This is a genomic window from Streptomyces sp. WAC05374, from assembly GCF_004353505.1.
In the GTDB taxonomy this organism is placed as follows: domain Bacteria; phylum Actinomycetota; class Actinomycetes; order Streptomycetales; family Streptomycetaceae; genus Streptomyces.
Map to the genome: position 1 here is coordinate 111,852 of NZ_SMNQ01000010.1, position 55,458 is coordinate 167,309.

Below are 55,458 nucleotides of genomic sequence, written 5' to 3' on the forward strand. Positions count from 1 at the left end.
CGAGTTCGTCGGCTGGGTCGCCGTGCTGCTGACCGCCGCGCTCGCGGCCGTCCAGCTCGGGTTCGTGGCGTACGCCGTGCAGCAGGCGGGCACGGCGTCGCGGGCGGCGGCCCGGGTGGCGTCGCAGGACCCGACGGCGGACGCCGGGGCCGCGGGGGAGGCCGCCGTCAGCGGCTGGCTCGGCGCCGAGGTCGGGGTCGGAGGCGGCGGCGAGGCGGTCACCGCCACCGCGACCGTACCCATCCCCTCCGTCCTGCCGCTGTTCACCCTCCCCAGCGCCCAGAGGTCCACCACCATGCCCGTCACCACGCCCGCCACCGACTGAGGGAGCCGAGAGCGACATGAGCCTGCGGGCGCGCATCAGCAGCCCCGAGCCGGCCAACGGCAAGGGAGAGGACAACCACCTCGTCGGCGTCTACCGCGTCAAGCTCCTGGAGGAGATCGACCTCGCGGAGATGTCCGCCCTGGCGACCGCCGAGCGCCGCGCCCGCCTGGAGCGGGTGCTCGGCCACATCATCAGCCGCGAGGGCCCCGTCCTGTCCTCCTCCGAACGCTCCCAGCTCATCCGCCGCGTCGTGGACGAGGCCCTGGGGCTCGGCATCCTCGAACCGCTCCTCGAGGACGCCTCCATCAGCGAGATCATGGTCAACGGCCCCGAGCAGGTCTTCGTCGAGCGGCGCGGCCGCCTCGAACAGCTCCCGATGCGGTTCTCGTCCACCGAGCAGCTCATGCAGACCATCGAGCGGATCGTCTCCACCGTCAACCGCCGCGTCGACGAGTCCAACCCGATGGTCGACGCCCGCCTCCCCTCCGGGGAACGCGTCAACGTCATCATCCCGCCGCTGTCCCTCTCCGGCCCCATCCTCACCATCCGCCGCTTCCCGCGCGCCTTCACGCTCCAGGAGATGGTCGCCCTCGGCTCGCTCGACGAGCACATGGTGATGCTGCTCGCCGGGCTCGTCCGCGCCAAGTTCAACGTGATCGTCTCCGGCGCCACCGGCACCGGGAAGACCACCCTCCTCAACGCGCTGTCCGGCCTCGTCCCCGACGGCGAGCGGATCGTCACCATCGAGGACTCCGCCGAGCTCCAGCTCCAGCAGTCCCACGTCATCACCCTCGAGGCCCGCCCGCCCAACGTCGAGGGCAAGGGCCGCGTCACCATCCGCGACCTCGTCCGCAACTCGCTGCGCATGCGCCCCGACCGCATCATCGTCGGCGAGGTCCGGGGCGGCGAGACCCTCGACATGCTCCAGGCCATGTCCACCGGCCACGACGGCTCCCTCGCCACCGTCCACGCCAACAGCGCCGAGGACGCCCTGATGCGCCTCCAGACCCTCGGCTCCATGTCCGAGGTGGAGGTCCCGTTCGCCGCCATCAAGGACCAGATCAACAGCGCCGTCGACGTCATCGTCCAGCTCACCCGGCACGCCGACGGCGCCCGCAAGATCACCGAGATCGCGATCGTCGACTCCCACGGGCGCGAGGAGTACCGGATCGTGACCGTCTGCCGCTTCGTCGCCCAGCCCATGACCCCCGACGGACGCGTCCACGGCCACTTCGCGTACCACCCGCTCCCGCGCCGCGTCGCCGAACGCCTCCGCCTCAAGAGCGAGCCCGTCCCGCCCGCCTTCGGCGTCGCCCACACCGACGAACAGCTCGCCCTCCGCCGCGCCACCACCGCCTGACCGCCGCCCCCCGACTGCCCGACTGGACCCATGACCCCATGAACCCCATGGACAACGTCCCGCTCCTGACACTCGGCGTCACCCTCCTCGCCTGCGTGCTGGGCGTCGCGGGCGTCCACGCCTACGCGTCCGGCAACGCGCAGCGCCAGGCCCTCGTGGCCCGGATGACCCAGACGGGACAACTCCCGCCCGTCGGCCGGCGCCGCCGCTTCGTCCGCCTCGACCGGCGCCTGCGCGCCACCGCGCCCGGCCGCCGCCTCGAACGCAGGATCGCCGCCACCGGACTGGACCTCACCCCCGGCGAGTACGCCGTCTACACGGTGGCCGCCCTGCTCGGCATCCACCTCACCGTCGCCGCGGTCTTCGCCCCGTTCTTCGGCGCCCTCGCCGCCCTCACCGGCCTGTGGGGCGCCAACTCCTTCCTCAACTGGCAGCGCCTGCGGCGCACCGAGGCGTTCATCAACCAGCTCCCCGAGCTGACGCGCGTCCTCGCCAACGCCACCCAGGCCGGCCTCGCCCTCCGCACCGCCATCGCCATGGCCGCCGAGGAGCTCGACGACCCGGCGGGCGAGGAGCTGCGCAAGGTGGCCGACCAGCTCGCCGTCGGCCACAGCCTCGACGACGCCCTCGGCGACCTCGCCGACCGCCTGCCCTCCCGCGAACTGGTCGTCCTGGTCTCCACCCTCGTGCTGTCCAACCGCGCCGGCGGCCAGGTCGTCACCTCGCTGCGCAACCTCACCAGCACCCTGGAGGAGCGCAAGGAGACCCGGCGCGAGGTCATCACCCTCCTCTCCCAGGTCAAGGTGACCGCCTTCGCGCTGCCCCTGCTGGGCCTGGGCTTCCTGCTGATGATCAACGGCATGGCGCCCGGCGCGCTCGACAGGATGACCGGCTCGGCCGTCGGCCAGATCGGCTCCGTCCTCGCCTTCGGCCTGTACGCCGCCGGGTTCGTCCTCATCCGCCGCCTCTCCCGCATCCGAGTCTGAGGAGGTGACACGTCATGGGCCTGTTGTACGCGGCCGTCATCGGCCTGTCCGTGTACGGCGTCTTCCACGGCGTCCGCATGTACCGGGCCGACGCGCGGCTCCCCCAGGACCTGGTGCTCGCGCTGGAAGTGGGCGCCACCCGCACCACCGCCGTCGGCTCCGGCGTCGACCGGCTCGGCATGCGCTGGGCGCCCGCCGTCCTGCGGATGATGGGCCCCAAACGGGTCGACGCGCTGCGCCTCCGCCTCGACATGGCGGGCAACCCCGGCGGCATGACCGTCGACCGGTACGCCGCCCGGCGCGCCGTGTACGGCTTCCTCGGTGTCCTCGCCGCCCTCGCCATGCTGGCGCGCGGCCAGGCGGTGGTCGCCGTCGTCATCCTCGCGTACGGGCTGACCTGGACCGACGTCCTGCTGCGGCTCGCCGTCCGGCGCCGCAAGGACGACATCGAACGCACCCTGCCCGACTTCCTCGACGTCCTCGCCGTCGTCGTCTCCGCCGGCCTCGGCTTCCGCCAGGCGCTGGAACGCGTCGCCGAGAAGTACTCCGGGCCCTGGGCCGACGAACTGCGCATCACCCTGCGCCAGATGGACATGGGCGTCAGCCGCCGCGACGCCTTCGACCAGCTCCGCAGGCGCAACGCCTCCGAGCAGGTCTCCATGTTCGTCACCGCCCTCCAGCAGGGCGAGGAGCTGGGCGCCCCGATCGTCGACACCCTGATCCAGATCGCCAACGACATGCGGCGCACGGACGCGCAGCACGCCCGCCGCACCGCCGCCAAGGCCGTACCGAAGACCACCCTCGTCGTGACGATGGTGATGCTGCCCGCCACCATGATCCTGATCGCCCTGAGCTTCTACTACGGCTCCGGCGTCGACTTCGCGGACATCATCGGCGGGTGACCCCATGACCCTGAGGACACCGGACCCGCCCTCCCTGCCGCTCCAGATCAACGCCCTCCAGGCGCTGTGCCGCCAGGTGTTCGGCTTCCGGCTGGCGATGATCGTCCTGGCGTCCCCGTTCGCCCTCGACGGCGCGGCACCGGGCCTCGGCACCTGGCTGGTCGGCGCGGCCGTGCTGATCACCTTCATGGTGTCGTACGTCCTGCTGCGCGACTGGGAGCGGTTCGGCCGCATCCTGCTGCGCCACCCGGCGGTGCTCGCGGCCGACATGCTGTTCGGCGCGCTGCTGCTGGCCACCGCGTCACCCGAGTCCACGCTCGCCTACGTCACCATCTGCACGCCGCTGCTCGCCGGCCTGCTGTACGGCTGGCGCGGGGCGGCGTTCTTCGCCGTCCTCCAGTCGCTGCTGCTCCTGCTGTCGTACGGGGTGAGCAGGGAGGTGTCGGTCGAGCCGTCCTCGCTCCTCTTCCCCGGCCTGTGCGTGATCGCCGGCGCGGTCGGCTCCACCCTGCGGGGCCTCATCCTCGACTTCGGCGCCGCCAGTCAGGCCCTCACGGAGGCACGTGCCCGGCTCGCCGTGAACGGCGCGGTGGAGGCCGAACGGGCACGGCTCGCCCGGGAGATGCACGACTCGGTCGCCAAGACCCTGCACGGGCTGGCCCTGGCCGCCGACGGCCTGGCGTCCACCGCCGACCGCGCGGACCCGGCCTCGGTCCGGCGCCAGGCGGAACTGGTGGCCCGCTCCGCCCGCCGCGCCGCCGCCGAGTCCCGTGAACTGCTGGCCGACCTCCGGCGCGAGTCGGGCCTGGACGGCGGGGTGGACCTCACGGCCGAGCTGGCCGCCCGGACGGCCGACTTCGCCCGGCGCCACGGCGTACGCGCCGCCTACCGGCCGCTGGGCGCCGCCCCGCCCGGGGTGCCGCAGGCGGTGGCCCGCCAGCTCCTGGCCGTCGCCGCGGAGGCCATGGACAACGCCCACCGGCACGGCCGGCCGTCCCGCATCACCGTCTCGGCGGGCGTCACCGACGACATCCTGTGCCTGAGCGTCTACGACGACGGCCGCGGACTGCCCACCGGCACGACGCTCGACGACCTGAAACGGGCGGGCCACTTCGGCCTCGTCGGCATGGTGGAGCGCGCCGCGTCGATAGGCGCCCGCATCCGCATCGGCCGCGGGCGGGCCACGAAGGGCACGGAGGTCCGGCTGGAACTGCCGGTACGGGCGCTGGAGAGGGAGGGCGCACCACCATGCATGAGCACCTGCGAGTGATCGTCGCCGACGACAACCCCGTCGTCCGGGCGGGTCTGACCGCCCTGCTGTCCGGCCGGGAGGACATCGAGGTGGCCGCCGAGGCGACCGACGGCCGCGAGGCGTACGAGGCCGCCGTACGCCACCACCCCGACGTCGTCCTCCTCGACGTCCGCATGCCGGGCGTCGACGGCATCGCGGCCCTGCCCCACCTGGTCCGGCTGGCCCCGGTCCTGATGACCACGTACAGCCGCGAGACCGAGATCGTCCACGAGGCCCTCCGCCTGGGCGCCTGCGGCTACCTGGTCCACGGCGAGTTCACCGCCGCCCAACTGGTCGACGCGGTACGCGACGCCCGGCTCGGCCGGGCGCACTTCACCCACACGGCCTCGAACGCCCTGCTGGCGACGGTCCGCGCCCAGTATGCGGCTGCAACGCCGGTGCGTCCGGCAACGCCCGCCGAATGGCGGCACTTTCCGCAAACCACTTCGCAGCAGCAAGCGAATGTGGCACATTCATTACTGAGCCAACGGGAGGCGGAGGTGATGGACTTGATCGCGTCGGGCATGACCAACCAGCAGATCGCCGCGGCGTGCTTCATCAGCCAGAAGACGGTCAAGAACCACATCAACCGCATCTTCGCCAAGCTCAACGCCGCGAGCCGAGGCCAGGCCATCGCCATCTGGCACGGAGGGGGACCCACCCGTGGCTGACCACGCCCACCTCCCCGATTGGGCCCCCGCTTGGGCCCCCAGGCCCATGCCCGGACCCCTCACCCCGCCGTACGTTCCTCCCAACGAGCCCGGAGGAGACCACCTTGTCGAACATCACGCAGTACGTGGGTACGTGGGCGAAGACGACCACCGCGGCACTCAGGCGCCGCGGCGACCGCGGCCAGGGCGCCGTCGAGTACGTCGGCATCATCATCCTGGTGGGCGTGATCATCGCGGCGGTGGTGGGGTCGGGAGCCGGCGCGGCCATCGCGAACGGCCTGGTCACGCAAATCACGAAGATTGTGGGCGGCGGCTGATCGCGCGTCCGCGTCCATCGCGCGAGCAAGGGCAGGCTTCGCCCCTCTACATCTTCGTAGTGGCGAGCCTGCTCTTTCTCGCGCTCGCGTTCTTCGCGGTGGGCCAGGCGGGAGCGACACGCAACGGCGCCCAGTCGGCGGCGGACGCCGCGGCGCTGGCGGCGGCCCGTGAGCAACGGGACAGTTTCGACCTCACCATCGACGACCTCGGCGACCTCCTGGACGGTGTCCTCGTTCCCAGGCTGAGCGGGTGTGCCGCGAGCCACCAGTACGCCGGGCGGAACGGGGCGAACGTCGTGGGGTGCGACCCGCTGTCCGACGGACGCTGGGGGTCGACGGTGAGGGTGGAATCGCAGAAGCCGGTGGGGGACACCATCCTGCCCGGCACCGAGGGGAAGACCGCTACGGCGACGGCGACGGCGATCGTCGTTCCCCGGTGCGGCTTCGACGCCGCGGACGAGGCGCTGGAGTGCGAGGGCGACGACATCGACCTGGACCCGGCCGATCTCCCGGACATGTCCGACCTCTTCGACATTCGCCTCGCCGAGGACTGACCGCGATGAACGCAAAGGAATGGCACTCATGAGTTATCGGTACGGGACGGCGGCGCGCAGAGCGGCGGCCGGGGTATCCGCTGTAGCACTGGCCGTGCTCCTGTCGGCCTGCGGTGGTGGGGACGCCGGAGGGGGCTCCGGGCAGGAGGGCAAGGAACCGGAGAAGGCGGGCAGCGCTTCCTCCGCTCCTGCCGACCAGCCGACGTCCGGCGCGGACAGCGGTCCCACGGTGCCGGACACGAGCAAGACGCTGGCCACCATCAACGGCAGTGATGGCTTCCAGTTCATCGTGCACAGCGCCGTCCGCGACGAGGGCGGCTTCCTCACCGTGTCCGGCACGCTCAAGAACACCACGTCGGAGCTGCTGGTGGCGAAGTCCCAGTGGAGCGGCACCGAGGTCAATGTGACGCGGACGGGCCCCTCCTTCGGAGGTGTCACCCTGGTCGAGAAGACGGAGAAGAAGCGCTACTACGTGTTGCGCGACACCGAGGGCTACCCGCTCACCACGACGGGCGTGACGAGCGTCAAGGCCGGTGAATCAGTCGCCGTCTTCGCCCAGTTCCCGGCGCCTCCGGCGAACGTCACCCAGGTCGACCTGCAGATCCCGCTCATGCCGAGCGCGACGATCGAGATCTCGTGATGCGCACCGCACTCCGCCCCGCGGCGTCCGTGCTCGCCGCCGCAGTGCTGTTCGCGGGCGTCCAGGTCGGCGGTGCCACCGGGGCGTACGCCGATGACATCCCGGGCACGCCGCCGGGCACCGAGTCGACCGTGCCGCCGCCGGAGGTGGACGGGAACTCGCCCGGGCTCAAGATGCGCGACGGTGCCACGCTCGCGCCCGCGAAGGTGTTGCCGCTCATCTCGATCGTCGAGTCCGAGGGCGGCGAGGAGCGGCGCGAGGAGACCAGCTCGAACCTGAAGTTCGCGCTCCAGGCCGAGGTCCTGTTCGGCAAGGACAGCGCGAAGCTGACGTCCGACGCCCACTCCCGCATCGCCACCATCGCCGAGGAGATCAAGAAGCAGGGCGCCACCAAGGTCCGCATCTTCGGGTTCACCGACAACCTCGGTTCCTCCGCCCACGGCGACGTGCTCTCCAAGCAGCGGGCCGACGCCGTGCACAAGGTGCTGGCGCCGCTGCTCGCCTCCGGTGGGATCACGTACGAGATCCGCGGCTACGGCGAGCAGTACCCGATCGCCGACAACAGCACGGAGGAGGGCCGCAAGAAGAACCGTCGCGTGGAGGTCTCCTTCCCGCGCGACTGACGTGCGCCGTACGGCGGGGAGGGCGGACCGGACCTGACGCGGCAGGCGGTGCGCCCTCCCGGGGGCGGTCAGTTCTTGACCGGCCACTCCAGCGGCTCCGCGTGGAAGCCCTGGGTGAGTTCCACCGCCGCGGCCTTCTGGCCCGCTGGGATGAGGAAGGCGGTGCAGATCTTCTCCGACTGGCCCGCGTTCACCATCTTGCTGCTGTCGGTCGCCGGGCAGTCCGGCCACTTCGCCTCACCCATGAGGACGAGCAGCGCACGGGTGCGCTGGCCCTTGTCCGTACGCACGACGAGGTCGTCGTCCATGTCGCCGAGCTCCATGGGCTTGCCGCTCTTGTGGGTGAGCGTCGACCAGACGTAGACGGGGATCTGCGGGCCGTCCTCCTTGTCCTCCTCCAGCCCGGAGTTGTCCATGTCGGCCTTGGTGCCGGTCTGGACCTTGGTCGGCGTGACGGTGTACTTGGCCCCCGACGACGCCTTCATGTCGCTTTCCTGCTCGGGGCTGGCCTCACCCAGGACGAAGGTCTGCTTGCCGTCCTCCGCCGCGCCCGTCGCACCCGCCGCGTCCGAGCCGTGGGAGCCGGAGCCGTCGCCGCGGCTCTTCTTCCCGCCCGAGTCGGTGCAGCCGGTCACCGCCAGTGCCAGTGCCAGAGCGCCCACCACCGCCGGAACGGCACGAGTCCACGTACGCATCTTCGTTGCTCTCTTTCCCCGTTGAATGCTTGCGGCATGATCCTGTCAGAGCGGAGTCGCCGCCTCCGCAAGGGGGGCCCTTCCCGACCGACGGGGCCCGGGCCCGGAGAGGAGCACGCTGTGAAGAAGACGGGGAACCCGTTCGACGTCACGGACACGGTGGCCGCCGTCGACGCCCTGCTCGGCGCACCGCTTCCGGCGAACGGCCCCACCCAGGGGGAGCCGTCCGGGGCGGAGGGCTGGAGCGGCAGCCATGGCGCCGGTTTCCGGTTGCGCCTCCTGTGGGAGAGCCGTTCCTACGTCGGTGTCCCCGGCCCGGAGTGGGACGCGGCGCAGGCAGAGGCCGAGGAGTACCTCGCCGCCCTCACGGCCGCCCTCGCCGAGCGGTGGGGGCCGCACCGGGAGGTGAGCATGCGGGCGTTCCTCCTGCGGGAGATCGACGACGAGTCGGTGCTGCCGCTCTTCGCGGAACTGCGCGCCTTCGACCTGTACGGCGAGCTGGCGGTGTGGGGCCCGGTCGCCTCCCCCTCCGGGCCGCGCTGGGTGGCGGTCAGCCTCTCCCAGTGCGATGGGGACGCCCCGCACCTGATGGTCGCGGCGGTCACCGACGTACCGATCGAGGAGCTCGAGGAGGCCCGGTAGGCCCGGGAGAAGGGGAGGGGGAGGAGCCCGGCCGACGACTGTCGGTGCCGGCCGCGATAATCGGGCGCATGTCCCCGCACGCAGACCGACCGTCCTCCGCCGCGCCCGCCCTGTGGGGCTATGCCGCGGTGCGTGCGGTGGGGCTGGCGGTGCTCGCCGTCGCCGCCGCCGTGGCGGGCGAGGACGCCCTGCACCGGCTGAAGGGCCGCTGGGACTCCGTCTGGTACGCGCGCATCGCCGACCACGGGTACGGCCACGAGGTCACGCTCCCCGGCGGCGGCGTCCACTCCGACCTGGCGTTCTTCCCCCTGCTGCCCGCCCTGGAGCGGGGCCTGGCCCAGGTGTTGCGGATCGAGGCGGCGAGCGCCGGGCTCGTGGTGGCGTGGGCGGCCTCGCTCGCCGCCGCGTGGGGGGTGTACGCGGTCGGGGCCCATGTCGCGGGGCGGCGCGCCGGGGTGGTGCTGGCCGTGCTGTGGGGCGTGTACCCCACGGCGTTCGTGCAGTCGATGGCGTACACCGAGTCGCTGTTCACCGCCCTCGCCGCCTGGTCGCTGTACGCGGTGCTGCGCGAGCGGTGGGTGTGGGCGGGCGTCCTGTGCGTGGGCGCGGGACTGACCAGGCCGTCGGCGGCCGCGCTGATCGCGGCGCTCGGCGTCACGGCGGTAATGACCGTCGTCCGCGAACGCCGGCTGACGGCCCGGATGGCGGTGGGCGTGCTGCTCGCGCCGCTGGGCTGGCTCGGGTACGTCGTCTTCGTCGCCGTACGGCGGGGCAGCGCGACCGCGTACTTCGAGGTGCAGGCCGCGTGGGGCAACAGCATCGACGGGGGCGTCGCGCTGGCCCGGTTCGTGTGGACCCACCTGACCGGCCCCGTGCCGCTCGCCGGGGTGGGGCTGTGCGCGGCGCTCGCCCTGGTCGGCTGGGTGGCGTGGCTGTGCGTCCGGCAGCGGCAGCCGCTGCCCGTGCTCGTGTACGCCCTCGCCGTCGTGGTCGTCTCGCTGGTCGGCGCCGCGTACTTCGGCTCCCGGCCGCGCCTGATGATGCCGGCGTTCCCGCTGCTGCTCCCGGCGGCGGTGGCCCTGGCCCGGCTGCGGAACGGGACCCTGGTGGCGGTGCTGGCGGGGCTGGCGCTGGCCTCCGGGGCCTATGGGGCGTTCACCCTGCTGGGCCCGGGTCCGCCCTGATGTCCAGGACGGTGCCCGGCCGGATGCCCCACCGTGCCATGGCCCCGGCCTCGGCCTCCAGGACGTGACGGGCGCGCGGGCGGGGCAGCCCGAGGCGGCCGGGCACCATGGTGACCACGTCGACGACCGTCAGGGCCCGGTCCAGGTAGGCCACGTCGATGGGGAACCGCATCCGGAAGGTGTGGACGCTGTTGCAGGGGCTGAGCAGCAGCGCGCCCGCGACGCCGTCCCGGCCCAGCAGGCCGCGCCTGCGGGTGCCGTAGGACGCGGCGATCTCGACGGGGACGGACGCGCCGGGCAGGAGCAGCAGGCCGGTTCCGTTGCGCCATGTGCGCGGGTTTCCCATGGGCGGTGACCGTAGCGTGGGCCCGGCCCCGGCGGCAGTGGGCCCGTGGGCCCATGACCGGCCGGCCGCCCCGCCCTAGGGTCGGGTGCGTGTACGCCACGCTGATCGCTGTCGCCGCCCTGTGGGGCGCCGCCACCGGCCTGCTCGTGCCGCGCGCCGCGTACCGCCTGTCCGTGCAGCCCGACGAGCCGTGGCGGGACGCCTGCCCCGCCGGCCACCCGTTCACGGGCCCCGCCCGCGGCTGGCTCGGAGCACCGCGCTGCGCCCCGTGCGCGGTGGCCGTCCCGGTGGGCGGCGCCGGACGCGCGGCCACCTCCGCGCCCGCCACCGGCGCCGTGGGCGTTCCGGTCGTCACCGCCCTGGTCTGCGGGGCGCTCGCGGCCGCGACGGGGCCCCGGCCGGAGCTGGTGGTATGGCTGCTCGCCGCGCCGGTCGCGGTGCTGCTGGCCCTGGTCGACCGCGCCGTGCACCGGCTGCCGGACCGGCTGACGCTCCCGCTCGCCACCGGGACGGCCGCCCTGCTCGGGGTGGCCGCGCTGCTGCCGTGGCACGCGGGCGCGTGGTCGACGGCGTTGCTGGGCGGCCTCGCGCTGGGCGCCGGGTACGCCGTGCTGTTCCTGGTGAACCCGAGCGGCATGGGCTTCGGTGACGTGAAGCTCGCCCTCGCCCTCGGCGTGGTGCTCGGCTGGTACGGCTGGGGGGTCCTGTTCACGGGCGCGTTCGCCGGGTTCCTGTTCGGCGCGGTGTACGGGTTCGGGCTGGTCGCGCTGCGCCGGGCGAGCCGCAAGAGCGCCATTCCGTTCGGCCCGTTCATGATGGGCGGGGCGCTGGTGGGCGTGCTGCTGGGCGGGTTCGCGGCGGTCCCGGCCGCCTGAAGCGCACCTCCGTACAAGACGGTGGCGCGCCCGCCCCGTCAGCATGGGTCCATGGACATGAAGCCGGTCAACCTCACCGAAGCCCTCGCCACCTTCGACGACGTCTACAGCCCCCGCATCGTCGCGGGCGTCAACGACTACGAGGTGCGGATCGCGCACGCCGCCGGGGACCACGTCTGGCACGTCCACGAGGACACGGACGAGTTCTTCCTGGTCCTGGACGGGCGGTTCGACATCGCGCTGCGCGGTGCCGACGGCACCGAGCGGACGGTCGAACTGCGGCGCGGCGACGTCTTCGTCGTACCGAAGGGCACGGAGCACAAGCCGTCGGCGCCGAACGGGGCGTCGATTCTGATGTTCGAACCGTCCGGCACGCTGTCGACCGGTGACCGCCATGAGGGGGAGATTCCGCACCACGTCGACAGCACCACGGGCCACGCCCTGAGCTGAGCCGCCCGCCCGCGGCCTAGCATGCGGGCGCATGCGGACATCTCCTGACAATAGGCCCCGTTCCGGGCGCGAGGCCCAGCAGACCGCCACCACCCCGGGCACCTCCGGACCGCTCGACCCGACCGAAACCCCCACCGCACCCCCCGCCCCGGGGACCACCGGCAGCCCCACCGCGACCCACCCGGAGCCGCCCCCCGCCCCGGGGACCACCGGCAGCCCCACCGCGACCCACCCGGAGCCGCCCCCCGCCCCGGGGACCACCGGCAGCCCCACCGCGGGCCACCCGGAGCAACCCCCCGCCGCCCGCCTGCCGCATCCCCGCCGGCCCGCCGCCCGCCTTCCCGCGGCCCTGCTCCCCTGGGGCTGGGCCGCGGCCCTCTTCGCGCTGTACGCGACCGTGGCCGTGCGCCGCCACCTCCTCCTCCGCACCACCGGCTACGACCTCGGCATCTTCGAGCAGGCCGTGCGCGCCTACGCGGAACTCCGCGCCCCCGTCGTCCCCCTGCGGGGCGAAGGCTTCAACCTCCTCGGCGACCACTTCCACCCGCTCCTCGCCGCCCTCGCGCCGCTCTACCGGATCTGGCCCTCCCCGCTGTGCCTGCTCGCCGCCCAGTCCGCGCTGCTCGCCCTCGCCGTCGTACCGCTCGCCCGCTGGGCCGCCCGCGCGCTCGGCCGCCGGGCCGCCCACGCCGTCGCCGTCGCGTACGGGCTGAGCTGGGGCATCGCGTCCGCCGCCGCGTTCGACTTCCACGAGGTCGCCCTCGCCGTACCGCTGCTCGCCTGCTGCCTGGAGGCCCTCGCCCGGCGGCGCTGGCGGACGGCCGTCGCCTGGGCCGCGCCCCTGCTCCTGGTCAAGGAGGACCTGGGCCTCACCCTCGCCGCCGTCGGCGCGTACATCGCCTTCCGCGGACCCCGGGGGCTGGGCCTCGTCACCGCCGCCGCCGGGCTCGCCGGCTCGCTCGTCGAGGTCAAGCTGCTGATGCCCGCCTTCCACCCGGCGGGCGGGTACGCGCACGGCGGCAACCTCGCCGAGGGCCACGGCTCGCTGCTCAGCACCCTCGCCCACGCCCCGCTCGACGTGCTGCGCCCCGACATCAAGGCCATGACCCTGGTCCTGGTCTTCGCCCCGTCCGCGCTGCTCGCGCTGCGCTCGCCGCTCGCGCTGATCGCCGTGCCCACACTCGCCTGGCGGATGATGTCGGACAACGGCTTCCACTGGGGCACGGCGTTCCACTACAGCGCCGTGCTGATGCCGGTCGTCTTCGCCGGGCTGATCGACGCGCTGACCGTCTGGCGCCGCACCGACCACCCGCTCGCCGCCCGCCACGTCCGCGCCTCGCTCGCCACCGTCCTCGCCGTGACGCTGGTGATGCTGCCGTCCTTCCCGTTCGCCCAGCTCCTCCAGCGCGCCACCTGGCGCACGACCGGGCACGTCGAGGCGGCCCGCGCGCTGCTCGCGAGAATCCCGGACGGCGCCACCGTCGCCGCCTCCAACCGGCTGGTCCCGCAGCTCACCTCGCGCTGCACGGTGGTCCTCTTCCCGTCCTTCCCGGTGGAGGGGAAGCTGTACGAGTACGACAGGAAGCGCCTCCCCGCGCCCACCGCCGAGTGGATCGTCCACGACCGGCGCGCCCCGGAGGCGTGGCCGTACCGGACGGGCCACTGGCCCTACCCCGCCGAGCGGCAGGAGGCCGAGCTGGCCGCCGCGCAGAAGCGGTACGGCTACCGGAAGGTCGCCTCGCGCGACGGCATCACCCTGCTGCGCAGGTCACCCGCGCCGCGCGTCGGCCGCGAAAGTCCGTGACGGCGAGGGGCGTTGGCCCCGCCCGGACGCCGGGGGAGCGGCGCGCCGCCGGGCCCGTCCACGGCCGTCAACGTGGCGCCTTCGCGGCGGGGTCCCCCTTGGGGAGGACGGGAAATCGGCCGAATCCCGTGCTCGCGGCGGGGTGCCGCATTTTCGGAGCGTAGTTGCGGCCTGTCGTGGCGCACAGCACCACTTACAAAGGGTTATGGTGGAAACCCCCCCTCGGGCCGGTCCGTATCCCCCCCACGGACCGGCCCGTTTTTTCTTCCCGCGTCAAGAGCGGCTGTTCGGCCGCGGGAAAGCACCGCCGAACCGCCCCCGAAGGCCCCGCCCGAAGGCCCCGCCCGAAGGCCCGGCCCCCGGCCCGGATCCCCCCCGCCCCCGGATGCCCCCCGGGCCCGGAAGCCCCCGCCCCCGGAAGCCCCGCTCCGCCGTCAGCCGCGCGCCGCCCAGATGTTGGTGCCGGCGGTGTCGACCGCGTACGAGTCGATCTCCTTCAGCTCCTCGTCCGTCAGCGGGGCCCCGGCCAGCGCGGCGATGTTCTCCTCGAGCTGCGTCACGCTGGACGCGCCGATCAGCGCCGAGGTCATCCGCTCGTCGCGCAGCACCCACGTCAGCGCGAGCTGCGCCAGCGACTGGCCGCGGCGCCGGGCGATCGCGTCGAGGCCGTGGAGCCGCCGGACGACCTCCTCGGAGAGCAGGTTCGGGTCCAGGGACTTGCCCTGGCTGGCCCGGGAGCCCTCGGGGATGCCCTGGAGGTACTTGTCCGTGAGCAGGCCCTGGGCGAGCGGCGCGAAGGAGATGCACCCCATGCCCTGCTCCTCCAGGGTGTCGAGGAGCGCGTCCTCCTCGGTCCAGCGGTTGATCATCGAGTACGAGGGCTGGTGGATCAGGGCCGGGACGCCCATCTCCCGCAGCAGCCCGGCCGCCTCGGCGGTCTGCGCGCTGCTGTACGAGGACACGCCGACGTACAGCGCCTTGCCCTGCTGGACGGCCGAGGCGAGGGCGCCCATCGTCTCCTCCAGCGGCGTGTCCTTGTCGAAGCGGTGCGAGTAGAAGATGTCGACGTAATCCAGGCCCATCCGCTTCAGCGAGGCGTCGAGCGAGGACAGCAGGTACTTGCGGGAGCCCCACTCGCCGTACGGCCCCGGGTGCATGAGATAGCCCGCTTTGGTGGAGATGACCAGCTCGTCCCGGTAGGCCGCGAAGTCCTGGGCGAAGATCTTGCCGAAGTTCGACTCGGCGGACCCGGGCGGCGGGCCGTAGTTGTTCGCCAGGTCGAAGTGCGTCACGCCGAGGTCGAAGGCACGGCGCAGGATCGCGCGCTGCGAGGCGAGCGTGCGGTCGTCGCCGAAGTTGTGCCAGAGGCCCAGCGAGATGGCGGGGAGCTTGAGGCCGCTGCGGCCGGTGCGGCGGTACTCCATGGAGCCGTAGCGGTCGGCGGCGGGGCGGTATGCGGGGGTATCAGTCACACCCTTCTCCTTATCACGTACTTGTGACAGACCGGGTTGGGCCGCCGTGACCCCCGCGCAGTAATGTGGCGGCTTCGGGGACAGCCGCGGTGCGCCGGGATCGAGCGGTGCCGCTTCCCCCTGTCTCCCTGGGCCGACGCCGTGGCGGGCCCGTACGCAATCGAGAGGTGAGATCGGTGAACTTGCGCGACCTGGTGTACAGGCTCTACGCACGCCGGGTGGAGGGCCGCCTCGACCACGCCCAGGTGCCCAAGCACATCGGCGTCATCCTCGACGGCAACCGCCGGTGGGCGAAGGCGTCCGGCGGCACCCCGGAGCAGGGCCACAAGGCCGGCGCGAGCAAGATCCAGGAACTGCTGGGCTGGTGCGACGAGACGGACGTCGAGGTCGTCACGCTCTGGATGCTGTCCACCGACAACCTCAACCGCCCCGAGGAGCAGCTCGTGCCGCTCCTCGGCATCATCGAGAACGCCGTCCGCGACCTCGCCGCCGACGGCCGCTGGCGCGTGCACCACGTCGGCACGCTGGACCTGCTGCCGGCCCGTACCCAGGCGGTGCTGAAGGAGGCCGAGGAGGCCACCCGCGACCGGACCGGGATACTCGTGAACGTCGCCGTGGGCTACGGCGGCCGGCAGGAGATCGCCGACGCGGTCCGCTCGCTGCTGCTGGAGCACGCCGAGAAGGGCACCAGCTTCGAGGAGCTCGCCGAGATCGTGGACGTCGAGCACATCTCGGAGCACCTGTACACGCGCGGGCAGCCCGACCCCGACCTGGTCATCCGCACCAGCGGCGAGCAGCGCCTGTCGGGCTTCATGCTCTGGCAGAGCGCCCACTCCGAGTACTACTTCTGCGAGGTCCACTGGCCGGCCTTCCGCAAGGTCGACTTCCTCCGCGCGCTGCGTGACTACGCGGCCCGCCACCGCCGCTACGGCACCTGACACACCGTTCCCCGAGGCCCCGCGGGTCTCGTCACCACCTGTTCACCGACGCGTCGTCATATGCCATGGCATGGCGCCGGGCGTTCGAGGGAATACCCCTTGCGAAGTGAGCGGCACGCCAGCCCGCTCGCCCGGGAGGCCCTTTGCACCAGGACGACCGTGCAGGACGTGTACGGACGACGCGGAGGGCCGGCGTTCGGCCCGCGCATCGCGGCCAGAGCCCGGCCCCATCCCCCCGCGACGCCGTCGAAGTCGCACCCGACCTCACCTGAGGGGGTAGGTCCTTCCGTGGTGAACAGCACAAAGCGCCGCCTCAACGACAGGCGCACCTACGTTCTCGACACCAGCGTCCTGCTGGCCGATCCCGGCGCCATGGCCCGCTTCGAGGAGCACGAGGTCGTGCTCCCGATCGTGGTGGTCACGGAACTGGAGGCCAAGCGGCACCACCCGGAGCTCGGGTACTTCGCCCGGCAGGCCCTGCGCCTGCTGGACGACCTCCGCGTCCGGTACGGCCGCCTCGACGCCCCGCTCCCCATCGGGGACTTCGGCGGGACCCTGCGTGTGGAGCTCAACCACTCGGATCCCGGCGTCCTGCCCGCCGGCTACCGCCTCGGTGACAACGACTCGCGGATCCTCGCCGTCGCGCGCAACCTCCAGGCCGAGGGGTACGACGTCACCGTCGTGTCCAAGGACCTGCCGCTGCGCATCAAGGCGTCGTCCGTCGGGCTCCTCGCCGAGGAGTACCGGGCGGAGCTCGCCATCACGGACTCCGGCTGGACCGGAATGTCCGAACTGCCCCTCGCCGCCGAGCAGGTCGACCTGCTGTACGCGGAGGAGAAGCTGTACGTCCCCGAGGCGGCCGGGCTGCCGGTCCACACCGGGCTGGTCCTCCAGTCCGAGCGCGGCAAGGCGCTCGGCAGGGTCACCCCCGAGGGGAACGTGCGGCTGGTCAGGGGCGACCGGGAGGCGTTCGGCATCCGGGGGCGCAGCGCCGAGCAGCGGATCGCGCTCGACCTGCTGCTGGACCCGGACGTCGGCATCGTCTCGATGGGCGGCCGGGCCGGTACCGGCAAGTCGGCGCTCGCGCTGTGCGCGGGTCTCGAGGCGGTCCTGGAGCGCCGGCAGCACCAGAAGGTGATGGTCTTCCGGCCGCTGTACGCGGTCGGCGGCCAGGAGCTGGGCTATCTGCCCGGCACCGAGGCCGAGAAGATGAGCCCCTGGGCGCAGGCGGTCTTCGACACGCTCTCGGCGGTGGCGGGCCGGGAGGTCATCGAGGAGGTGCTGAGCCGGGGCATGCTGGAGGTGCTGCCGCTCACCCACATCCGGGGCCGGTCGCTGCACGACGCCTTCGTCATCGTCGACGAGGCCCAGTCCCTCGAGCGGAACGTGCTGCTGACCGTGTTGTCCCGCATCGGGGCGAATTCCCGGGTCGTCCTCACGCATGACGTGGCGCAGCGCGACAACCTGCGGGTCGGCCGGTACGACGGAGTCGTCGCCGTGGTGGAGAAGCTGAAGGGCCATCCGCTCTTCGCGCACGTCACCCTGACTCGCTCGGAGCGGTCGCAGATCGCCGCGCTCGTGACCGAAATGCTGGAGGACGGGCAGGTTTAATCCCGCAAATCCGACATGGAGTTGGCGCCGCCCGGCAAAGCGCGAGAGCTTAGCCGGGCGGCGTCATGCCCGGCGACGGAATGCGCAAAACTCCTGGGGCCACTGGGGTGTGAGCTTTCACACGCAACGAATAATTGCCTTGCGGTACGGGCTTCGGGCAGAGTCTTGCTTCCGTCAGGCCCCGCATACGGCACACCTGTCACCACGTGACACAACTCAACAGTCGTCCGCCGTATGCCGCCCGCAGCACCACGCGGCTCTCCCGCAGGGGAGTTGCCCACCGGGCCCGTGTCCCCCGTGACCCAGCAGTGGGGGGACCAGCGTCAGGGGCACGATTTTCGCCCGCGAGGTCACCTAAGCGGACGATGCTGGAAGGAAACCGTGTGAGCCGGATCTCGGTCCGGGGATTCGCGGTGGCTTCGGCCACTGCGGTCACCACTGTCGGCGCCGTCGTCGGTGTTGCCTCGGGCAACGCCCAGCCCTCGAACGACAACTTCGAGGCGGCCGCCGCCAACACGACGCTCCTGGCCGACATCCCCGTCGGCGAGCAGGCCCAGGTACAGGTCTCGTCGCTGACGCAGCAGGCGGAGGCCCAGGCCGCCGCCGCCGACTCGGCCGCGCAGAAGTCCGCCGAGGAGGCCGCGCGCATCCAGGCCGCCAAGGACGCCGAGGCCAAGAAGGCCGCCGCCGACGCGGAGGCCGAGGAGGCCAGGAAGGCGGAGGAGGAGCGCAAGGAGGCCGAGGCCGCCGAGCGCGCCAGCCGCGACGAGGTCCGCAGCGCCTCCAGCTTCGCCCCGCAGTCGTCCTACAGCGTCGCCGAGGTCCAGGCGATGGCCCGCCAGATGGTCCCGGGCGACCAGTTCCAGTGCTTCAGCAACATCGTGGACCACGAGTCCACCTGGAACTACCGCGCCACGAACCCCTCGTCCGGCGCGTACGGTCTCGTCCAGGCGCTCCCGGGGTCCAAGATGGCGTCCGCCGGCGCCGACTGGCAGACCAACCCGGCCACCCAGATCAAGTGGGGCCTGAACTACATGAACGAGCGCTACGGCAGCCCCTGCGGCGCCTGGGACTTCTGGCAGGCCAACCACTGGTACTAGGGCCCGCGCCTGTTGGCTCAACTTTCCGGAGCCCCTCACCGTCCTACGGTGAGGGGCTCCGTGCGTGTACCGTCGGGGCCGTAACTCCCGGGGGGAGTGGTGGGGGGAAGAGAGAAGATCATGTCGAAAGTGCCAGGGTGGCTCGGCAAAGCGGGAGCCGGCCTGACCCGGATGGGGCAGCGCCTGGGTGAGCGCCGGGCCGAGGACGAGCCGGGCGAGGAGCCCGCCGCCGTACCCGACAGCGTGCCCGCGCCTCCCACCTACGCGCCCGCCGTCGCCGCACGGCCCGATCCCGTCGCGGCCATCCCCTGGGGCATCCGCGTCGCGGCCGAGGCGGGCTGGCGGCTGCTGGTCCTCGCCGGCACCCTGTGGGTGCTGATGAAGGCCATCAGCGAAGTGCAGCTCGTCGTCCTCGCCTTCGTCGCCGCGCTGCTGATCACCGCCCTGCTCCAGCCCACCGTCGCCCGGCTGCGCACGTGGGGCCTGCCGCGCGGGCTCGCCACCGCCGTCACCGCCATCACGGGCTTCGTCATCATGGGGCTGGTCGGGTGGTTCGTCGTCTGGCAGGTGCTGGACAACCTCGGGGACATCTCCGACCGCGTCCGGGACGGCATCGACGAGCTCAAGCGGTGGCTGCTGGACAGCCCGTTCCACGTCACCGAGCAGCAGATCAACGACATCGCCAAGAACCTCAGCGACACGATCGGGACGAACACGGAGGAGATCACCTCCGCCGGTCTCCAGGGCGTGACGGTGATGGTGGAGATCCTCACCGGCATCCTGCTGACCATGTTCTCCACCCTCTTCCTGCTCTACGACGGCAAGAAGGTGTGGAACTGGTGGCTCAAGCTGGTGCCCGCCCAGGCCCGTCCCGGGGTCGCGGGCGCGGGCCCGCGTGCCTGGCGCACCCTCACCGCGTACGTGCGCGGCACGGTGGTCGTCGCGATGATCGACGCCATCTTCATCGGCCTCGGCATCTACTTCCTCGATGTGCCGCTGGCGGTGCCGCTGGGCGTCTTCATCTTCCTCTTCTCCTTCATCCCGCTGGTCGGCGCGGTCGTCTCGGGCGCGCTGGCGGTCATCGTCGCCCTGGTCACGCAGGGCGTGTTCACGGCACTGATGGTGCTGCTGGTGGTGCTGGCGGTGCAGCAGATCGAGGGCCACGTCCTCCAGCCGTTCATCCTGGGCCGCGCGGTGCGGGTGCACCCGCTCGCGGTCGTCCTCGCCGTCGCCTCGGGCGGTCTGGTCGCCGGGATCGGTGGCGCGGTGGTGGCGGTCCCGCTGGTCGCGGTCACCAACACGGTCGTCGGCTATCTGCGGGCGTACACCCAGGAGCAGGCGCTGCGCGCCACGCCGCCGCCGCACGGGGCGACCGCCCACGGCACGGCGCCCACGCCGCCGCCGGGGGCCGGGCCCAAGGAGGGCGAGTGATATCCGAACCCGAACTCGTGGGCGGAGACGGCGACGGGCCGATACCCGGGACGCCGCACGAGCCGCCGCCGGTGGAGCCCGGTCCGGGCGGTGAGCGGCCGGCGCGGCGCCGCCCCTGGTGGTGGGCGCTCGGCGGCGCGGTGGTGGCCTCGGCCCTCTGGGCGGGCGGGCTGTACGCGTACCAGGCCATGGGCCCGGACCTGGGCGGCTACCGCACGTCCGAGGACCTGTGCGACGAGGCGAAGCTGGAGGCCCTGGGCACCGCCTACGGGGAGCGGGGCGAGAGCGAACACGACCCGGACCAGCAGGACCGCCACGAGGCCCTGGACCAGAGCCGGTGCTCGGTGACGTTCGGCACCGCGGAACCGACGTTCGCCGTCGACGTCGTCTACCGGCTCCACAAGAAGACCGACCCGGGACCCGAGTTCGAGCCCGTCACGACGGCCGACACCTGGGAGGACTGGGAGCACCGGCCCCTGACCGGGGTGGGGGAGCGCGCCTTCTTCGCACAGGACGACGCGGGCTACGCCGTGCTGACGGTGCTCGACGGGCAGGCCGTGCTGTCCCTCACCGTCAGCATGCAGATGGAGTACGGCCCGGAGGAGAACCTCGAGTCGCCGCCCGACGACTCCGCCATGGACGGCGTCGAGGACCACATGGTCGAGGACATGAAGGCGCTGATGGCCGAACTCAAGCGCTGAGGGACGGAAGAAGGGCCCGCCGGCACGGATGCCGGCGGGCCCTTCACCATGACCGCGCGGAGACTACTCGGCGAGGACGGCCTCGGCGTCGAGCGTGGCGCCGACCGCCTGGATCACCGAGGCGATCTTGAACGCCTCCTGGATCGTGTCGCGGTCCACGCCGGCCTTGCGCAGGACCTGCTCGTGCGAGTCCAGGCACATGCCGCAGCCGTTGATGGCGGAGACGGCGAGCGACCACAGCTCGAAGTCGACCTTCTCCACGCCCGGGTTGCCGATGACGTTCATCCGCAGACCGGCGCGCATCGTGCCGTACTCCGGGTCGGAGAGCAGGTGACGCGTGCGGTAGAAGACGTTGTTCATCGCCATGATGGCGGCGGCGGACTTGGCCGCCTGGTACGCCTCGGGCTTGAGGTTGGCCTTGGCCTCCGGCTCCAGCTCGCGCAGGACCTTGGGCGAGCGCGAGGCGATCGCGCAGGCCAGGACCGTGCCCCAGAGCTGCTGCTGGGGCAGCTCGCTGTTACCGATGACCGAGCCGAGGTTCAGCTTCAGGTCCTTGGCGTAGTCCGGTATGGCGGACTTCAGCTCGTCGAGGGCCATGGGTCACTCACCGGCCAGCAGCGCGACCGGGTCGAGGGTGTCCTCGCCCTTGGTCCAGTTGCACGGGCACAGCTCGTCGGTCTGGAGGGCGTCCAGCACCCGCAGGACCTCCTTGGGGTTACGGCCGACGGAGCCGGCGGTCACCATGGCGAACTGGATCTCGTTGTTCGGGTCGACGATGAAGACGGCGCGCTGCGCGAAGCCGTCCGCACCCTCGACGCCGCAGTCGCGCATCAGCTCGTGCTTGGAGTCGGCGAGCATCGGGAAGGGCAGGTCACGCAGGTCGGCGTGGTCCTTGCGCCAGGCGTGGTGCACGAACTCCGAGTCGCCGGAGACGCCGAGGATCTGGGCGTCACGGTCGGCGAACTCGTCGTTCAGCTTGCCGAAGGCGGCGATCTCGGTGGGGCAGACGAAGGTGAAGTCCTTCGGCCAGAAGAACACCACGCGCCACTTGCCCTCGTAGGACTTGTGGTCGATCTGCGCGAACTCCTTGCCGCTCTCCAGCGACACACAGGCGGTCAGGTCGTACGTGGGGAACTGGTCACCGACAGTGAGCACACGCTCTCCTTCGAGCTGGGAAGTCCCTTTTGAGGCCTTCCGCGGGGGTTGGACGGAGCCCCAGCATGGCACGGCGTGCATTGATCAGTGAAATAGCTAGACTGGGTCAGGTTGATCGAAGGTGGTTATCAGTGGTGTCCGTATATAAGGGTAAGCAGCCCAGTCTGGCCCAGCTCAGGGCGTTCACGGCGGTGGCCGAGCACCTGCACTTCCGGGACGCGGCCGCCGCGATCGGCATGAGCCAGCCCGCCCTGTCGGGCGCGGTTTCGGCACTCGAAGAGGCACTCGGTGTCCAGTTGCTGGAGCGTACGACACGCAAGGTGCTCCTCTCACCGGCCGGTGAGCGGCTCGCGGTGCGGGCGCGGGCCGTGCTGGACGCGGTGGCCGAGCTGATGGAGGAGGCGGAGGCGGCGCACGCCCCCTTCACCGGCGTGCTGCGGCTCGGCGTGATCCCCACGGTGGCGCCCTACCTGCTCCCGACCGTCCTGCGACTGGTCCACGAGCGCTACCCGGAGCTCGACCTCCAGGTCCACGAGGAGCAGACGTCGTCGCTGCTGGAGGGGCTGGCCGCCGGACGGCTCGACCTGCTGCTGCTCGCCGTCCCGCTGGGCGTGCCGGGCGTCACCGAACTGCCGCTCTTCGACGAGGACTTCGTCCTGGTCACCCCGGAGGACCACTGGCTGGGCGGCCGCACCGACATCCCGCGCGACGCGCTGCGCGAACTGCGGCTGCTGCTGCTGGACGAGGGCCACTGCCTGCGCGACCAGGCGCTCGACATCTGCCGCGAGGCGGGACGCGAGGACGGCGCCCCGGTCACCACCACCGCGGCCGGCCTGTCCACGCTGGTCCAGCTCGTCGCGGGCGGCCTCGGGGTGACCCTGCTGCCGCGCACCGCCGTCACGGTCGAGACCGGGCGCAACGGCCACCTGGTGACGGGCTGGTTCGCCGACCCGGCGCCCTCGCGGCGCATCGCCCTGGCCATGCGCACGGGCGCGGCCCGCCAGGCCGAGTTCGAGGAGCTCGCCGACGCCCTGCGCGAGGCGATGACGGCCCTCCCGGTCCGGGTCCTGGGCCCCGGGGGCTGACGTCCGGGGCGGCGCTCACTCCGTACGCAGACCGTCCGGGCGCATCAGGCGCCACAGGACCGGCAGGCTCAGGCCCGTCACGGCCAGGACCAGCGCCGCACCCACCCCGGCGACCGGCCAGAACACCCACCAGTCCTCGACGCCCTTGCCGGTCAGCCGCAGCAGCAGCACGCCGAGCCCCAGCCCGCCCGCGACCGCCAGGGCCATGCCCAGCACGACCGGTACGGCGGTCTGCCACAGCACCGACCAGGCCAGCGTCGAGCGCCGCGTACCGAAGGCCACCAGTGCCGACAACAGCCGCCCGCGGTCCCGCAACTGCTCCACCGTCGACACCAGCAGCGAGACGGCGACCAGCACCATGGTGAGCGTCGCGGCGGCGAACACCCCCCGCCGGACACTGGTGAACCGCGCGTCCCGCTCCATGTCCTGGACCGTGTCCACCCGCATCAGCGGACTGACCCGGGCGGCCGCCTCACGGGCGTGCTCGGCGGCGTCCGGCACGGCCGCGTCCAGGCGCACCCAGGCGGTGAGGACGGGATCGTCGAGCGTCTTGGCGTCGATCGCCGAGGGCGTGGCGTACACGCCGAACGACGTCCACCCCATCGGGTCGCGGCGGCCCTCCACCGTGCGGGCGCCGGCGGGGATGCGCCACAGCAGCGGCGGCGCGGTCTCGTCGCGCAGGTTGACCAGCGCGCCGGGCCGGGCCGTCTCGGCCAGGTAGGCGTCGTCCGGGCCGTCACCGCCGTGCGCCCGCGCGATGAACACGTCGCCGTCCGCGCACGAGGGGAGATCGCCCAGCTCGCGCAGCGTCGGGCACCCGGCGACCGTGAGGGCGGTGCTGGGGACGAAACCCTCACCCGCCCGGGGCGGTCCCGGCCGCTGCACGGAGGTGCTGAGCGCCGCGGCCACCCCGGTGACGCCGCGCGCCGCCGACACCTCACGGATCAGCTCGCGGGGCGCGTCCGGGGCGGTGGCGTCCACCCGCAGGGCGAGCCGGGCGCGTGCCTCGTCCATGTTCGTCGGCCGCATGAAGTCGCTCTGCACGGCCCCGAACAGCATCTGGAGCGCGATCGCCCCGGCCGCGGCCACCACGATGCCGCTGACCGCCCTCGCCGCCGTACCGCTGCTCAACTGGAGCCGCCGCACGGCGAGCTGCCACGGCAGCGGACCGCCCCGCAGCCGCCGGACCAGCGCCTCGGTCAGCCACGGCAGCAGCGCCGCCACACCGGTCAGCGTCAGCAGCGCCCCGGCCGCGACCGGCGCGGCGTCCAGGCTGGTCTCCGCGAAGGTGACCGGCCCGGCGGACAGCAGCAGCACCGGCCCGGCCGCGGCCGGCAGCAGCCGCCACCACACCCGGCGCGCCCGGGGCGCCGCCTGCCGGGTCACCCCCAGCGGCTCGACCGCCACACCGCGCATCGCGACCAGCGTCACCACCACGGCGCACAGCGGCACCAGCACCGCCACCGCGGCGGCCAGGGCGGGGACGGGGGTCAGGTCGGCCGGGAAGGCGTTGACGTCCCACACCGTCACCCGGCCCGCGAAGCGCCGTGCCAGGGCGAAGAGTCCGGCGCCGGCCAGGAGGCCCAGCAGCGCACCGGCCAGCGCCTCCCCGGCGGCGATCCGGCGCGTCATGGCGATGTCCGCGCCCACCAGCCGCAGCGCGGCCAGCCTGCGGTCGCGCCGCTCGCCGCCGAAACGGGCGGCGGTGGCGACGAGGACGAGCACCGGCAGCAGCAGCACCACGCACGCCACCACGATCAGCAGCAGCAGGAAGGCGCTGGAGGGCCGGTCGGCTCCCACGTTGTGGCCGAAGCGGTCGGCGCGGCCGTCGGCGACCGCGTCGGTCAGCTCCGGGCTGTGGGCGTAGTAGACCAGTTCGGCGGGACCGACCAGGCCCGCGTCACCGATCCGGCCGGTCACCTCGTACGGCAGACGTTCCGTCAGCAGCGCGCCCTCGGGGGAGGCGAGCAGGCGGCCCAGCGCCGGTGAGACCACCATCCCGCCGGGCTCCGGCACCGCGGCCACCCCGGGAGGGGCCGGGGCGTGGGCGCCGTCGGGCCGCAGGAGCGTGCCGCGCACGGGCCGGTCGTGGAAGAGCGTGGAGGTGGCCGCGTACAGGAAGGAGCGGTCCGAGCGGGGCGCGCCGGACTCGCTGGAGGTGAGGTCACGGCCCTGGTGGCGGAGGTCGCGCCCCTCCAGGACGCTCGGCACGGACGCGGCGACGAGCAGCAGCACCACCCCGGCGCCCACCCCGAGGGCGGTCAGCAGCGTGCGGGTCCGGCCGGGGCGGCCGCCGGTGACGGCGAACCGGGCGCCCAGCAGCAGGTCGCGGATCACCGGGCGCCCGTCAGGCCGCGCACCCGGCCGTCCCGTACGACGACCTCCCGGTCCGAGTAGGCGGCGACGCGGGCCTCGTGGGTGACCAGGACGACCGCGGCGCCGGTGTCCCGGGCGGCGTCGCCGAGCAGCCGCATCACGCGCTCGCCGTTGAGCGAGTCGAGGGCACCGGTCGGCTCGTCGGCGAAGACCACGCGCGGTGCGGTGACCAGCGCGCGGGCCACGGCGACGCGCTGTGCCTGGCCGCCGGATATCTCCCCGGGGCGCCGGCCTGCCGCCCCGTCCGCCTCCAGGCGCTCCAGCCACTCCCGGGCCTTGGCCTCGGCCGGCCGGCGGCGCTCGCCGTTGAGGCGGAGCGGCAGGGCGACGTTCTCCACGCACGTCAGCTCGGGCACGAGCCGGCCGAACTGGAACACGAACCCGAAGTCGCCCCGGCGCAGCGCGCTGCGCGCGGCGTCGGACAGGGCGGTCAGCTCGCGGCCGTCGTACATGACGGTCCCGGCGTCCGGCCGGACGATGCCCGCCAGGCAGTGCAGCAGGGTCGACTTGCCGGACCCGGAGGGACCCATGACGGCGACGACCTCGCCGGGACGGATGCCGAACTCGGCGTCCACCAGGGCCGGGGTCGGGCCGTACGCCTTGCCGACGCCGCGGGCCTCCAGGAGTACGGTCACCGCCCGACGGCTTCCGCGAGCTGCCCGAGCCGCGCGGCGGTCAGCTCCAGCCAGCGCAGGTCGGCCTCCAGGTGGAACAGGGCGTGGTCGCAGATGAGCTGGTCGGCGAGGTCGCCGTCCTGCTTGCGCCGGGTCAGCTCCCGCATCAGCCGCAGGTGCTCGGCGCGCTGCGTGTCGAGCAGCTCGGCGGCGCTGCGGCCGGTGAGCAGGGCGAGGACCACCTTGGTGTAGAGCGTCGACTGGAGGTACGGCTCGGGCTTCTCGGCGTGCGCCAGCCACCGTTCGACGTCGGTGACGCCGGCCTCGGTGATCGCGTACCGCTTCCGCTCGGGGCCGCCGCCGGGCTCGATGCCCTCGACCTCGACGAGCCCGTTCTTCAGCAGCCGGGACATGGTCGCGTAGACCTGCCCGTAGTGCAGCGGACGGTCGTGCCCGAACTTCTCGTCGAAGGCGCGCTTGAGGTCGTAGCCGTGCCGGGGGCCGGACTCCAGAAGCCCCAGGAGGGCGTGACCGATGGACATGGGGCCGACTGTACAGGGCGCGTATACACACGATGTATAGCGGGGACCTGCCCCCCGCCCCGGGCTCCGGGGGCAGGTCCCTCACTGGCGGGGTGGCGGCGCCCTCACTCCGGGGGCGGCGGTGTCTTCGGTGGCCGGCCGCGGCGGGGGAGGGGGCCGGGGGCCGACGGGAGGCGGCCCGCGTCGGAGAGGGCCTTGCGCAGCAGGAACTCGATCTGCGAGTTCGCGCTGCGCAGCTCGTCCGACGCCCAGCGGGCCAGCGCCTCGTACACCGCCGGGTCCAGGCGCAGGAGCACCTGCTTGCGCGGGCGGCGTTCCGCGGGCGGTGTCACTGGTACAGGGTGCCCGTGTTGAGGACGGGCTGCGCGGCCCGGTCGCCGCACAGGACCACCATCAGGTTGGAGACCATCGCGGCCTTCCGCTCCGGGTCGAGCTCCACGATGTCCCGCTCCTCCAGCCGGTCCAGGGCCGCCTCGACCATGCCGACCGCGCCGTCGACGATCTGCCGCCGCGCCGCCACGACCGCGCCTGCCTGCTGGCGCTGGAGCATCGCGGAGGCGATCTCCGGCGCGTACGCGAGGTGGGTGAAGCGCGACTCGATGATGCGCACGCCCGCCGCCTCCACGCGCGCGTGGAGCTCGGCGGCCAGCTTCTCGGTGATCTCCTCGGCGTTGCCGCGCAGCGACAGCCCGTCCTCGTCGTGGGCGTCGTAGGGGTACTCGATCGCGATGTGCCGCACGGCCGCCTCCGTCTGCGTGGAGACGAACTCCAGGAAGTCGTCGACCTCGAACATCGCCTGCGCGGTGTCCTCGACCTTCCACACGACCACCGCCGCCAGCTCGATCGGGTTGCCGTACGCGTCGTTGACCTTCAGGACGGCCGTCTCGTGGTTCCGCACCCGGGTGGAGATCTTCGCCCGGGAGGTGAAGGGGTTGACCCACCGCAGGCCGTCGTCGCGGATGGTGCCCCGGTACCGCCCGAAGAGCTGCACCACCCGGGCCTCGCCCGGCGCCACCATGTTCAGCCCGCACATCGCGAGGAAGGAGGCGATACCCACCACCACCCCGGCCAGGATCAGCGCCACCTTCACGCCCGTGGAGCCGGTGGCGGCGCCCGCCACCACCAGGCAGACACCGGCCGCCAGCCCGGCGAGGCCGAGCAGCAGCGCCAGGCCGCCGCCGATGCTGTGCGCGGCGAACTCCCGTACGCGCGGCTCCGGCATCTCGGGCAGGTCCTCGGCCAGGGTGCCGCGTTGCGTCGTCGTCATGATCGTCCCCGTTTCGTCGTCCGGCGGCCGTGCCGCGGCGGTCCCGCGCTCACTCCGGCGCCCTCCGGTCGGTCTAGCAAAGTGATATCACTTTACCGCGCTTCGCAACCCTCCGCCCCTGTCAGGAGTCGGTTCCCTTGAGACGGGTGCTCATTGTCACGTCCGGAAAAGACCGGATGCGTTGGGCTTTGTCGGTACCCGTGGTGTTAGTTTGCTGAGCTGATTCGCAGATGAGCAGAGCGGAGCGACGGAGCGATGGGTCGAGCGGGAGCGCGACAGGCGCGGGAACGCGGGGCGCGCGGGGCGAAGACCGAAGGCGGGGGCATACGCCGCTTCTTCACCTGGAAGAGACTGCTGGGCACCTTCTTCGGGTTCTGCCTGCTCGCCATGGGCGCGTTCTACGTCGTCTACCTGCTCGTCCCGGTGCCCACCGCCAACATCCAGGCGACGATGCAGAGCAACGTCTACAAGTACAGCAACGGCAAGATCCTCGCCCGCACCGGTGAGATCAACCGGGAGATCGTCGGCCTGGAGAAGATCCCCGACGACGTGGAGAACGCCTTCGTCGCCGCCGAGAACAAGAGCTTCTACGAGGACTCCGGCGTCGACTTCATGGGCACCGCCCGCGGCGTGTTCAACACCCTCAGCGGCAAGGGCAAGCAGGGCGGATCGACGATCACCCAGCAGTACGTCAAGAACTACTACCTGAACCAGGACCAGACGGTCACCCGGAAGCTCAAGGAGCTGGTGATCTCCCTCAAGGTGGACCAGCGGATGGACAAGAAGGACATCCTCGCCGGCTACATGAACACCAGCTACTACGGCCGCGGCGCGTACGGCATCCAGGCCGCCGCCCAGGCGTACTACGGCGTCGACGCCGAGAAGCTGACCGTCTCCCAGGGCGCCTACCTCGCCGCCCTCCTCCAGGCCCCCAACCAGTACGACTGGGCCCTCGCGAGCCCCACCGGCCGCGAACTGGCCCGCGAGCGCTGGAACTACGTCCTCGACAACATGGTCGAGGAGGGCTGGCTGAGCGCGTCCGCGCGGGCCGGGCAGAAGTTCCAGGAGCCGCAGAAGCCCAAGGCCGCGCCCGGCATGGAGGGCCAGACCGGCTACCTCGTCGCGGCCGCCAAGCAGGAGATGGTCAGCCAGGGCATCAGCGAGGAGACCATCGACGCCGGCGGCTGGACCATCACCCTCAACATCGACGAGAAGAAGCAGAAGCGGCTCGTCAAGGCCGTCGACGAGAAGCTGGAGGACCACCTCGACCGCAAGGGCAGCGAGGTCGACTCCACCGTCCAGGCCGGCGCCACCTCCGTCGACCCCAGGACGGGGCACGTCGTGGCGCTGTACGGCGGTGTCGGCGCCACCGAGCACTGGATGTCCAACGCCACCCGCCGCGACTACCAGCCCGCCTCCACCTTCAAGCCCCTGGTCTTCGCCTCCGCCCTGGAGAACGGCTCCAGGACCCAGGACGGCAACGAGATCGGCCTCGGCACGATCTACGACGGCGACAGCCGCACCCCCGTCAAGGGCAGCGACACCCCCTTCGCCCCGCAGAACGAGGACGACCGCAGCTACGGCCCCGTCACCGTGCAGAAGGCGATGAACAAGTCGATCAACTCCGTGTTCGCGCAGATGATCGTGGACGCCGGGCCGGACAAGGTGAAGGAGACCGCGCTCGCCCTCGGCATGAAGGACGGCGAGGGGTTCGTCGAGCAGCCCGCCATGTCCCTGGGCACGATGGGCGCCTCCACGTGGGACATGGCCGGGGTGTACGCCACCCTCGACAACCACGGCAAGAAGGTCACCCCGACCATCGTGAAGTCCGCCGAGCACAAGGACCGCACCTTCGAGCGCACCGAAGCCCCCATCGGTGACCGGGTCGTCAGCCGCGAGACCGCCGACACCGTCACCGCCGCCCTGACCGGCGTCGTCAAGAACGGCTCCGGCTTCGAGGCGAACACCTCCGCCTACCAGGCGGCCGGCAAGACGGGCACCTCGGAGAACAACAAGTCGGCCTGGTTCGCCGGGTACACGCCCGAACTGGCCACCGTCGTCGCCCTCTTCGGCGAGGACGCCGACAAGGGCCGCCAGGTCACGCTCACCGGCACCGCCAACTCCGGCCGCGCCAACGGCGGTGGCTTCCCCGCCCGCATCTGGGCCGACTACACGCTGGGCGCCCTCGGCGGCGGCTCCGACGCCCGCTTCGACCTGGACCTCGCCGAGACGGCCCCGCCCGAGACGGACACCACGCCGACGCCCACGGAGGAGCCGACCGAGACCGAGTCGCCCACGGAGGAGCCGACCGAGACCGAGTCGCCCACCGAGGACCCGGACCCGACGCGCACGCCCACCGCCCCCACGCGGACGCCGACGATCCCGACGCCCACCGACACCCCGACGGACGACCCCACCGAGGGTGACATCGCCGGGTCGACCGGCGGCGGCGACGGCGGCGACCCGACCGGCGACCCGGGCGGTGACACCGGCGGCGACACCGGCGACCTGAAGCCGCCGCAGCCGTAACACGGGACGACACGACGGTGGCCGGGCCCCCGCCAAGGGGGCCCGGCCACCGTCATGACCGGACGCGGCGGCTCAGATGCGCGTCGGCAGCTCGAACCAGACCACCTTGCCGGTCGACAGCCGCGTCGCACCCCACCGCCGGGCCAGCCGGTTCACCAGGAACAGGCCGCGCCCGCCCTCGTCGGTGTCCCGGGCCCGGCGCTGGCGCGGGAGCTGCGGCGAGTCGTCACCGACCTCGCACCGCAGCACGTCCGTGCGCAGCAGGCGCAGCGTCACCGGCCGTTCGGCGTACCGCACGGCATTGGTGACCACCTCGCTGACCAGCAGCTCCACGCTGTCCGACAGGTCCTCCAGGTCCCAGCGCGAAAGCGCCCGCCGCGCCAGCCGCCGCGCCCGCCCCGGCGCCTGCTCCTCCGGCTCCAGGAACCAGTACGCGACATCGCTCGGGGCGATCCCGTCGAAGCGGGCGGCGAGCAGCGCGATGTCGTCGTCCCGGTCGCCAGGGCCGAGCATGTCCAGCACGTCGTCGCAGAGCGCCTCCAGCGGCGGCGAGTGGTCCGGGCCGGTCAACTGCGCGGTGGCGGCCAGCCGTTCACGGAGCTGCTCTATCCCCGTCCACACGTCACGCAGCCGCGACTCGACCAGCCCGTCGGTGTAGAGCAGCAGGGTCGCCCCGGCGGGGGCGTCCAGCTCCACCGCCTCGAAGTCGACGCCGCCCACACCGATCGGCGCGCCCGGCGGGACGCGCAGCACCTCGGCGCGGCCACCCAGGTGGAGCAGTATCGGCGGCGGATGGCCCGCGTTGGCGATGGTGATGCGGTGCGCGACCGGGTCGTACACCGCGTACAGGCAGGTCGCCATGCGGTTCTCGCCGAGCCGCTGGGCCTGCTCGTCGAGGTGGTGCAGCACCTCCTGCGGCGGCAGGTCCAGCCCGGCGAGGGTCTGCGCGGTGGTGCGGAGCTGGCCCATGATCGCGGCGGACGTCATGGAGTGGCCCATCACGTCGCCCACGACCAGGGCGACCCGGCTGCCGGGCAGCGGGATCGCGTCGTACCAGTCGCCGCCGACGCGTGCCGTCTCGGCCGCCGGAAGGTAGCGCGAGGCCAGCTTCACGCCGGTCGGCTGCGGCAGGTTCTCGGGCAGCATGGTGCGCTGGAGCTCGTCGGCGATGTACGCCTCCCGCCCGTACAGCACCGCCTTGTCGATGCCCAGTGCCGTGTGCGTCGCCAGTTGCGCGGCCACCAGCAGGTCGTTCGGCTCGAACGGCGGCCGGTCCGGGCGGCGCAGGAAGACGGCCGCGCCGATGACCCGGCGCCGGCCCCGCAGCGGCGCCAGGATCGCCCGGTGCCCGGAGGGTACGCAGCGCCCGTCGCCGAGCAGTTCGGGCAGCGCGGCGCGGGCGGCCGCCGAGTCGCCGAAGACGGGGCGTACGCCACGGAGCACCTCGGCCAGGGCGCCGCCTGCCTGCACCTCGCACAGCTCGGCGGCCGGGCCGAGGTCGAGGTCGGTCTCCGGGTCGGCGGCCGACAGGCCGAGCTCGGAGTCGTCCTCCGTTAAACGCAGCCTGTCGGTACGGCGCAGACGCAGGACGAACGGGTCGACGGGCCGCTCGTCGCCGACCGGGAGGGGGTCGCGGAGGTAGACGAGGATCGCGTCGGAGAACGTCGGCACGGTGGCCCGGCACAGGCCGAGCACGATCTCGTCCAGGTCGATGCCGCGGGCGATCCGGCGCGTGGCGGCGCCCACGAAGCGCAGCCGGTCGCCCTCGTGGCGTGCGGCGGCCACCGGCTCCGCTGCCGGCGACGGCCCGGCCTGGGCGGGCAGCCCCTCCAGCGGCCCGGCCACCCCGGCGGCCGAGCCACCCGGTACGGCTCCGGTTCCCGCCGCGCCCCCGGCTCCGCCCGCCGTTCCGGTTCCTGCGACGGCTCCCGTTCCGGTTCCGTCCGCGGCTCCCGCGCCGGTTCCGGTGGCCGGGCCGCCGGGTCCGCTTCCGTGGTCGCCCGCCCCGCCCGCGTAACCGGCGTGTCCGGTCCCGTCGCCGGACGGCCCGTCCGCGCGGGCCGTCGCCGCCGTGCCGTGCCCGCACGCGAGACCGGACGCCCCGGCGCCTTGCCCGGCCGGTCCGTGCGCACCCGGTCCGTGCCCCTGCGCCCCGTGCCCCGACGGGCCGGTGCCACGGCCCGACGGCCGCCCCGGGCCGGCCGGCGCGGCGGCCGTCGGGGACGGCGGGGACGACGAGGCCGAGGCGGCGCCCGCGCGGGACGCGGGCGCGGGCGCAGGCGCGGCCGGCGCGGCGGGGGACGGGGGCGTCTCCTGCCGCGGCCGGGTGCGTTCCTGCGGCCGGGCAGCCAGCGGCTGTCGGCCTTCGTGGGAGGTGGGATGCTCCGTCACGCGTGGGATTCCGTCCGTCCGGGCCGGTAGTGCGATGCGATCGCTCTGTCAGGCGCTATACCCGCTCTGAGGGCGGCGTCGACAAGGGGTGACGTATCCGGGCACGGATCAGGCACGGCTCCACCCCCTCATGGATGACTTACGGTCAGTTCCTGGTCTCTACTCAGTCGTTACTGCTCCGCCAACGTGCGGAGGACGATCCTACGTTTGCACCCCAGGGGCGCATCAAGGGTCTCACGGAGCCGTGTGCGCCGGGGTGCGATCCCAGTCCGCGGGCAATTCCGGAACCACCCACTCCGGGTTCGGCCGCCAGTTCTCCCAGCCGTCCGCGAAGGGGGTGCCCCAAGCGCGGATCACCTCCACCGCCGCGCGGCCCGCGTCCCGTACCCGCCGGGCCTGGGCGGGGCCCATCAGGCCGCTGCGCTGCGCCTGGGCGAACTCGTCCTCGTCGCGCCACAGCCAACTACGATCGGGGTACACCGAGATGTCCAGGAAGTGGTCCTCGGAGTCCACGCCGTCCGCCCATCGGGTGCGCGGCTCCTCCAGGTTGACGTACCAGCTCCGGAACCTCCAGCCGTGCTCCCAGAACAGCCACACCGACCACGGTTCGTCCGGCCGGGCGAGCTTCAGCACACCCGTGCCCTCCCAGCGCGTGCGCGTGGTGGTGCGCGGCGCGGTGTACCGGGTGACGAGGGGCTCCTCGTGGACGGGGCTGCCGTCGGCGAGCACGGGCTTGACGCACTCGGTGCCCGGGGCCATCCACACGGCGAGCAGGTCGTCGGTGTCCTCGACGACGGTCACGGGCCGGCAGATATGGATGTGGCCGTCGCCGTTGTCGCGGTAGCGCCACAGGATCCGCGCACCCGGTGCCCAGCGCGCGCCACCGGGGCGCGCTCCTCTCCCTGTCGTCGTCTCGGCTGTCATGCGCAGATCTTAGGGGGGTCCGGGCGGCCCCGCCGCGACGCAGATCACGGGCGGCGGGCCCAGCGGCGTACGAAACCCCTGGTCAGGGCCGGGTCATGCGCAGGACGTCGAGTGCTTCGTCGAGCTGCTGGAGTGTGAGGTCGCCCCGCTCCACGTACCCCGACGCGATGACGACCTCACGGATCGTCCTCCGCTCGGCGAGGGACTTCTTGGCGACCTTCGCGGCCTCCTCGTAGCCGATGTACTTGTTGAGCGGGGTCACCACGGAGGGCGACGACTCGGCGTACTCGCGCGCCCGCTCGACGTTGGCGGTGATGCCGTCGACCGTGCGGTCCGCCAGCAGGCGCGCGGCGTTGGCGAGGAGGCGTACGGACTCCAGCAGGTTCTTGGCGATGACCGGGAGCATGACGTTCAGCTCGAAGTTGCCGGCGGCGCCCGCGGCCGCGACCGTCGCGTCGTTCCCGGTCACCTGCGCGGCGACCATCAGGACCGCCTCCGGGATCACGGGGTTGACCTTGCCGGGCATGATCGAGGAGCCGGGCTGGAGGTCGGGCAGGTTGATCTCGGCCAGGCCCGTGCGGGGGCCGGACGCCATCCAGCGGAGGTCGTTGGAGATCTTGGTGAGGGACACCGCGATCGTGCGGAGCTGTCCGGACGTCTCCACGAGCCCGTCGCGCGCGCCCTGGGCCTCGAAGTGGTCCCGGGCCTCGGTCAGCGGCAGCCCGGTGGTGCGGGCGACCTCGGCGATGACGGCGGCCGAGAAGCCGGGCGGGGTGTTGATGCCGGTGCCGACCGCCGTGCCGCCCAGCGGCAGTTCGGCCAGGCGCGGCAGGGAGGCGCGCAGCCGCTCGACGCCGTACCGGACCTGCGCGGCGTACCCGCCGAACTCCTGACCGAGCGTCACGGGCGTCGCGTCCATCAGATGCGTACGGCCGGACTTGACGACGTCCGCGAACTCGACCGATTTCCGCCCCAGCGCGGCGGCCAGGTGCTCCAGCGCCGGGATCAGGTCGTGGGTGACGGCGGCGGTGGCGGCGATGTGGATGGAGGAGGGGAAGACGTCGTTGGACGACTGGGAGGCGTTGACGTGGTCGTTGGGGTGGACGGCGTCCGGGCGGCCGAGCCGCTCACCGGCGAGGGTGGCGAGGACCTCGTTGGTGTTCATGTTGGAGGACGTGCCGGACCCGGTCTGGAAGACGTCGACCGGGAAGTGCTCGTCCCAGCGGCCGTCGGCCACCTCGGCGGCCGCCTCCTGGATGGCACCGGCGATCTCCGGGTCCAGGACGCCCAGCTCGGCGTTGACCTTGGCGGCGGCGGCCTTGATCCGCGCCAGGGCCTCGATGTGGGCCCGTTCCAGGCGCTGCCCCGAGACGGGGAAGTTCTCCACCGCCCGCTGGGTCTGGGCCCGCCATTTGGCGTGGGCGGGGACGCGCACCTCGCCCATGGAGTCGTGTTCGGTCCGGTAACCGTCGCTCGTCATGTCAACCTCCAGCTACGTCTTCCGGGGAGTCGCCCCCGAACCCCCGTGAAAAAGTTGAGCACTTGTCTTGTTCTGCGTATTCCCAAGCTCTTTACCGGCCAGTAAAAACCGTGGGTAACCCCACTTCCAGGAGGCGCAATGACGCGCACCAGAACCAGAGCCGGGTTCGGACTCCGCTGTACGGTCGCGGTGGCCGCCGCCCTCGCGGCCGCCCTCGGCGGGACGACGGCCGCCGGCGCGGCGGACACCGCCGACGCGCCCCGTACCACCGCATCCGTACCACTGCCGCCCGAACTGGAGGCCATCCGCGCCGCCGAGGCCACCCAGTTGTACGGTTCTCCCGCCGAACGGCCGCTCGCCGACCGCAAGACCGGCCTGATCTCCCTGGGCGACAGCGAGATCTCGGGCGAGGGCGTCGGCACGTACGAGCCCCCGACCAACGGCCCCGACAACTGGTGCCACCGCTCGCCCCAGGCGGCCATCCACCGCACCGGCATCCCCGCCGACGTCACCTACAACGTCTCGTGCTCCGGCGCCGCCACCCCGAACATCCGCATCGGCGGCGGCAAGCAGTACGCCGACGAGCTCGTCCAGAGCGACAACCTCGCCATCAAGGCCCGCAACACCCGCATCAGGATGGTGCTGCTGGTCGCCGGGGCCAACGACGACCTCCAGTTCGGCCCCGTGATGACCGACTGCGTCACCCGGTACCTCACCCTCCAGGGCCCCTGCGAGCCCAAGTACGCCCCGGGCTGGCAGGCGCGGGTCGACGGCCTGGTGCCCAAGGTCGAGCAGACCGTCCGCGACCTGCGCACCGTGATGCGCGACGCCGGGTACGCCGACGGCGACTACAAGCTCGTCGTCATGGGCTACCCCAGCCCCATCGGCCCCGACTTCCACGACAACCCCGACTTCCCCGGCAAGCTCGCCTGCGGCGGCCTCGGGTACGACTCCGACACCGTCTGGGGCCGCAACACCGCCGTACCCGCCTTCGAGCGCGGCATGCGGCGCGCGGCGGCGAACACCGGAGCCGTCTACCTCGACAACTCCCGGCTCTTCCACGGACACGAGGTCTGCATGGAGGACACCTGGGCGCGCGGCCTGTACATCGACCTGTCCAAGCCGGGCACACCGGACGAGAACTCCGTCCGCCAGTCCTTCCACCCCAACGCGGCCGGCCACGCCGCCTTCGCCTCCTGCCTGACCCAGCTCTACCACGCGGGCGTACGGGAGGCCGGCTGCGCCGACCCGGCGTCCACCGGCAGGCCGGTGCTGCTGCCGGGGGCCTGGGACGACAAGTTCGCCCCGCTGCGGGGCGAGGCCACCGGCACCTGCGTGGACGTGACCGGCGCGGTCACCCGCAACGGCACGGCGGTCGGCGGCTGGGACTGCCACGGGGGCCGCAACCAGGAGTGGTGGTACGACCCGGCGCGCGGCTCCCTCCACACGGCGCTCACCCATGACCGCTGCCTGGACGTGCCCGGCGCCGCCTACCAGGCCGGCAAGGCCCTGGTGCTGTGGAACTGCTCGGGCGTGGCCAACCAGAAGTTCGTCCGCCAGGGTGCGACGCTGCGCCCGGCGGCGGCGCCGTCCCTGTGCGTGACCCTGGGCGCGGCCAGGGACCCGCTGCGGCTCCAGACCTGCGACGGCACGGCGAAGCAGCGGTTCGCCTGACGCACGCGCGAGGGCCCGGCCACCAGGACGGTGACCGGGCCCGTACGCGGCGCGCGCGAGGTTACGCCAGGCCGGGGCCGCGTACCGGGATCGACGTGAACGTCGGCGCCGGGGCGGGGTCCTGGAAGAAGTCGTTGCCCTTGTCGTCCACCACGATGAACGCCGGGAAGTCCTCGACCTCGATCTTCCAGACCGCCTCCATGCCGAGCTCCTCGTACTCGACGACCTCGACCTTCTTGATGCAGTCCTGCGCGAGGCGGGCGGCCGGGCCGCCGATGGAGCCCAGGTAGAAGCCGCCGTGCGCGTGGCAGGCGTCCGTGACCTGCTGGGAGCGGTTGCCCTTGGCCAGCATGACCTTGGAGCCGCCCGCCGCCTGGAACTGCTCCACGTAGGAGTCCATGCGCCCGGCCGTCGTCGGGCCGAAGGAACCGGAGGCGTACCCCTCGGGCGTCTTGGCCGGACCGGCGTAGTACACCGGGTGGTCCTTCAGGTACTGGGGCATCTCCTCGCCCGCGTCCAGCCGCTCCTTGATCTTGGCGTGCGCGATGTCGCGCGCCACGACGAGCGGGCCGGTCAGCGACAGCCGGGTCTTGACCGGGTACTTGGTCAGCTCGGCGAGGATGTCGTCCATCGGCTGGTTCAGGTCGATCTTCACGACGTCGCCGGCCTCGTCGAGGTGCTCGTCGGTCGTGTCCGGCAGGAAGCGCGCCGGGTCGGTCTCGAGCTGCTCCAGGAAGACGCCCTCGGCGGTGATCTTCGCGACGGCCTGGCGGTCGGCCGAGCAGGAGACGGCGATGGCGACCGGGCAGGAGGCGCCGTGCCGGGGCAGGCGCACCACGCGGACGTCGTGGCAGAAGTACTTGCCGCCGAACTGCGCGCCGATGCCGATCTTCTGCGTCAGCTCGAAGACCTTCTCCTCCAGCTCCTTGTCCCGGAAGCCGTGGCCGAGGACGGAGCCCTCGTCGGGCAGCTCGTCGAGGTAGTGGGCGGAGGCGTACTTCGCGGTCTTCAGCGCGAACTCGGCGGACGTGCCGCCGACGACGATCGCGAGGTGGTACGGCGGGCACGCGGCCGTACCGAGGGAGCGGATCTTCTGCTCCAGGAACGACATCATGGAGGCCTCGTTGAGGACCGCCTTGGTCTCCTGGTAGAGGAACGACTTGTTGGCCGAGCCGCCGCCCTTGGCCATGAAGAGGAACTTGTACGCGCCGCCGTCCGTCGCGTACAGCTCGATCTGGGCCGGGAGGTTGGAGCCGGTGTTCTTCTCCTCCCACATGGTGAGCGGAGCCATCTGCGAGTAGCGCAGGTTCAGGTTCTTGTACGCGTCGTAGACGCCGCGCGACAGGGCCTTCTCGTCCTCACCTTCGGTGAGGACGTTCTGGCCGCGCTTGCCCATGACGATCGCCGTGCCGGTGTCCTGGCACATGGGCAGGACGCCGGCCGCCGCGATGTTGGCGTTCTTCAGCAGGTCGAGCGCGACGAACTTGTCGTTGCTCGACGCCTCCGGGTCGTCGATGATCTTGCGGAGCTGCGCCAGGTGCGCCGGCCGCAGGTAGTGCTGGATGTCGTGGATCGCCTCTTCGGCGAGCTTGCGCAGCGCCTCCGGCTCCACCTTGAGGAACGTACGGCCGTCGGCCTCGAAGGTGGAGACACCCTCGGCGGTCACCAGGCGGTAGGGCGTGGTGTCCTCTCCCAGCGGGAGCAGATCGGAGTACGCAAACTCTGGCATTACGGCCATTCCTCACTCGGCAGACGGCGACGCGGCCTCCATTGGCGGCGCGCCCACAAGCGTAGAACGCCCGAAGCGGCCCGAACCTGTGAGGTAAGGCTCAGTTGCCGGGGCCGATTGCGCCGGTTCGTCGTCCTGGCCTCTAGTCGCGATGTATCGCGTTTGGCTACGCTGGGCCCGTGGACCTCGAGAAGCAGCCCCAGAAGCCGGTCGTGCCCGCCGAACCGTCCGCGATCCGGGCCTCGGACGCCGACCGCGACCGGATCGCGGACATCCTGCGCGACGCCCTGGCCGAGGGCCGGCTCGACGCGGAGGAACACGGGGAGCGCGTCGACGCCGCCTACCGCGCGAAGACGCTGGGCGAGCTCGAACCCCTCGTCCAGGACCTGCCCGCCGGCCGCCCGGAGCGGGAGCCGTCGCGGCAGCCGTACGCCTACGGGCCGGAGGACCCCGGCGCACCGACCGACCGGGTGGTCGCCGTCTTCTCCGGCGCCGCGCGCAAGGGCCGCTGGCGCGTCGGGCGGCGGACGCACGCCTTCTCCCTCTTCGGCAGCGTCGAGATCGACCTGACCGAGGCGGTCTTCACCCAGCGGCTGACCACGATCGACGTCACCGCGCTCTTCGGCGCGGTCGAGGTGCGCGTCCCGGAGAACGTGACGCTGCACGGCGCGGGCACGGGCGTCTTCGGCGCTTTCGAGGTGGACACCATGGAGGCCGCCGACCCCGAGGCGCCGGTCGTCGTCGTCAACGGTTACGCCGTCTTCGGTGCCATCGAGGCCCGGCCGAAACGCGGCAAGCGGATCGCCGACCTGCACGGCAAACTCCGTAAGCACCTGGGTACTTGACCGGTCGGGGCCGGTTCGGGCCGGTCGCCGCCGCACGGGCCGGAACCGGACGCCACGCAGTGCATAGGCCCGCGCACAGCGGGTAGGGCTTGCTGCATCGTCTCTCGCTCGCGAAGCCGTCGTCAGGAGTAGACCGTGCTGCAACTGCCGCATCAGCCCCTCCAAGTCGCCGCCGCCGTCCCCTCCCAGAGCGTTCCGGCGCGGGAGGACCAGGCCGGTCCGTGGCACACGGAGGCGGTGTGCCGCCGGGACGAAGCAGGCTTGTTCTTCGCCCCGTCCAAGGAGCCCACGGCCGCCCGGCTGGCGCGCGAGGAGGCCGCGAAGCGGGTCTGCGCCCGCTGCCCGGTCATGGTCGAGTGCCGGGAGCACGCGCTGCTCCAGCCCGAGCCGTACGGCGTGTGGGGCGGCCTGACGGCGGCCGAGCGGCGCGTCGTGCTGGCCCGGCGCAGGCGGCGCGAGGTCGAGCTGAAGAAGGCGGCCTCCACGGGCCCGCGCATCGCCGCCGCGGGCTGACCCGGCCGGTCTTCTCCGGCCGGCTCCCGGTCCTCCGGCGCGGATACGGAGAGGGGCGCCCCACCGCACATGGGGGCGCCCCTCTCCGTATCCGCCGACGGCGGCCGTTGCCGGCGCCGCCTACTTCGCGCGGTCGAAGTCGATCTGGCTGTACGCGCGCAGCTTCGACAGCCGGTGCGTGGAGTCGATCTGCCGGATCGTGCCCGACTTCGAGCGCATGACCAGCGAGGAGGTCGTCGCCGTCTCCGCGCGGTAGCGCACGCCGCGCAGCAGCTCGCCGTCCGTGATGCCGGTCGCGACGAAGAACACGTTGTCGCCGCTGACCAGGTCGTTCGTGGACAGGACGCGGTCCAGGTCGTGACCCGCGTCGAGGGCGCGCTGCCGCTCCTCGTCGTCCTTGGGCCACAGCTTGCCCTGGATCACACCGCCCAGGCACTTGATCGCGCAGGCGCTGATGATGCCCTCGGGCGTGCCGCCGACGCCCATCAGCATGTCCACGCCCGTGCCCTCGCGCACCGCCATGATCGAACCGGCCACGTCGCCGTCCGAGATGAACTTGATGCGCGCGCCGGTCTCCCGGATCTCCTTGATGATGCCCTCGTGACGCGGCCGGTCCAGGATGACGACGGTGACGTCCTCGGGCGAGGAGTGCTTGGCCTTGGCGACGCGGCGGATGTTCACCGAAACCGGGGCGTTGATGTCGACGTAGTCGGCCGCCTCGGGGCCGGTGACCAGCTTGTCCATGTAGAAGACCGCGGACGGGTCGAACATGGTGCCGCGGTCGGCGGCCGCCAGCACGGCGATCGCGTTCGGCATGCCCTTGGCGGTCAGCGTGGTGCCGTCGATCGGGTCCACGGCGATGTCGCACTCGGCGCCGGTGCCGTCACCGATCCGCTCGCCGTTGAACAGCATGGGCGCCTCGTCCTTCTCGCCCTCGCCGATGACGACGACGCCGTTCATCGAGACGGTGGATACGAGGGTGCGCATGGCACGCACGGCCGCGCCGTCGGCGCCGTTCTTGTCACCCCGGCCGACCCAGCGGCCGGCGGCCATGGCGGCGGCCTCGGTGACCCGGACCAGCTCGAGGGCCAGGTTGCGGTCGGGAGCCTCGGGGGACACCTCGAGCTCGGACGGCAGATGATTGTCGGTCATCGGAACGCACCTTTCTGTACGGCGACGGCCGCAAGTGAAGAGGGTGCTGCGACTCTATCGGTAGGTCGACATATTGAGCAGAGGGGCCCACGTATGAGCAGGCCACCCTGATGCGACCATAGGGGGCGTGGCAGGTATGCGTGGCAAGCAGACAGTGCGCGGGATGTTCCAGTCGATGGCGGTCATCTGCGCTGCGGCGGGCGTGATCTATCTCTTCGTCCCGCACGACGACAAGGCGGACCCGATCAGGCCGGTGGACTACCGGGTCGAGCTGGTGACGGCGCAGCGCGCCGCGCCGTACCCGGTCCTGGAGCCCGTGGGGCTCGCCAAGGACTGGACGCCGACCTCGGTCGCGTACGACCGCGAGGACAGTGACGCCTGGCACCTCGGCTTCCTGACTCCGGACCGGCAGTACGTGGCGGTGGAGCAGTCGACGGCGCCCCCGCAGAAGTTCATCACCCAGGTCACCCACGAGGCCCGGGACACGGGCCGCACGCAGCAGGTGGCGGGCCGGGCGTGGCAGCGCTGGGAGGGTCCCAAGTACGACGCGCTGGTCCTGCGCGACAAGGGCGTCACGACCGTGGTGACCGGCACGGCGACGCCGGAGCAGCTCGCGCGGATGGCGACGGCGCTGAAGCCGACGCAGCCGGCGACGCCGACCACGCCGGCGAAGGCCTGACCGCGGCCGGAGAACGGCGACGGCCCCGGGCGCCAGGGGGGATGGCGCTCGGGGCCGTCGGTCCGTGGGCCACCCGCGACCGGGCGGGTGGGCGTCAGACGGTGGTGATCACGTCGTCGTAGGCCGGCCGCGGGCTGCGCGGGCTGTGCCGGCCCGGGGGCGACCCCCGGATCCCCGGCGGCGGGTGGGCGTCAGACGGGTGGTGATCACGTCGTCGTAGGCCGGCCGCGGGCTGCGCGGGCTGTGCCGGCCCGGGGGCGACCCCCGGACCCCCGGCGGCGGGTGGGCGTCAGACGGTGGTGATCACGTCGTCGTAGGCCAGCCGCGGGCTGCGCGGGAACCAGGCGTCGTCGCCGGGCTTGCCGATGTTGACGATCATCAGCGGGGTGTGGTCGCCGTCGAGGAACTCCTTCTGCACGCCCGCGAAGTCGAAGCCCGTCATGGGGCCGGCGGCCAGGCCGGCGGCGCGGACGCCCACGATGAAGTACGCGGCCTGGAGCGCGGCGTTCAGCCCGGCGGCCTGCTCGCGGACCGGGCGCTCCGAGAAGAACATGTCCTTGGCCTGCGGGAAGTGCGGGAGCAGCGCCGGGAGCTCCTCGTGGAACTCGTTGTCGGCGGCGAGGATCGCGACCAGCGGAGCCGACGCCGTCTTGGCGCGGTTGCCCTCCGCCATGTGCGGGAGCAGGCGCTCGCGCGCCTCCTCGGAGCGGACGAGCACGATCCGCAGCGGCGACTGGTTGAAGGCGGTCGGCCCGAACTTGACCAGGTCGTAGATGGCCTGGACCTGCTCCTCGGTGACCGGCTCGTCGGTGAAGGTGTTCGCGGTGCGGGCCTCACGGAAGAGAAGGTCCTGGGCGGCGGGGTCAAGAACGAGGGACATGCTGCTGCCTTTCGAGCGTGCAAAGGATCAAGCGGTGTCTCCACCGTACGCCCGAGATAGGTTAAGTTTCAACTAAACCGGGTCCGTGCCGCCCGTGAGCCCTCTCACAGCACCCGGTCGGCGCACGATCCCCGCCCCCTCACTCCTCCCGCTCGGCCGGCGCCTCCTCCTCGGCCAGCGCCGCGTCCAGGCGGGCACGGGCCCCCTCCAGCCAGTGGCGGCACACCTTCGCCAGCTCCTCGCCCCGCTCCCACAGGGCCAGCGACTCCTCCAGCGTCGTGCCGCCCGCCTCCAGCCGGCGCACGACCTCGATCAACTCGTCGCGCGCCTGCTCGTACCCGATCGCCGTTTCCGTCGTGTTGGCTGCCATGCGCACCACCCTACGGGCGGGGTACGACAGCGTCGGCGGCCACGCGGACGGCGAAGTCGCCCTCCGCGACCCGGGCCCGCAGCTCCTCGTCCGCCGAGACCTCATCCGGCGACCGGACCACGGACCCGTCCGCCCGTTGCAGCACCGCGTACCCGCGCTCCAGCGTCGCCGCCGGCGAGAGGGACACCACGCGCGCGTGGGTGTGGGCCAGCTCCGACTCGGCCCGGTCCAGACAGTGGCCCAGCACCCGGCGGCCGCGCGCCAGCAGGGCGTCCACCTCCGCCTGCCGCTCCTCGACCATCCGCCGGGGGTGCTCCATCACGGGCCGGGCCAGGGCGTGCGCCAGGCCCCGCTCCTCCCGGTCGATCAGGCCCCGCACCGAGCGCAGCGCCCGGTCCCGCAGCGCCTGCACCCGGTCCAGCTCCTCGCCCACGTCCGGGACGACCTTCTTGGCGGCGTCCGTCGGCGTGGACGCCCGCAGGTCCGCCACCAGGTCCAGCAGCGGCGTGTCCGGCTCGTGCCCGATCGCGGACACCACCGGCGTACGGCACTCGGCGACCGCGCGGACGAGCTGCTCGTCGGAGAACGGCAGCAGGTCCTCCACGCTGCCGCCGCCCCGCGCCACGATGATCACGTCCACGTCCGGCAGCTCGTCCAGCTCCTTGACCGCCCGCACCACCTGGGGCACGGCGTGGACGCCCTGCACCGCCACGTTCCGCACCTCGAACCGCACGGCGGGCCAGCGGCGCCGGGCGTTCTCCAGCACGTCCCGCTCGGCCGCCGACGCCCGGCCGCACACCAGGCCGACGAGCTGCGGCAGGAACGGCACCGGCTTCTTGCGGTCGAGCGCGAACAGCCCCTCCGCGCCCAGGGACCGCTTCAGCATCTCCAGCCGGGCCAGCAGCTCCCCGATCCCGACCGGCTTCATCTCCGCCGCCCGCAGCGAGAGCTGCCCGCGCGGCGCGTACCACTCCGGCTTGGCGTGCACCACGACCCGGGCGCCCTCGGAGACCACGTCCGCGACCGCGTCGAACACCTGGCGGTAGCAGGTGACGCTCACGGAGATGTCGTACGAGGGGTCGCGCAGGGTCATGAACACCACCCCCGCGCCCGGCCGCCGCGAAAGCTGGGTGATCTGTCCCTCGACCCAGATGGCGCCGAGCCGGTCGATCCAGCCCCCGATGAGCCGCGACACCTCACCGACGGGCAGGGGGGCTTCGGCAGACGTATTGAGACCCATGCAGGCGAGCGTACGCGCCCCCTACGACAACGCCCCCGCCCCCGAATGGCCCCGCCGCGGCACGTCCGCGATACGGGCCGGCGTTGACAGGCGCCGCCGCTTTCCGTGAAGCTCTGGCCTCATGCAGGCTTCCCGTGACCGTGCGGTCACTCTCGTGGAGCGCCGCCACGTCGACCTCGTCCGTGTCGCGAGCGCCATCTGTCCCGGCGCCTGCCCGCGCGCCTGACGCCGCCTCCACACCGGCCCCCGGCGGGCCACCGCACAGCCGATCCGTGCGTTGCCGCCCACCGGGCCGGTTCCTGATCACCGACGGCTGAACCACCGGACCACCGGACCACCGGAGCCCCGCCACCACCGGGCCCCTGCACCACCGGGCCCCTGCACCACCGGGCCCCTGCACCGCCGACCGCTGAGCACCGGCCCATGGTCCCCTCGCGTCCCGCCGTCGTGCCTTCCCCGCTTCCGCACCCAGCCCGCCGGGCGGCGCCCGCCGCTACGGCGACGCTCCGTGCCGCCGCGCGCACCCCCGCCGCGGCGCCGGACCGCCGCGCCGTGGCCACGCCCTGCCCGGGGCTCGTCGTGACCCGACAGGAGACACCGTGACGTCCTCGTACGACCGCTCGTCCGCCCCGCCGCACTCCCCGCAACCCCGCCCCGGCATCTCCCGCCGCGCCTTCGGCACCGCCACGGCCGCCGCCACCGCCGCGGTCACCGTCGCCGCCACGCAGGCCGCCGCCACGCGCGCCGAAGCCGCCGAACCCGCAGAGCGGCCCTTCCGCGCCGCACCGGGCCGGCACTCACGGCGGCCGAACATCCTGTTCGTCCTCGGCGACGACCTCGGCTGGGCGGACCTGTCCTCGTACGGGTCGCCGCACATCCGTACGCCGCACCTGGACCGGCTGGCACGGCAGGGGGTCCGCTTCACCCAGGCGTACTCCGGGTCGGCCACCTGCTCGCCGACCCGTTTCAGCCTCTACACCGGCCGGTATCCGGGCCGCACCACGGGGGGCCTCGCCGAGCCCATCGCCGACAGGTCGGCCGGCCTGGAGCCCACGCACCCCACCCTCGCCTCCCTCCTGCGGGACGCCGGCTACCGCACCGCCCTCATCGGCAAGTGGCACTGCGGTTACCTGCCCGAGTACAGCCCCGTGCGCTCGGGCTGGGAGGAGTTCTTCGGCAACTTCGGCGGCGCCCTGGAGTACTACTCCAAGCTCGGCCTCGGCGGCGAGTACGACCTGTACGAGGGCGACGCCGCGTACAAGGACCTCCGCTACTACACCCGCGTCCTCACCGAGAGGGCCGCCGCGTACGTACGGCGCGACCACGACCGGCCGTGGCTGCTCAACCTCAACTACACGACCCCGCACTGGCCCTGGATCGCCGACGGCGACACCGAGGCGAGCGCGGAGATCGTCCGCCGGATCAAGGCCGGCGATCCGGCGGCCCTGTGGCACCGGGACGGCGGCTCGGTCGAGAAGTACGCGCAGATGGTGGAGGACCTCGACCGTTCCGTGGGTGTGGTTCTCGACGCCCTCAGGAGATCGGGCCAGGAGAAGGACACCCTGGTCGTCTTCGGCAGCGACAACGGCGGCGAACGCTTCTCCTACTTCTGGCCGCTCTACACGGGCGAGGCCATCCCCATGGAGGACTGGCGCGACCGGATGTGGCTGGACACCTGGGTCTAGCTGGGCGGACACACCGCGAGGGCGCGGCCGCCGGCCGCGCCCCCGTGGTCGTTGTGGGTGGTTGGTGGCTGTCCTTGGCCCCCCTCGGACGGCCCAGGGACGGCCCGGCTCTAGCACAGGTGCACCCGGCCAGAGGCTGGTTGTAGCCAGCGCTGCTTTGTGAGTTCGCCTGATGGAGCACGGCGCCGCGGACTCAACCCACCGTGTAGAAAGGTTGCAGCGCCACGGTCAGTACGGACCCGCTGACGTACGCTGGCGTTGCCGTCAATGGTTGCCGTCACCAACAGCGAGCCGCACTCCCCGCTCACAGCAGGCCACACGGCTCCAGAGGGCCTGCGCGCCTGGACTATTTCAACCTTGACCATCCGCCGCACCAGCGCATCTACACGCTCGTGCCGAGCGCAACCCGTACGGCGGCTATCAAACCCTTGCGTGCACTGGTGAACCGTCCTGACCGTCGCTCCGCCGCCTCCCGGTAATTGAGCACCGCTTTGAGGTCCTCGGGGAAGACACCGAGGATGCTCAGCGCCACCACGCAGCCCGGCGAGAGGCCCGGCACCGCCCGCAGCGCATCGCGCGCCGCTGCGATCCTGTCCTGAACCGTTTCTACGGAGCTTTGCTTGACTTCCTCAAGCCGCTGGATCGCTAAACCCGCTGCGGCGGTGTGGCTCGTCAAGAGGTCTTCCAGCATGCGGTACGCCTGCATCGGGAGAGCGCGCCTGGTCGCATCCGCGTGCATACCCTGGAGCTCGGCGTCCAGTCGCTCTAGCGCCGGCATCACATCATCGGGCGCCACCAGCTCCGCTTCGGCGTGGGATAGCCGGTAGGCATGGAACGCCGTCTTCGCCGCCTCCAAAGCCTCCGGCGCCCCGCTTCGTTGCACTGCCTCGTCTGCCTCCTGGGCTTCCGAAGCGGCCCGCAGGTAGGCGGACAGGACCGACCACCGCATGTCTCTCATAGCCTGATGCCACGCGGCTCCGGCCGCGGTGTCAGCCGCCGCCCGCGCCGCAGCCGCCTGCGCGTGCCCGCCCTTCGCCTGGAGCCACGCTCCAACGACTGCCCCGGCGGTAGCACCAACCACGCCTGCAACGCCAATCAGCGCCACCAAGATCTCCGTCTGCACGAGCGTCATCATCCCCGACAACGGCCGTACGCCGCGGCGGAAGACAGACTTGCTTCCGCTCATTGCTCGGGTGGCGCCAGCAGCAGCCGAAACCTCATCCTGTGAAGCGGCCTGTCTCTCAATCGCCTTCAACGCCCACTTGTTGTCCGCTCAGTGCTTAAGGCGGCGTGTGGCGGCTTCGAAGCAGGCAACGGTCGACGACCCAGCGGCCAGCTCTGGCTGACCGCTGGTCACCAGTCGCTCTCCCAAGGAACTGGCCCTTCGACCACTGGCGACGGCATCGAGCACCAAGGAACTCCGGTCAGGACCGCTTCGCCCGTCTGGTTGGGCAGCCGACGTTTGCACACCGGCCCGCTAGCTGCTCAGCCCAATGGGCCCGTGCGGCGCCGAGCATGGCAGTTACGCAACCGATTTGGTCGACAAGTGGGACAAGTGCCCAGCTAGGCCGCTAGCTTCGTGCTGTGGATCAGAGCATGCATGGCTTGATCGGCCTCAGTGGCGCGGAGTGGCAGGACCTGTGTACACGAGTGCTCAGGATGCAGCACGGGGCTGATCTGGTCCCTGTCCCAGACAAGGGCGGCGATCACGGACTTGAGGCGTACACGCTAAGTGGTCACCTATTCCAATGCTATAGCCCCGAAGAACCGCTATCGAACCAAAAGCGTTACGAAAAGCAGCGCGATAAGACCACAAAGGATGTAGGCAAGTTTATCGACAATGCCGACAAGCTCAAGAAGCTCTTCGGCGAGCACGTGAAGATCAACCGCTGGATCATCATGTGCCCTTACATCGATAATAAGGATCTCGTGGCCCACTGCGCATCGCAGACGAAAAGGATTCGCGATGCTAACCTGACCTACGCCGATCCCAATATCCATGTCATCTGCCAGACAATGGAAGACTATGAGATCAGCTATAAAAGGGTAGTCAACGCGCAACTTTCCCGCATGCATTTGCCCCCGCTCTCGGAACCAGACTACAGCGCAATCGACAGCGCCGGCGTCGATAAGATGCACGAAAAGCTCGCTAAAGTGCACAGCTTGCGCGACGAGCGACGTAGGAGTGATTACGTAAGGCGCCTCCTGTACTCGTACATTAACAGTCAAGAATTTCGCGCCTACATCAGGGATCACTACACCGAGATTCACGCACTGCTTGAGTCGGAATTGGAGGACCTGGAGCAGCGTCTCGTAATGGAGTTTAGTCTAGACGACAGCCGTGCCGCCGCATTGCTCCAGCGGGTGCTGGTCGAGACCGAGAGCAGGGTAAAGACATGTGCGCCCGACACTACTTCAGGTGACTCGCGGACGCTGGCCCAAGGTCAGGTAGCAGAGTGGCTAATGAGGTGTCCGCTCGACTTCTATGAAGAGGCATCCTAGGGAGCTCAAATGTCTACTGGATTTCTGGGCGCCAACGACGAACTCATTAACGCGCGGATCGAGTTCCGTAGCCAGCCTCACCCGATCCCGGCTGATGCACGCGTGGCGTACAAGCTCGCGCAAGTCGCCATAGTGCTGAGCGCCTTCAACAAGAACAGCGCGGCTATTGAGAACCTACACCTGTTCACGTGGTCCCTGCAGAGTAAGCGCAGGGGGCAAATGCTTCTGTCATGGTGGTCCGGAAATAGGTATGCGAATACAATCACTCAGAGGTCTGACCCTCACCTTCCCGTCGCCCTCAACGTTGGCCTTATTCGAGGAATGGTCAATATCACGGGTGCGAATCATAGTCGCGTAACCCTGCAACCGTCGGGCGTCCAGTTTGCGCAACGGATTGAACTGGATGAGGGGCTCATGAGCGCGGAGAAGGCTTACATTCGCCAATTCAGAAAGCTAAGCGATGCGGCAGTTGCGCGACGACTCGCACGTAATTCGTGATAGTCAGGTTTGAGGGGTTCCAGATGAAAACCAGGATTCGAGCGGTCAAGCTGCGCGTCCACAGCACAGTTGGACCCGCGGGCGCAACGGTGACGTTCACGCCCGGTTTGAACGTGCTGCGCGCTAGCAATAGTCGCGGAAAAACACAATCGTTGCAAGCTATCGTTTACTCGCTTGGACTGGAACCCATGTTCGGCCCCAATTCCGGCACCTCGCTTGGCAGCGCCTTAACAACTCAAATTTCCTACGGGGAACCCGAGCGCGCTGTAGCTGTTCGATCTAGCTGGTGCGCTGTTGAGCTAGAGAACACGAACGGAGTTATCACTGTACAGAGAGCCGTCAAAAACAGTCGTGTACAGCCGAATCTGGTTCGGGTATGGCAAGGTCCCGCCATCACGGAGGACGCAGCAGATCTTCGACACGAAGAATACTTCGTGCGAGAATCAGGTTCCGCAAGAAATCCCCGAGGCTTCCATCGGTTCCTGACCGAGTATCTGGGTTGGCGACTCCCCTCCATTCCTAAGTACACAGGCGGCGAGGCGCTTCTTTATCCTGAAATCATTTTTCCCTTCCTTTATGCGGATCAGCGATCCTGGGGATCTGCCGGCCCTCGAGCTGTTACGCAGTATCAGCTACGCGAACCAACGCGACGAGCTGCAGAGTTCCTGCTAGGATTCGCTGGTCCGGAAACGGCTGCTCAGCGATATCGTCTCGAAGATAGACTAAAAAGTCTCCGTAGCGATTGGGCTAGCAAGCTAGCGGCGGTGCAGGCTACAGCTTCTGCCGCCGGAGGACGAGTAGTCGGCTTGCCAGAGCTGCCTGCCGGGGCTAGGAGTCGGGGCGGTTCTAGGCCAGCGCGCCCAACAGCAACCGCGGAAGCTCGCTTGCAGATCCTGGTGGACGAGGCATGGGTAAGCGACGAGGAATTGCTGCAATCTCTGCGGGAAGCCGCTACCCCGGGGCCGGCGCCACAAGTAACCGACGTGGGGCAAGATTTAATCCAGAGTCGGCTGTCGGAGCAGGAAAGAGAGCTGACACGGCTCACCACGATGGCCAAGATTGTGGAACAGAACCTGAACCTGAACGAAAAACAAGTCGCGATTCTTGATGAACGAATCACGGCGCTGTCCGACGAAAAGCTGAAGAACCAAGACGTCAAGACGCTACTAAGGCTGGGAGCTTCTAACGAGGTACTTGACCTCGATGTAGCGGATTGCCCTACTTGCCATCAATCGCTATCGAACGTTGAGGTGGGGCGTGTCGGCCCCGTTCTAGACGTTGACGCTACGATCTCTTTGCTGTCATCTCAGATTAGGACTTTCGAAGAGATGCGGCGTCAAGCGCGGGAGTCAGCAACAGAAAGCAGAGTCTCCTATCGAGCCGTTCGAAGGGCTGTTGACGTCTGCCGGATGGAGATCAAGGCGCTGCAGGATGACCTAGTGGTGCCCGGCGAATTCCCTAGCTCAGGGGACATTGCAAGGCGGGTTGCCGCAGAATTTCGCCTGTCCGAGTTCACCAGGGCAAGGGAGGCCGTACAGGACCTCCTTGCTGAAATGCAGGAGGTGGCGGACTCAGTATTCGAGGTTCGTTCTGAGCTTTCGAATCTCCCGAATGTGACACCGCAAGAGGACTACCGTCGCCGCGACATGCTGCAGAAATCCGTGCGAGAGCAACTGACCGACTTCGGTTTCAGTAGCTACGATGCATCCTTGGTGAGCATTGACGAGGAGACGCTCAGGCCAGAGCGGGAGGGACTAAACCTTGATACGGATGCGAGCGCGAGTGATGTCGTCCGCACCAAGATCGCATATCTGAACGGGATTCGAGAAGTAGCGAACTCCCTGCGGACCCAGCATCCGGGCTTTCTGATGCTTGACGAGCCGCGACAGCACGAATTGGACGAGGATCACTTTCGGGCGACGCTGCGAAGGCTTGCACAGTGCTCCAACATTGGTGACCAAGTAATCGCGACTTCTGCTGCTTCAGTGTCGGCGCTCTCTGTGATGCTGGGCTCGGCTCAGGCGAACGTCATCGATTTGGGCAGCCAGCGACTGGTTCGGCCGGCGACACGAGAAGACCCAATGGACTACTAAGAGCAATGGTGCCACCCGCCTGTGCCTGACCGTTCAGGTCGGCGGAGGCTTTGGGCAGGAGCTGTCATGGGGTGAAAGATCGAGGCCAGTACGCTGGTCGGCGAAATCGGGCAGTCTGTGGACCTGCCTGTGAGTGCCCGATATGGGGCCCGACCTTCGAGACTCGCCCCATAGTGGCTGCCTAAAGCCGTGCAGCCGACCGGCCCCAGCCAGAGCGGCTACCGTCCACCGCATCAGGTGTGCTCGCTCTAGCCGCGCGGCCGGCGGAGCCGGGGCCCGGAGCGGGGCGGAGACAGGAGCGTCGGCCGGCGCTGAAGCCAGAGCCGCGCGGCGAGCGGAGCAAGCTGCCTTGATGAAGCAGGGAGAGTCTTACCGCGATCAGACTGGGGCGGGGCGGTCCTCAAGACGATCATTCTGACCTGCAACTGCTCTTCGACCGTCACCTCGCTCGCCCCGGGATCATCCTGAGCGGGCATTCACGGAAACGAGAGGGTCACATGGCTGAGTCATCCGCACTCCTCCCCCGTTACCCTGGCCAGCAGCAGCCGACGATCCGGGAGTGTGCGCCAAGGATGGGACCCAAGACGCAGAGGGTCTACGAGACGATCCGGTTCTGGATCGAGTCTGGTCGATACGCGCCCGGCGACAAGCTGCCCTCTGAACGGACGTTGAGCGCCGAGCTGGAGATTGGGCGTACTGCCCTCCGGCAGGTGCTTGCCCGCCTGGCGAACGAACGGTTCATCAAGGCGTACGGACGCAGCGCGTACCGGGTCTCGGGCGGTGAGGGCGTTCCCACTCCGGGTGACCTGAAGCCTTGGCAGATCCACGGAAGCCGCCGCATTTACGAGAATCGCTGGGTGAACCTCGAGCTGGTGGACGTGGAGCCGCCGGGCGTCGAGCGCTTCGAGCACCATGTGGTTCGGCTGCACCATGTGGCCATCACCGCTGTGGTGGATGAGCAGGAACGCGTGCTCATGCTGTGGCGGTACCGCTTTGTCCCCCAGCAGTGGGGGTGGGAGCTGCCTGGCGGGATCGTGGACGCGGGCGAGGATGCCGCCGTCACGGCCGCGCGCGAGACCGAAGAAGAGACCGGTTGGCGGCCAAGCAAGGTCGAGCATGTGGTCACTTACCAGCCGATGATCGGCATGGTCGACTCGCCACACGAGATCTTCGTGGCCCACGGCGCCACCAAGGTCGGCGAACCGACCGACGCCGAGGAAGCCGGCCACGTCGCCTGGGTCCCCCTGGACGAGGTCCCCGCCCTCATGAGTGAGGGCAAGCTAATGGGGTCGGGAACGCTGGTCGCCCTACTTCACCTGCTCGCGTCGCGCCCTACAGCCGGCCGGTAAGCAGCTCCACCCGTCGGCGATACCGCACGGACCCCGTGCGGTTCGCCAACAGCCGGGCCTGCTGGAGGTGGGAACGAGCGTCCTCTAACTCGCCCCGAGCTAGGTGCGCTTCGGCGAGGTCACTGTGGAGGCCAGACTTCGCCCGTACGAACGAACTGTCCGCCGCGCTCAGGGCCGTATACAGCTCCTCCATCGCGTCGCCGTCTCCGAGCATCGCGAGCACGTTGCCACGCCAGCGCGTCAGATGACCTTCGTTGAGGAAGATGCTCAGCATGTCGGCGTCCCGGGCCTCGGTGCCGCTCGGGAGGCTGGCCGCCGCGCGCTCAAGAGCCCGCCGGGCGTCATCGCTCATGTCAGCACTGGCGCAAAGTTCAGCCTCGGCAGCACTGAGCCACGCCGTGAGTCGGGGTGAATGCCGCTCGGGGTGCACGCGCTGCGCGTCGCGGATCAGGTCCACAGCCATGTGGGGGCGACCGGCATCTCGGAGTACATACGCTTGCTCACCCATGGCGTGGGCCAGGTAGAGCGGGGCATCGGCCTCCTGAGCAGCCCTTTTCGCCAACTCATAGTGCCGCCATGCACGTTCCACGGAGCCAGCATCGAGCGCCTGCCAGGCGGCCAGCGTGGCTGCACCAGCAAGGGCAGTGGCGATCGGCCGTCGCGTCGTGGGGAGTACCGCAAAGGTCAGCGCATCCTCCATCGAGGCCAGATGCCCTGTCATCTGATCGACGAGACCGGCCGCCCCCATCTGTCGGTCCATCCGGCGGAACAGCTCGGTCTGATCAAAGAACGTCTGCACCATGGATTCGCCGATGCTCTGGGCAGAGTCGATACGACTCAGCAGATCGCCGTACCCACCCGCCTGCTGGTCAGCCGAGCTCTCGGTTTCCCCACCCAACTCGGCGTCGGTGGCGCCTAGGAGGGGCCGCAGGATGGCCGCGTATCGCTCAGTGATGGGCCGCTTCCCATTTTCCCACTCCGATACGTAGGTCTTCAGGCTGGCTGTGGACGCGATGTCCATCAGATGCCCTTGCGCGTACCGCTCCATCTCGAAGATCAGGCGGTCCTGAGACCACCCGCGCGCCTTCCTGGCTGACCGTAAGCCCATGCCTTTGTGTGCCTCCGGTGAGTAACCCACCCGGGCAGTCACCAAATCGCCGCAGGTGAGAGGGGGTTAACCCCACTGAGGTTAACCCCTGTTGGCTACCGAGCGCCGCCCCTTCGCCGTTTCCTGGAGTCACGCCGAGCGACACCAAGGCAACCCCGAACGAACGGAAGGCTTGCTTCTGGTGCGCACCAGATGCCATGCTTCTGGTGCGCACCAGATGGGCCCCCCGGGGGGCACTAGGTCTCGCTCAGCAACGCCCGGAGGGGCCCGTGAAACGGCTCCAAAGGCAGCGCCTGTTCCTTGACAACTGCATGGGGATAACGCCGCCTCTCCTCGGCCAAGTAGGCGGCCACGCGGACTCCGCGTGATGTACAGCGCGACTTCAGCCTTCTCCGTGGCGCTCTGGCGCTACGGCCGGTTGCCTCCTCCGCCCGTCCGGCCTCACGGCTGTACGGGCGGGGCAGAGGGGAGCCGGATGTTCCGACTTCAACGGCGCGCGGCCCCGGTGTCCTACCACCGGGGCCGCTGTCGAGCCGTAGGACCTGCTAGGGAGACCACGACTCATGGAGCCCATCGCTGCACTTCAGGCGGTTGTTACCGCCACCGCGTTCGACGGTGAGCCGTCGAACGCGGAGCTGGACGCGATCGAGCACGAACTGCCGCTGATTCTGGTGGAGGTCGAGTTGCTGGACGCGCAGATCATGACTCTGGACCGGCCGGTCAGTGAGCTGGACGAGCGGCGTATCCGTCGGGCCCGCAACCGCGTCCTGGCTGCCCGCCGGGACCTGACCAACAAGGCCGCCGCGACGCCCCTGCCGGGGGTGGGGGCATGAGCCACACCGACACAGCTCTGGCCACTGCTCACACTGAGGTCAAGGCGGAGCTTGCCCGTACGGACACCAAGGCGTCACTGCTGCTGGCGTTCACCGGCGCTGCGCTCGCCGGCGTCTGGACGATCGCCACCAACACCCACCTGCCCATGGCCGCCCTCGCGGTCGGCGGTCTGGGCGTCGCTGTACTGCTGGTCGTGGTGGGCGTGCTGCTGCGGGCGGTCCGGCCCAACCTCGGGGGCGGGGCTGGCTTCCCGCTGTGGGCCACGCTCACCCCGGACGGGATCGAGGCCCACCTGAGCGAGAACGGGAAGGCTGCCGATATCGCGGGCCTGTCGCGGATCGCGGTGGCCAAGTTCACGCGCCTCCAGCGCGCCATCGATCTCACCTACGCCGCCGGCGCCCTGCTGGTCGTCGCCGCCCTCATCGTGCTGGGTGGTGCGGCGTGAACCGGGGCGGCAAGACCCTGCTCGTCCTCGCCCTGGTGGCCGTGGTCGGCATGGCGTTCCGGGTGTCGTGGAACGCATTGCGGGACGTGGCCCGGGCGGTCGGCGCCGACAGCACCGCCGCCACGCTCTACCCGTTCGTGGTCGATGGCCTGATGGCCCTCGCCCTGGTCGCCACCCTGGTCCTGACCGACCGCGCCGATAAGCGGTTCGCGCTGCGGGTGCTGGCCGCCTACACGATCGCCTCATTGGTCCTGAACTACGTGCACGGCCTGGTGCCCGAGCTGCATGGGCGGTCGGTCGACTGGGGTCGACTGGCCGACTGGGACCCGGCGAACTGGCTGCTCGTGCTGCTGGCGACGTCGCTTCCGGTCGGGTCGATCTATTTCGGCTCCGACCTGGTCGCCAAGGTGCTCCACCACCGACCGACTCTCCTATCAGGCATGGAGAATTCGGATCAGATCGCCGTGAATCAGTCGATGCCTGACCTGGTGGAGTCGCCCCCCGAGCCGCCCGCCCCAGTGGTGAAACTGCCGGTCATGGAGCCGGTACCGGTCGACCTGCCGCTCCCGACTGACGAACCT

General features: G+C 71.1%; 53 protein-coding genes and 1 pseudogene (2 of these 54 running past the window's edge). 34 read left to right on the top strand and 20 right to left on the bottom strand.

What is annotated here, in order from left to right:
* The 10 genes from E2B92_RS20150 to E2B92_RS20195 all read left to right on the top strand — a co-directional run.
* On the top strand, nucleotides 1–325 hold the 3' portion of the coding sequence (locus E2B92_RS20150; protein WP_126888103.1) for a TadE/TadG family type IV pilus assembly protein. 56 nt of this gene lie to the left of the window's left edge; 325 of the gene's 381 nt are visible here — the last part of the coding sequence; its start codon lies off the left edge, out of view; it ends in the stop codon at nucleotides 323–325.
* Between the two features lie 16 nt (nucleotides 326–341).
* On the top strand, nucleotides 342–1,685 hold the full coding sequence (locus tag E2B92_RS20155; RefSeq protein ID WP_126888102.1) for a CpaF family protein: 1,344 nt from the start codon (nucleotides 342–344) through the stop codon (nucleotides 1,683–1,685).
* Nucleotides 1,686–1,732: 47 nt separating this feature from the next.
* Nucleotides 1,733–2,671: a type II secretion system F family protein gene (locus E2B92_RS20160; RefSeq protein ID WP_126888111.1), complete on the top strand. Its 939-nt coding sequence runs from the start codon at nucleotides 1,733–1,735 to the stop codon at nucleotides 2,669–2,671.
* A gap of 14 nt (nucleotides 2,672–2,685) precedes the next feature.
* On the top strand, nucleotides 2,686–3,573 hold the full coding sequence (locus E2B92_RS20165) for a DUF5936 domain-containing protein (protein ID WP_126888101.1): 888 nt from the start codon (nucleotides 2,686–2,688) through the stop codon (nucleotides 3,571–3,573).
* A gap of 4 nt (nucleotides 3,574–3,577) precedes the next feature.
* Nucleotides 3,578–4,843, top strand: coding sequence for a sensor histidine kinase (locus tag E2B92_RS20170; RefSeq protein WP_126888100.1), 1,266 nt, complete (start codon nucleotides 3,578–3,580; stop codon nucleotides 4,841–4,843).
* Entirely contained in the window at nucleotides 4,822–5,535 is a 714-nt protein-coding gene (locus tag E2B92_RS20175) for a response regulator transcription factor (RefSeq protein WP_126888099.1), read from the top strand. Before E2B92_RS20170 ends, E2B92_RS20175 begins: the two co-directional genes overlap by 22 nt.
* A gap of 104 nt (nucleotides 5,536–5,639) precedes the next feature.
* Nucleotides 5,640–5,852 carry a hypothetical protein gene (locus E2B92_RS20180; RefSeq protein WP_126889176.1) on the top strand — a complete coding sequence of 71 codons (213 nt, stop codon included), beginning with the start codon at nucleotides 5,640–5,642 and terminating at the stop codon, nucleotides 5,850–5,852.
* Nucleotides 5,852–6,406 (top strand): pilus assembly protein TadG-related protein, encoded by a 555-nt coding sequence (locus E2B92_RS20185; protein WP_327437497.1) that lies wholly within the window; start codon nucleotides 5,852–5,854, stop codon nucleotides 6,404–6,406. Before E2B92_RS20180 ends, E2B92_RS20185 begins: the two co-directional genes overlap by 1 nt.
* A gap of 28 nt (nucleotides 6,407–6,434) precedes the next feature.
* Nucleotides 6,435–7,046 carry a hypothetical protein gene (locus tag E2B92_RS20190; RefSeq protein ID WP_126889175.1) on the top strand — a complete coding sequence of 204 codons (612 nt, stop codon included), beginning with the start codon at nucleotides 6,435–6,437 and terminating at the stop codon, nucleotides 7,044–7,046.
* Nucleotides 7,046–7,669 carry an OmpA family protein gene (locus tag E2B92_RS20195; protein WP_126889174.1) on the top strand — a complete coding sequence of 208 codons (624 nt, stop codon included), beginning with the start codon at nucleotides 7,046–7,048 and terminating at the stop codon, nucleotides 7,667–7,669. Before E2B92_RS20190 ends, E2B92_RS20195 begins: the two co-directional genes overlap by 1 nt.
* Before the next feature lie 68 nt (nucleotides 7,670–7,737).
* Here E2B92_RS20195 and E2B92_RS20200 read toward each other — a convergent pair whose 3' ends face one another.
* Nucleotides 7,738–8,364 carry a hypothetical protein gene (locus E2B92_RS20200; RefSeq protein WP_126889173.1) on the bottom strand — a complete coding sequence of 209 codons (627 nt, stop codon included), beginning with the start codon at nucleotides 8,362–8,364 and terminating at the stop codon, nucleotides 7,738–7,740.
* Between the two features lie 120 nt (nucleotides 8,365–8,484).
* Between E2B92_RS20200 and E2B92_RS20205 the strand changes: the two genes are divergently transcribed.
* Entirely contained in the window at nucleotides 8,485–9,006 is a 522-nt protein-coding gene (locus E2B92_RS20205) for a hypothetical protein (RefSeq protein ID WP_126889172.1), read from the top strand.
* Between the two features lie 68 nt (nucleotides 9,007–9,074).
* Nucleotides 9,075–10,190, top strand: a complete 1,116-nt coding sequence (locus E2B92_RS20210; protein WP_126889171.1) for a hypothetical protein — start codon at nucleotides 9,075–9,077, stop codon at nucleotides 10,188–10,190.
* Here the strand turns inward: E2B92_RS20210 and E2B92_RS20215 are convergent.
* A complete protein-coding gene (locus E2B92_RS20215) occupies nucleotides 10,162–10,536 on the bottom strand; it encodes a DUF192 domain-containing protein (RefSeq protein WP_126889170.1) in 375 nt (124 codons plus the stop codon). The genes E2B92_RS20210 and E2B92_RS20215 overlap by 29 nt on opposite strands.
* Before the next feature lie 89 nt (nucleotides 10,537–10,625).
* On the opposite strand from E2B92_RS20215, the gene E2B92_RS20220 reads away from it, so the two are divergent.
* From E2B92_RS20220 to E2B92_RS20230, 3 genes are read left to right on the top strand one after another with little or no spacing between them, the layout of a single operon-like run.
* Nucleotides 10,626–11,411: a prepilin peptidase gene (locus E2B92_RS20220; protein WP_126889169.1), complete on the top strand. Its 786-nt coding sequence runs from the start codon at nucleotides 10,626–10,628 to the stop codon at nucleotides 11,409–11,411.
* Nucleotides 11,412–11,462: 51 nt separating this feature from the next.
* Nucleotides 11,463–11,861, top strand: coding sequence for a cupin domain-containing protein (locus E2B92_RS20225; RefSeq protein WP_126889168.1), 399 nt, complete (start codon nucleotides 11,463–11,465; stop codon nucleotides 11,859–11,861).
* Between the two features lie 31 nt (nucleotides 11,862–11,892).
* Entirely contained in the window at nucleotides 11,893–13,665 is a 1,773-nt protein-coding gene (locus tag E2B92_RS20230) for a DUF2079 domain-containing protein (protein WP_235023896.1), read from the top strand.
* A 434-nt stretch (nucleotides 13,666–14,099) separates the two neighbouring features.
* Here the strand turns inward: E2B92_RS20230 and mgrA are convergent, their stop codons facing one another.
* The gene (gene mgrA, locus E2B92_RS20235; RefSeq protein ID WP_126883718.1) at nucleotides 14,100–15,137 is read right to left on the bottom strand and encodes an L-glyceraldehyde 3-phosphate reductase; all 1,038 of its coding nucleotides are present in this window, start codon (nucleotides 15,135–15,137) and stop codon (nucleotides 14,100–14,102) included.
* Nucleotides 15,138–15,313: 176 nt separating this feature from the next.
* On the opposite strand from mgrA, the gene E2B92_RS20240 reads away from it, so the two are divergent.
* From E2B92_RS20240 to E2B92_RS20260, 5 genes are all read left to right on the top strand, one after another.
* A complete protein-coding gene (locus E2B92_RS20240; RefSeq protein WP_126883717.1) occupies nucleotides 15,314–16,075 on the top strand; it encodes an isoprenyl transferase in 762 nt (253 codons plus the stop codon).
* A gap of 288 nt (nucleotides 16,076–16,363) precedes the next feature.
* Nucleotides 16,364–17,686 (top strand): PhoH family protein, encoded by a 1,323-nt coding sequence (locus E2B92_RS20245; RefSeq protein ID WP_126883716.1) that lies wholly within the window; start codon nucleotides 16,364–16,366, stop codon nucleotides 17,684–17,686.
* 383 nt (nucleotides 17,687–18,069) lie between these two features.
* On the top strand, nucleotides 18,070–18,786 hold the full coding sequence (locus tag E2B92_RS20250) for a transglycosylase SLT domain-containing protein (RefSeq protein WP_126883715.1): 717 nt from the start codon (nucleotides 18,070–18,072) through the stop codon (nucleotides 18,784–18,786).
* A 120-nt stretch (nucleotides 18,787–18,906) separates the two neighbouring features.
* The gene (locus tag E2B92_RS20255; protein ID WP_126883714.1) at nucleotides 18,907–20,217 is read left to right on the top strand and encodes an AI-2E family transporter; all 1,311 of its coding nucleotides are present in this window, start codon (nucleotides 18,907–18,909) and stop codon (nucleotides 20,215–20,217) included.
* A complete protein-coding gene (locus E2B92_RS20260; protein ID WP_126883713.1) occupies nucleotides 20,214–20,918 on the top strand; it encodes a hypothetical protein in 705 nt (234 codons plus the stop codon). The genes E2B92_RS20255 and E2B92_RS20260 overlap by 4 nt, the downstream gene beginning before the upstream one ends.
* A 63-nt stretch (nucleotides 20,919–20,981) precedes the next feature.
* Here E2B92_RS20260 and E2B92_RS20265 read toward each other — a convergent pair whose 3' ends face one another.
* The gene (locus E2B92_RS20265) at nucleotides 20,982–21,515 is read right to left on the bottom strand and encodes an alkyl hydroperoxide reductase (RefSeq protein ID WP_126883712.1); all 534 of its coding nucleotides are present in this window, start codon (nucleotides 21,513–21,515) and stop codon (nucleotides 20,982–20,984) included.
* A gap of 3 nt (nucleotides 21,516–21,518) precedes the next feature.
* A complete protein-coding gene (locus E2B92_RS20270) occupies nucleotides 21,519–22,073 on the bottom strand; it encodes a peroxiredoxin (protein WP_126883711.1) in 555 nt (184 codons plus the stop codon).
* Between the two features lie 131 nt (nucleotides 22,074–22,204).
* On the opposite strand from E2B92_RS20270, the gene E2B92_RS20275 reads away from it, so the two are divergent.
* Nucleotides 22,205–23,158: a LysR substrate-binding domain-containing protein gene (locus E2B92_RS20275; protein ID WP_126883710.1), complete on the top strand. Its 954-nt coding sequence runs from the start codon at nucleotides 22,205–22,207 to the stop codon at nucleotides 23,156–23,158.
* Nucleotides 23,159–23,173: 15 nt separating this feature from the next.
* Here the strand turns inward: E2B92_RS20275 and E2B92_RS20280 are convergent, their stop codons facing one another.
* The 5 genes from E2B92_RS20280 to E2B92_RS20300 all read right to left on the bottom strand — a co-directional run bounded on the left by E2B92_RS20280 (nucleotide 23,174) and on the right by E2B92_RS20300 (nucleotide 27,957).
* The gene (locus E2B92_RS20280) at nucleotides 23,174–25,495 is read right to left on the bottom strand and encodes an FtsX-like permease family protein (RefSeq protein WP_126883709.1); all 2,322 of its coding nucleotides are present in this window, start codon (nucleotides 25,493–25,495) and stop codon (nucleotides 23,174–23,176) included.
* Nucleotides 25,492–26,169, bottom strand: a complete 678-nt coding sequence (locus E2B92_RS20285) for an ABC transporter ATP-binding protein (RefSeq protein ID WP_126883708.1) — start codon at nucleotides 26,167–26,169, stop codon at nucleotides 25,492–25,494. The genes E2B92_RS20280 and E2B92_RS20285 overlap by 4 nt, the downstream gene beginning before the upstream one ends.
* Entirely contained in the window at nucleotides 26,166–26,690 is a 525-nt protein-coding gene (locus E2B92_RS20290) for a PadR family transcriptional regulator (RefSeq protein WP_126883707.1), read from the bottom strand. Before E2B92_RS20290 ends, E2B92_RS20285 begins: the two co-directional genes overlap by 4 nt.
* Nucleotides 26,691–26,794: 104 nt before the next feature.
* The gene (locus E2B92_RS20295; RefSeq protein WP_126883706.1) at nucleotides 26,795–27,022 is read right to left on the bottom strand and encodes a hypothetical protein; all 228 of its coding nucleotides are present in this window, start codon (nucleotides 27,020–27,022) and stop codon (nucleotides 26,795–26,797) included.
* Nucleotides 27,019–27,957, bottom strand: a complete 939-nt coding sequence (locus E2B92_RS20300) for an SPFH domain-containing protein (protein WP_126883705.1) — start codon at nucleotides 27,955–27,957, stop codon at nucleotides 27,019–27,021. The genes E2B92_RS20295 and E2B92_RS20300 overlap by 4 nt, the downstream gene beginning before the upstream one ends.
* Before the next feature lie 255 nt (nucleotides 27,958–28,212).
* Here E2B92_RS20300 and E2B92_RS20305 point away from each other — a divergent pair, with 255 nt between their 5' ends.
* Nucleotides 28,213–30,486 carry a transglycosylase domain-containing protein gene (locus tag E2B92_RS20305; protein ID WP_126883704.1) on the top strand — a complete coding sequence of 758 codons (2,274 nt, stop codon included), beginning with the start codon at nucleotides 28,213–28,215 and terminating at the stop codon, nucleotides 30,484–30,486.
* Between the two features lie 72 nt (nucleotides 30,487–30,558).
* Here E2B92_RS20305 and E2B92_RS20310 read toward each other — a convergent pair whose 3' ends face one another.
* The 3 genes from E2B92_RS20310 to E2B92_RS20320 form a co-directional block, all read right to left on the bottom strand.
* Nucleotides 30,559–32,877, bottom strand: a complete 2,319-nt coding sequence (locus E2B92_RS20310) for a SpoIIE family protein phosphatase (protein ID WP_185923507.1) — start codon at nucleotides 32,875–32,877, stop codon at nucleotides 30,559–30,561.
* Between the two features lie 234 nt (nucleotides 32,878–33,111).
* Nucleotides 33,112–33,801, bottom strand: a complete 690-nt coding sequence (gene fomD / locus E2B92_RS20315) for a cytidylyl-2-hydroxypropylphosphonate hydrolase (RefSeq protein ID WP_126883703.1) — start codon at nucleotides 33,799–33,801, stop codon at nucleotides 33,112–33,114.
* Between the two features lie 82 nt (nucleotides 33,802–33,883).
* Nucleotides 33,884–35,281, bottom strand: a complete 1,398-nt coding sequence (locus tag E2B92_RS20320) for a class II fumarate hydratase (RefSeq protein WP_126883702.1) — start codon at nucleotides 35,279–35,281, stop codon at nucleotides 33,884–33,886.
* A 138-nt stretch (nucleotides 35,282–35,419) separates the two neighbouring features.
* On the opposite strand from E2B92_RS20320, the gene E2B92_RS20325 reads away from it, so the two are divergent.
* Nucleotides 35,420–36,955, top strand: coding sequence for a ricin-type beta-trefoil lectin domain protein (locus E2B92_RS20325; protein ID WP_126883701.1), 1,536 nt, complete (start codon nucleotides 35,420–35,422; stop codon nucleotides 36,953–36,955).
* A 61-nt stretch (nucleotides 36,956–37,016) separates the two neighbouring features.
* Here E2B92_RS20325 and E2B92_RS20330 read toward each other — a convergent pair whose 3' ends face one another.
* Entirely contained in the window at nucleotides 37,017–38,684 is a 1,668-nt protein-coding gene (locus E2B92_RS20330; RefSeq protein ID WP_185923506.1) for a fumarate hydratase, read from the bottom strand.
* Nucleotides 38,685–38,863: 179 nt separating this feature from the next.
* On the opposite strand from E2B92_RS20330, the gene E2B92_RS20335 reads away from it, so the two are divergent.
* On the top strand, nucleotides 38,864–39,529 hold the full coding sequence (locus E2B92_RS20335; RefSeq protein ID WP_126883699.1) for a DUF1707 SHOCT-like domain-containing protein: 666 nt from the start codon (nucleotides 38,864–38,866) through the stop codon (nucleotides 39,527–39,529).
* 135 nt (nucleotides 39,530–39,664) lie between these two features.
* A complete protein-coding gene (locus E2B92_RS20340) occupies nucleotides 39,665–40,042 on the top strand; it encodes a WhiB family transcriptional regulator (protein WP_126883698.1) in 378 nt (125 codons plus the stop codon).
* A 120-nt stretch (nucleotides 40,043–40,162) separates the two neighbouring features.
* Here the strand turns inward: E2B92_RS20340 and glpX are convergent, their stop codons facing one another.
* A complete protein-coding gene (gene glpX, locus E2B92_RS20345) occupies nucleotides 40,163–41,194 on the bottom strand; it encodes a class II fructose-bisphosphatase (protein ID WP_126883697.1) in 1,032 nt (343 codons plus the stop codon).
* A 136-nt stretch (nucleotides 41,195–41,330) separates the two neighbouring features.
* On the opposite strand from glpX, the gene E2B92_RS20350 reads away from it, so the two are divergent.
* Entirely contained in the window at nucleotides 41,331–41,873 is a 543-nt protein-coding gene (locus tag E2B92_RS20350) for a DUF4245 domain-containing protein (protein WP_185923510.1), read from the top strand.
* Between the two features lie 289 nt (nucleotides 41,874–42,162).
* On the opposite strand, the gene E2B92_RS20355 is transcribed toward E2B92_RS20350, so the two are convergent.
* From E2B92_RS20355 to xseA, 3 genes are all read right to left on the bottom strand, one after another.
* A complete protein-coding gene (locus E2B92_RS20355) occupies nucleotides 42,163–42,753 on the bottom strand; it encodes a malonic semialdehyde reductase (RefSeq protein ID WP_126883695.1) in 591 nt (196 codons plus the stop codon).
* A 139-nt stretch (nucleotides 42,754–42,892) separates the two neighbouring features.
* The gene (locus E2B92_RS20360) at nucleotides 42,893–43,123 is read right to left on the bottom strand and encodes an exodeoxyribonuclease VII small subunit (protein ID WP_126883694.1); all 231 of its coding nucleotides are present in this window, start codon (nucleotides 43,121–43,123) and stop codon (nucleotides 42,893–42,895) included.
* A 10-nt stretch (nucleotides 43,124–43,133) separates the two neighbouring features.
* Nucleotides 43,134–44,363 carry an exodeoxyribonuclease VII large subunit gene (gene xseA / locus E2B92_RS20365; protein ID WP_126883693.1) on the bottom strand — a complete coding sequence of 410 codons (1,230 nt, stop codon included), beginning with the start codon at nucleotides 44,361–44,363 and terminating at the stop codon, nucleotides 43,134–43,136.
* A 121-nt stretch (nucleotides 44,364–44,484) separates the two neighbouring features.
* Between xseA and E2B92_RS33985 the strand changes: the two genes are divergently transcribed.
* Both E2B92_RS33985 and E2B92_RS20370 read left to right on the top strand, forming a co-directional pair.
* A complete protein-coding gene (locus E2B92_RS33985; protein WP_327437496.1) occupies nucleotides 44,485–44,589 on the top strand; it encodes a putative leader peptide in 105 nt (34 codons plus the stop codon).
* A 433-nt stretch (nucleotides 44,590–45,022) separates the two neighbouring features.
* Nucleotides 45,023–45,982: pseudogene (locus E2B92_RS20370) on the top strand (sulfatase family protein); the annotation flags it as partial.
* Nucleotides 45,983–46,430: 448 nt separating this feature from the next.
* Here E2B92_RS20370 and E2B92_RS20375 read toward each other — a convergent pair.
* Nucleotides 46,431–47,171 carry a hypothetical protein gene (locus tag E2B92_RS20375; RefSeq protein ID WP_126883692.1) on the bottom strand — a complete coding sequence of 247 codons (741 nt, stop codon included), beginning with the start codon at nucleotides 47,169–47,171 and terminating at the stop codon, nucleotides 46,431–46,433.
* A 461-nt stretch (nucleotides 47,172–47,632) separates the two neighbouring features.
* On the opposite strand from E2B92_RS20375, the gene E2B92_RS20380 reads away from it, so the two are divergent.
* The 3 genes from E2B92_RS20380 (at nucleotide 47,633) to E2B92_RS20390 (ending at nucleotide 52,490) form a co-directional block, all read left to right on the top strand.
* Nucleotides 47,633–48,550 carry a hypothetical protein gene (locus E2B92_RS20380; RefSeq protein WP_126883691.1) on the top strand — a complete coding sequence of 306 codons (918 nt, stop codon included), beginning with the start codon at nucleotides 47,633–47,635 and terminating at the stop codon, nucleotides 48,548–48,550.
* Between the two features lie 1,382 nt (nucleotides 48,551–49,932).
* Nucleotides 49,933–51,141, top strand: a complete 1,209-nt coding sequence (locus E2B92_RS20385; protein WP_126883690.1) for a hypothetical protein — start codon at nucleotides 49,933–49,935, stop codon at nucleotides 51,139–51,141.
* 572 nt (nucleotides 51,142–51,713) lie between these two features.
* On the top strand, nucleotides 51,714–52,490 hold the full coding sequence (locus E2B92_RS20390; protein ID WP_126883689.1) for an NUDIX domain-containing protein: 777 nt from the start codon (nucleotides 51,714–51,716) through the stop codon (nucleotides 52,488–52,490).
* Here E2B92_RS20390 and E2B92_RS20395 read toward each other — a convergent pair.
* Nucleotides 52,474–53,511: an XRE family transcriptional regulator gene (locus tag E2B92_RS20395; RefSeq protein WP_200836966.1), complete on the bottom strand. Its 1,038-nt coding sequence runs from the start codon at nucleotides 53,509–53,511 to the stop codon at nucleotides 52,474–52,476. The genes E2B92_RS20390 and E2B92_RS20395 overlap by 17 nt on opposite strands.
* Nucleotides 53,512–54,161: 650 nt before the next feature.
* On the opposite strand from E2B92_RS20395, the gene E2B92_RS20400 reads away from it, so the two are divergent.
* The 3 genes in view from E2B92_RS20400 to E2B92_RS20410 are tightly spaced (each overlapping or abutting the next) and all read left to right on the top strand, a layout consistent with a single transcriptional unit that may run on beyond the window.
* Nucleotides 54,162–54,431: a DUF6284 family protein gene (locus tag E2B92_RS20400; RefSeq protein ID WP_126883688.1), complete on the top strand. Its 270-nt coding sequence runs from the start codon at nucleotides 54,162–54,164 to the stop codon at nucleotides 54,429–54,431.
* Complete coding sequence (locus E2B92_RS20405; RefSeq protein ID WP_126883687.1) at nucleotides 54,428–54,877, top strand: Pycsar system effector family protein; 450 nt, start codon at nucleotides 54,428–54,430, stop codon at nucleotides 54,875–54,877. The genes E2B92_RS20400 and E2B92_RS20405 overlap by 4 nt, the downstream gene beginning before the upstream one ends.
* A protein-coding gene (locus tag E2B92_RS20410) for a DUF2637 domain-containing protein (RefSeq protein ID WP_126883686.1) crosses the window boundary here: on the top strand, nucleotides 54,874–55,458 show its 5' portion. It continues 282 nt past the right edge of the window; 585 of the gene's 867 nt are visible here — the first part of the coding sequence; its start codon is at nucleotides 54,874–54,876; the stop codon falls past the right edge of the window. The genes E2B92_RS20405 and E2B92_RS20410 overlap by 4 nt, the downstream gene beginning before the upstream one ends.

Excerpts from the sequence above, each read along its gene's own strand:
- fomD (WP_126883703.1), bottom strand. The coding sequence starts at position 33,801 with ATGACAGCCGAGACGACGACAGGGAGAGGAGCGCGCCCCGGTGGCGCG.
- E2B92_RS20350 (WP_185923510.1), top strand. The coding sequence starts at position 41,331 with ATGCGTGGCAAGCAGACAGTGCGCGGGATGTTCCAGTCGATGGCGGTC.
- E2B92_RS20360 (WP_126883694.1), bottom strand. The coding sequence starts at position 43,123 with ATGGCAGCCAACACGACGGAAACGGCGATCGGGTACGAGCAGGCGCGC.
- E2B92_RS20325 (WP_126883701.1), top strand. The coding sequence starts at position 35,420 with ATGACGCGCACCAGAACCAGAGCCGGGTTCGGACTCCGCTGTACGGTC.
- E2B92_RS20155 (WP_126888102.1), top strand. The coding sequence starts at position 342 with ATGAGCCTGCGGGCGCGCATCAGCAGCCCCGAGCCGGCCAACGGCAAG.
- E2B92_RS20400 (WP_126883688.1), top strand. The coding sequence starts at position 54,162 with ATGGAGCCCATCGCTGCACTTCAGGCGGTTGTTACCGCCACCGCGTTC.
- E2B92_RS20195 (WP_126889174.1), top strand. The coding sequence starts at position 7,046 with ATGCGCACCGCACTCCGCCCCGCGGCGTCCGTGCTCGCCGCCGCAGTG.
- E2B92_RS20255 (WP_126883714.1), top strand. The coding sequence starts at position 18,907 with ATGTCGAAAGTGCCAGGGTGGCTCGGCAAAGCGGGAGCCGGCCTGACC.
- E2B92_RS20290 (WP_126883707.1), bottom strand. The coding sequence starts at position 26,690 with ATGTCCATCGGTCACGCCCTCCTGGGGCTTCTGGAGTCCGGCCCCCGG.
- E2B92_RS20355 (WP_126883695.1), bottom strand. The coding sequence starts at position 42,753 with ATGTCCCTCGTTCTTGACCCCGCCGCCCAGGACCTTCTCTTCCGTGAG.
- E2B92_RS20405 (WP_126883687.1), top strand. The coding sequence starts at position 54,428 with ATGAGCCACACCGACACAGCTCTGGCCACTGCTCACACTGAGGTCAAG.
- E2B92_RS20265 (WP_126883712.1), bottom strand. The coding sequence starts at position 21,515 with ATGGCCCTCGACGAGCTGAAGTCCGCCATACCGGACTACGCCAAGGAC.
- E2B92_RS20200 (WP_126889173.1), bottom strand. The coding sequence starts at position 8,364 with ATGCGTACGTGGACTCGTGCCGTTCCGGCGGTGGTGGGCGCTCTGGCA.
- E2B92_RS33985 (WP_327437496.1), top strand. The coding sequence starts at position 44,485 with ATGCAGGCTTCCCGTGACCGTGCGGTCACTCTCGTGGAGCGCCGCCAC.
- E2B92_RS20210 (WP_126889171.1), top strand. The coding sequence starts at position 9,075 with ATGTCCCCGCACGCAGACCGACCGTCCTCCGCCGCGCCCGCCCTGTGG.
- E2B92_RS20230 (WP_235023896.1), top strand. The coding sequence starts at position 11,893 with ATGCGGACATCTCCTGACAATAGGCCCCGTTCCGGGCGCGAGGCCCAG.
- glpX (WP_126883697.1), bottom strand. The coding sequence starts at position 41,194 with ATGACCGACAATCATCTGCCGTCCGAGCTCGAGGTGTCCCCCGAGGCT.
- E2B92_RS20320 (WP_126883702.1), bottom strand. The coding sequence starts at position 35,281 with ATGACGAGCGACGGTTACCGGACCGAACACGACTCCATGGGCGAGGTG.
- E2B92_RS20215 (WP_126889170.1), bottom strand. The coding sequence starts at position 10,536 with ATGGGAAACCCGCGCACATGGCGCAACGGAACCGGCCTGCTGCTCCTG.
- E2B92_RS20395 (WP_200836966.1), bottom strand. The coding sequence starts at position 53,511 with ATGGACATCGCGTCCACAGCCAGCCTGAAGACCTACGTATCGGAGTGG.
- E2B92_RS20225 (WP_126889168.1), top strand. The coding sequence starts at position 11,463 with ATGGACATGAAGCCGGTCAACCTCACCGAAGCCCTCGCCACCTTCGAC.
- E2B92_RS20170 (WP_126888100.1), top strand. The coding sequence starts at position 3,578 with ATGACCCTGAGGACACCGGACCCGCCCTCCCTGCCGCTCCAGATCAAC.
- E2B92_RS20175 (WP_126888099.1), top strand. The coding sequence starts at position 4,822 with ATGCATGAGCACCTGCGAGTGATCGTCGCCGACGACAACCCCGTCGTC.
- E2B92_RS20165 (WP_126888101.1), top strand. The coding sequence starts at position 2,686 with ATGGGCCTGTTGTACGCGGCCGTCATCGGCCTGTCCGTGTACGGCGTC.
- E2B92_RS20390 (WP_126883689.1), top strand. The coding sequence starts at position 51,714 with ATGGGACCCAAGACGCAGAGGGTCTACGAGACGATCCGGTTCTGGATC.
- xseA (WP_126883693.1), bottom strand. The coding sequence starts at position 44,363 with ATGGGTCTCAATACGTCTGCCGAAGCCCCCCTGCCCGTCGGTGAGGTG.
- E2B92_RS20190 (WP_126889175.1), top strand. The coding sequence starts at position 6,435 with ATGAGTTATCGGTACGGGACGGCGGCGCGCAGAGCGGCGGCCGGGGTA.
- E2B92_RS20300 (WP_126883705.1), bottom strand. The coding sequence starts at position 27,957 with ATGACGACGACGCAACGCGGCACCCTGGCCGAGGACCTGCCCGAGATG.
- E2B92_RS20305 (WP_126883704.1), top strand. The coding sequence starts at position 28,213 with ATGGGTCGAGCGGGAGCGCGACAGGCGCGGGAACGCGGGGCGCGCGGG.
- E2B92_RS20160 (WP_126888111.1), top strand. The coding sequence starts at position 1,733 with ATGGACAACGTCCCGCTCCTGACACTCGGCGTCACCCTCCTCGCCTGC.
- E2B92_RS20330 (WP_185923506.1), bottom strand. The coding sequence starts at position 38,684 with ATGCCAGAGTTTGCGTACTCCGATCTGCTCCCGCTGGGAGAGGACACC.